48 protein-coding genes, 1 tRNA gene and 1 pseudogene (1 of these 50 running past the window's edge) are annotated in these 57,671 nt (G+C 70.0%); 22 read left to right on the top strand and 28 right to left on the bottom strand.

Annotated elements, in window-relative coordinates; genetic code table 11:
• Positions 1–1,500 (bottom strand): IS1380 family transposase (locus tag ACZ3TS_RS30025; protein WP_467624064.1); only part of this gene is annotated, 1,500 nt, incomplete at its 3' end.
• A gap of 453 nt (positions 1,501–1,953) precedes the next feature.
• On the opposite strand from ACZ3TS_RS30025, the gene ACZ3TS_RS30030 reads away from it, so the two are divergent.
• A complete protein-coding gene (locus ACZ3TS_RS30030) occupies positions 1,954–3,411 on the top strand; it encodes a globin domain-containing protein (RefSeq protein WP_467624066.1) in 1,458 nt (485 codons plus the stop codon).
• Positions 3,412–3,442: 31 nt separating this feature from the next.
• Here ACZ3TS_RS30030 and ACZ3TS_RS30035 read toward each other — a convergent pair whose 3' ends face one another.
• The 5 genes from ACZ3TS_RS30035 to ACZ3TS_RS30055 form a co-directional block, all read right to left on the bottom strand.
• Positions 3,443–3,925 (bottom strand): NUDIX domain-containing protein, encoded by a 483-nt coding sequence (locus ACZ3TS_RS30035; RefSeq protein WP_467624068.1) that lies wholly within the window; start codon positions 3,923–3,925, stop codon positions 3,443–3,445.
• A 158-nt stretch (positions 3,926–4,083) separates the two neighbouring features.
• A complete protein-coding gene (locus ACZ3TS_RS30040) occupies positions 4,084–4,992 on the bottom strand; it encodes a LysR family transcriptional regulator (RefSeq protein WP_467624069.1) in 909 nt (302 codons plus the stop codon).
• A gap of 258 nt (positions 4,993–5,250) precedes the next feature.
• Entirely contained in the window at positions 5,251–6,405 is a 1,155-nt protein-coding gene (locus ACZ3TS_RS30045; protein ID WP_467624070.1) for a cystathionine gamma-lyase, read from the bottom strand.
• A complete protein-coding gene (locus ACZ3TS_RS30050) occupies positions 6,402–6,893 on the bottom strand; it encodes a low molecular weight protein-tyrosine-phosphatase (RefSeq protein WP_467624072.1) in 492 nt (163 codons plus the stop codon). Before ACZ3TS_RS30050 ends, ACZ3TS_RS30045 begins: the two co-directional genes overlap by 4 nt.
• 9 nt (positions 6,894–6,902) lie before the next feature.
• Positions 6,903–7,280, bottom strand: a complete 378-nt coding sequence (locus ACZ3TS_RS30055) for a phage holin family protein (RefSeq protein WP_467624073.1) — start codon at positions 7,278–7,280, stop codon at positions 6,903–6,905.
• Between the two features lie 59 nt (positions 7,281–7,339).
• Between ACZ3TS_RS30055 and ACZ3TS_RS30060 the strand changes: the two genes are divergently transcribed.
• The 4 genes from ACZ3TS_RS30060 (at position 7,340) to ACZ3TS_RS30075 (ending at position 9,699) form a co-directional block, all read left to right on the top strand.
• On the top strand, positions 7,340–7,657 hold the full coding sequence (locus ACZ3TS_RS30060; protein WP_467624075.1) for a cupin domain-containing protein: 318 nt from the start codon (positions 7,340–7,342) through the stop codon (positions 7,655–7,657).
• A gap of 166 nt (positions 7,658–7,823) precedes the next feature.
• A complete protein-coding gene (locus tag ACZ3TS_RS30065) occupies positions 7,824–8,036 on the top strand; it encodes a DUF5326 family protein (protein WP_467624076.1) in 213 nt (70 codons plus the stop codon).
• A 279-nt stretch (positions 8,037–8,315) separates the two neighbouring features.
• Positions 8,316–9,161: an IclR family transcriptional regulator gene (locus tag ACZ3TS_RS30070; protein ID WP_467624078.1), complete on the top strand. Its 846-nt coding sequence runs from the start codon at positions 8,316–8,318 to the stop codon at positions 9,159–9,161.
• A 100-nt stretch (positions 9,162–9,261) separates the two neighbouring features.
• Positions 9,262–9,699 carry an SsgA family sporulation/cell division regulator gene (locus ACZ3TS_RS30075; protein ID WP_467624080.1) on the top strand — a complete coding sequence of 146 codons (438 nt, stop codon included), beginning with the start codon at positions 9,262–9,264 and terminating at the stop codon, positions 9,697–9,699.
• Between the two features lie 184 nt (positions 9,700–9,883).
• Here the strand turns inward: ACZ3TS_RS30075 and ACZ3TS_RS30080 are convergent, their stop codons facing one another.
• Entirely contained in the window at positions 9,884–11,317 is a 1,434-nt protein-coding gene (locus ACZ3TS_RS30080) for a YibE/F family protein (RefSeq protein WP_467624178.1), read from the bottom strand.
• A gap of 226 nt (positions 11,318–11,543) precedes the next feature.
• On the opposite strand from ACZ3TS_RS30080, the gene thiC reads away from it, so the two are divergent.
• On the top strand, positions 11,544–13,346 hold the full coding sequence (thiC, locus tag ACZ3TS_RS30085; RefSeq protein WP_467624083.1) for a phosphomethylpyrimidine synthase ThiC: 1,803 nt from the start codon (positions 11,544–11,546) through the stop codon (positions 13,344–13,346).
• Positions 13,347–13,720: 374 nt separating this feature from the next.
• Here the strand turns inward: thiC and ACZ3TS_RS30090 are convergent, their stop codons facing one another.
• From ACZ3TS_RS30090 to ACZ3TS_RS30100, 3 genes are all read right to left on the bottom strand, one after another.
• Positions 13,721–14,587: a hypothetical protein gene (locus ACZ3TS_RS30090; protein WP_467624085.1), complete on the bottom strand. Its 867-nt coding sequence runs from the start codon at positions 14,585–14,587 to the stop codon at positions 13,721–13,723.
• A gap of 191 nt (positions 14,588–14,778) precedes the next feature.
• On the bottom strand, positions 14,779–15,888 hold the full coding sequence (locus tag ACZ3TS_RS30095; protein WP_467624180.1) for a metallophosphoesterase: 1,110 nt from the start codon (positions 15,886–15,888) through the stop codon (positions 14,779–14,781).
• A gap of 228 nt (positions 15,889–16,116) precedes the next feature.
• Positions 16,117–17,229, bottom strand: coding sequence for a LacI family DNA-binding transcriptional regulator (locus ACZ3TS_RS30100; RefSeq protein WP_467624088.1), 1,113 nt, complete (start codon positions 17,227–17,229; stop codon positions 16,117–16,119).
• A 453-nt stretch (positions 17,230–17,682) separates the two neighbouring features.
• Between ACZ3TS_RS30100 and hisC the strand changes: the two genes are divergently transcribed.
• The 5 genes from hisC (at position 17,683) to ACZ3TS_RS30125 (ending at position 26,374) form a co-directional block, all read left to right on the top strand.
• Positions 17,683–18,762 (top strand): histidinol-phosphate transaminase, encoded by a 1,080-nt coding sequence (hisC, locus tag ACZ3TS_RS30105; RefSeq protein WP_467624090.1) that lies wholly within the window; start codon positions 17,683–17,685, stop codon positions 18,760–18,762.
• Positions 18,763–19,038: 276 nt separating this feature from the next.
• Positions 19,039–20,547: a cytochrome ubiquinol oxidase subunit I gene (locus ACZ3TS_RS30110; protein WP_467624092.1), complete on the top strand. Its 1,509-nt coding sequence runs from the start codon at positions 19,039–19,041 to the stop codon at positions 20,545–20,547.
• A 20-nt stretch (positions 20,548–20,567) separates the two neighbouring features.
• Positions 20,568–21,587, top strand: a complete 1,020-nt coding sequence (gene cydB / locus ACZ3TS_RS30115) for a cytochrome d ubiquinol oxidase subunit II (RefSeq protein WP_467624095.1) — start codon at positions 20,568–20,570, stop codon at positions 21,585–21,587.
• 53 nt (positions 21,588–21,640) lie between these two features.
• The gene (gene cydD / locus ACZ3TS_RS30120; protein ID WP_467624097.1) at positions 21,641–25,189 is read left to right on the top strand and encodes a thiol reductant ABC exporter subunit CydD; all 3,549 of its coding nucleotides are present in this window, start codon (positions 21,641–21,643) and stop codon (positions 25,187–25,189) included.
• Positions 25,190–25,330: 141 nt separating this feature from the next.
• On the top strand, positions 25,331–26,374 hold the full coding sequence (locus ACZ3TS_RS30125; protein ID WP_467624099.1) for a M23 family metallopeptidase: 1,044 nt from the start codon (positions 25,331–25,333) through the stop codon (positions 26,372–26,374).
• Between the two features lie 16 nt (positions 26,375–26,390).
• Here ACZ3TS_RS30125 and ACZ3TS_RS30130 read toward each other — a convergent pair whose 3' ends face one another.
• From ACZ3TS_RS30130 to ACZ3TS_RS30150, 5 genes are all read right to left on the bottom strand, one after another.
• Positions 26,391–27,269: an HAD hydrolase family protein gene (locus ACZ3TS_RS30130; RefSeq protein ID WP_467624102.1), complete on the bottom strand. Its 879-nt coding sequence runs from the start codon at positions 27,267–27,269 to the stop codon at positions 26,391–26,393.
• 88 nt (positions 27,270–27,357) lie between these two features.
• On the bottom strand, positions 27,358–28,251 hold the full coding sequence (locus ACZ3TS_RS30135) for an LLM class flavin-dependent oxidoreductase (protein WP_467624104.1): 894 nt from the start codon (positions 28,249–28,251) through the stop codon (positions 27,358–27,360).
• A 338-nt stretch (positions 28,252–28,589) separates the two neighbouring features.
• Complete coding sequence (locus ACZ3TS_RS30140) at positions 28,590–29,831, bottom strand: SWIM zinc finger family protein (protein ID WP_467624106.1); 1,242 nt, start codon at positions 29,829–29,831, stop codon at positions 28,590–28,592.
• Complete coding sequence (locus ACZ3TS_RS30145) at positions 29,828–32,725, bottom strand: DEAD/DEAH box helicase (protein WP_467624108.1); 2,898 nt, start codon at positions 32,723–32,725, stop codon at positions 29,828–29,830. Before ACZ3TS_RS30145 ends, ACZ3TS_RS30140 begins: the two co-directional genes overlap by 4 nt.
• Positions 32,726–32,778: 53 nt before the next feature.
• Positions 32,779–35,013 carry an IS1096 element passenger TnpR family protein gene (locus ACZ3TS_RS30150; protein ID WP_467624111.1) on the bottom strand — a complete coding sequence of 745 codons (2,235 nt, stop codon included), beginning with the start codon at positions 35,011–35,013 and terminating at the stop codon, positions 32,779–32,781.
• A 260-nt stretch (positions 35,014–35,273) separates the two neighbouring features.
• On the opposite strand from ACZ3TS_RS30150, the gene ACZ3TS_RS30155 reads away from it, so the two are divergent.
• Both ACZ3TS_RS30155 and ACZ3TS_RS30160 read left to right on the top strand, forming a co-directional pair.
• The gene (locus tag ACZ3TS_RS30155; protein ID WP_467624113.1) at positions 35,274–35,522 is read left to right on the top strand and encodes a hypothetical protein; all 249 of its coding nucleotides are present in this window, start codon (positions 35,274–35,276) and stop codon (positions 35,520–35,522) included.
• Positions 35,519–35,920 (top strand): DNA-binding protein, encoded by a 402-nt coding sequence (locus ACZ3TS_RS30160; protein WP_467624116.1) that lies wholly within the window; start codon positions 35,519–35,521, stop codon positions 35,918–35,920. Before ACZ3TS_RS30155 ends, ACZ3TS_RS30160 begins: the two co-directional genes overlap by 4 nt.
• Positions 35,921–35,961: 41 nt before the next feature.
• Here the strand turns inward: ACZ3TS_RS30160 and ACZ3TS_RS30165 are convergent, their stop codons facing one another.
• From ACZ3TS_RS30165 to ACZ3TS_RS30175, 3 genes are all read right to left on the bottom strand, one after another.
• A complete protein-coding gene (locus ACZ3TS_RS30165) occupies positions 35,962–36,219 on the bottom strand; it encodes an LLM class flavin-dependent oxidoreductase (protein WP_467624118.1) in 258 nt (85 codons plus the stop codon).
• Positions 36,220–36,296: 77 nt separating this feature from the next.
• Positions 36,297–36,857 carry an RNA 2'-phosphotransferase gene (locus ACZ3TS_RS30170; protein WP_467624120.1) on the bottom strand — a complete coding sequence of 187 codons (561 nt, stop codon included), beginning with the start codon at positions 36,855–36,857 and terminating at the stop codon, positions 36,297–36,299.
• 437 nt (positions 36,858–37,294) lie between these two features.
• On the bottom strand, positions 37,295–39,049 hold the full coding sequence (locus ACZ3TS_RS30175; RefSeq protein ID WP_467624122.1) for an SDR family oxidoreductase: 1,755 nt from the start codon (positions 39,047–39,049) through the stop codon (positions 37,295–37,297).
• Between the two features lie 257 nt (positions 39,050–39,306).
• Here ACZ3TS_RS30175 and ACZ3TS_RS30180 point away from each other — a divergent pair, with 257 nt between their 5' ends.
• The 6 genes from ACZ3TS_RS30180 (at position 39,307) to ACZ3TS_RS30205 (ending at position 43,583) form a co-directional block, all read left to right on the top strand.
• Positions 39,307–40,269 carry an ABC transporter ATP-binding protein gene (locus ACZ3TS_RS30180; protein ID WP_467624183.1) on the top strand — a complete coding sequence of 321 codons (963 nt, stop codon included), beginning with the start codon at positions 39,307–39,309 and terminating at the stop codon, positions 40,267–40,269.
• Positions 40,259–41,167, top strand: coding sequence for an ABC-2 transporter permease (locus ACZ3TS_RS30185; protein WP_467624125.1), 909 nt, complete (start codon positions 40,259–40,261; stop codon positions 41,165–41,167). The genes ACZ3TS_RS30180 and ACZ3TS_RS30185 overlap by 11 nt, the downstream gene beginning before the upstream one ends.
• Positions 41,164–42,075 (top strand): ABC transporter ATP-binding protein, encoded by a 912-nt coding sequence (locus ACZ3TS_RS30190; protein WP_467624127.1) that lies wholly within the window; start codon positions 41,164–41,166, stop codon positions 42,073–42,075. Before ACZ3TS_RS30185 ends, ACZ3TS_RS30190 begins: the two co-directional genes overlap by 4 nt.
• 10 nt (positions 42,076–42,085) lie before the next feature.
• Entirely contained in the window at positions 42,086–42,805 is a 720-nt protein-coding gene (locus ACZ3TS_RS30195) for an ABC transporter permease subunit (RefSeq protein ID WP_467624129.1), read from the top strand.
• A 174-nt stretch (positions 42,806–42,979) separates the two neighbouring features.
• Positions 42,980–43,219, top strand: coding sequence for an SGM_3592 family protein (locus tag ACZ3TS_RS30200; RefSeq protein ID WP_467624131.1), 240 nt, complete (start codon positions 42,980–42,982; stop codon positions 43,217–43,219).
• A 278-nt stretch (positions 43,220–43,497) separates the two neighbouring features.
• Positions 43,498–43,583, top strand: a tRNA-Ser gene (locus ACZ3TS_RS30205).
• 70 nt (positions 43,584–43,653) lie between these two features.
• On the opposite strand, the gene ACZ3TS_RS30210 is transcribed toward ACZ3TS_RS30205, so the two are convergent.
• The 9 genes from ACZ3TS_RS30210 to ACZ3TS_RS30250 form a co-directional block, all read right to left on the bottom strand.
• Positions 43,654–44,472, bottom strand: coding sequence for an HAD family hydrolase (locus ACZ3TS_RS30210; protein ID WP_467624133.1), 819 nt, complete (start codon positions 44,470–44,472; stop codon positions 43,654–43,656).
• Positions 44,469–45,746 (bottom strand): serine--tRNA ligase, encoded by a 1,278-nt coding sequence (serS, locus tag ACZ3TS_RS30215; RefSeq protein WP_467624135.1) that lies wholly within the window; start codon positions 45,744–45,746, stop codon positions 44,469–44,471. Before serS ends, ACZ3TS_RS30210 begins: the two co-directional genes overlap by 4 nt.
• Before the next feature lie 535 nt (positions 45,747–46,281).
• Positions 46,282–47,214 carry a prephenate dehydratase gene (gene pheA, locus ACZ3TS_RS30220; protein ID WP_467624137.1) on the bottom strand — a complete coding sequence of 311 codons (933 nt, stop codon included), beginning with the start codon at positions 47,212–47,214 and terminating at the stop codon, positions 46,282–46,284.
• Positions 47,215–47,361: 147 nt separating this feature from the next.
• Positions 47,362–48,756: an iron uptake transporter deferrochelatase/peroxidase subunit gene (gene efeB, locus ACZ3TS_RS30225; protein WP_467624140.1), complete on the bottom strand. Its 1,395-nt coding sequence runs from the start codon at positions 48,754–48,756 to the stop codon at positions 47,362–47,364.
• Positions 48,757–48,763: 7 nt separating this feature from the next.
• Entirely contained in the window at positions 48,764–50,797 is a 2,034-nt protein-coding gene (locus ACZ3TS_RS30230) for a copper resistance CopC/CopD family protein (protein ID WP_467624185.1), read from the bottom strand.
• Positions 50,798–50,891: 94 nt separating this feature from the next.
• Complete coding sequence (locus ACZ3TS_RS30235; RefSeq protein ID WP_467624142.1) at positions 50,892–51,353, bottom strand: copper chaperone PCu(A)C; 462 nt, start codon at positions 51,351–51,353, stop codon at positions 50,892–50,894.
• On the bottom strand, positions 51,350–52,024 hold the full coding sequence (locus ACZ3TS_RS30240) for an SCO family protein (protein ID WP_467624144.1): 675 nt from the start codon (positions 52,022–52,024) through the stop codon (positions 51,350–51,352). Before ACZ3TS_RS30240 ends, ACZ3TS_RS30235 begins: the two co-directional genes overlap by 4 nt.
• Before the next feature lie 106 nt (positions 52,025–52,130).
• Positions 52,131–52,880 (bottom strand): YcnI family copper-binding membrane protein, encoded by a 750-nt coding sequence (locus ACZ3TS_RS30245; RefSeq protein WP_467624146.1) that lies wholly within the window; start codon positions 52,878–52,880, stop codon positions 52,131–52,133.
• Between the two features lie 146 nt (positions 52,881–53,026).
• Entirely contained in the window at positions 53,027–53,848 is an 822-nt protein-coding gene (locus ACZ3TS_RS30250) for a hypothetical protein (RefSeq protein WP_467624149.1), read from the bottom strand.
• A 242-nt stretch (positions 53,849–54,090) separates the two neighbouring features.
• Between ACZ3TS_RS30250 and ACZ3TS_RS30255 the strand changes: the two genes are divergently transcribed.
• The 3 genes and pseudogenes from ACZ3TS_RS30255 (at position 54,091) to ACZ3TS_RS30265 (ending at position 56,541) form a co-directional block, all read left to right on the top strand.
• Positions 54,091–54,546, top strand: a complete 456-nt coding sequence (locus ACZ3TS_RS30255; RefSeq protein WP_467624151.1) for an ATP-binding protein — start codon at positions 54,091–54,093, stop codon at positions 54,544–54,546.
• Positions 54,547–54,700: 154 nt separating this feature from the next.
• A pseudogene (locus ACZ3TS_RS30260) lies at positions 54,701–55,694 on the top strand (intradiol ring-cleavage dioxygenase).
• Between the two features lie 10 nt (positions 55,695–55,704).
• Complete coding sequence (locus ACZ3TS_RS30265; protein WP_467624153.1) at positions 55,705–56,541, top strand: triphosphoribosyl-dephospho-CoA synthase; 837 nt, start codon at positions 55,705–55,707, stop codon at positions 56,539–56,541.
• On the opposite strand, the gene pdxR is transcribed toward ACZ3TS_RS30265, so the two are convergent.
• Positions 56,530–57,671, bottom strand: partial view of a MocR-like pyridoxine biosynthesis transcription factor PdxR gene (gene pdxR / locus ACZ3TS_RS30270; protein ID WP_467624156.1) — the 3' portion only. It continues 253 nt past the right edge of the window; only the last 1,142 of its 1,395 coding nucleotides appear in the window; the start codon falls outside the window, past its right edge; the stop codon is at positions 56,530–56,532. The genes ACZ3TS_RS30265 and pdxR overlap by 12 nt on opposite strands.

Raw genomic sequence — 57,671 nt, forward strand, 5'->3', positions numbered from 1 at the left:
GCCGTTAACCGATGCACCGGACAACCGCGACGGGACGGCCACACCGCTGCCACCGATTTGACCTGCGGCGTTTCCGCTTAACTGCCGGGCATTGGTCCAGGGCCAGGTGCGGTCGAGGTGGAGGGTGCGCCTGCGGGCGTGGGCGGTGAGCCGGCCAGGCAGGTGGTACAGCTTCATGCGGATCGTCTCCGGCTCCGCGGCGGCGAGTTCGGGCTCGTCGTGCAGGAGGAGGAGACGGGTCCATGCGTCGAGGTCGGCGGCGATCGTGGCGGCCAGCACCCAGGCGGCGTTCAGCTGCCAGGACTTGGAGGGCAGCAGCCCGAGGCCGACCCGCTTGATGGCTTTCACGCGGTCCTCGACCTCGGCGTGATCACGGTAGAGGGCGTCGACGAACCACACCTGCCCGGAGGCGGGAATCCCGGAAAGTCCGTGGTGGGCGGGGATGTTCGTGGCGATGATCTGGTAGCGCCAGCCGGTGCGCTTCTCGAAGGCGGTCAGTTTCTTCGCGTCCCGCCTCGAGGGCTTGACCCGGCGCACGATCAGCCGCATCCCCCGCGGCCAGCCGGTCAGGTCACGGACCCCGGTCAGCTCGGCGACCTGGTAGGAGATCCATTCGCCGTCGGGTCCCTTGATCTCGTGGACCTCGCCGTCCTGCCGCAGCGCGGCCGTCCACACCGTCTCGGGCAGCAGCGCGATGGCCTGCTCGTCGGTGTCGTTGATCGCCCAGCCGGTCACCCAGCGCACCCGGCGCCGGCTGGTGGTCAGTCTCTGGAGGTGGTCGAGGACGTCGTGGCTGAAGGCCGCGCCGTCGATCCGGACCAGCAGCTTCGACCACAGCGGCAGCGGGAGCTGCCGCAGCGCGGCGGCCAGAACGCTCTTGTGGTCGGCGACGTCGTTGGGCGGCGCGTTGCCGGGCCGCAGCAGCATGGCGACGCACTCGCGGGTGTTGGCCACCCACGCCCCCAGCGGCATGTGGCCGAAGCTGCCCTTGAAGGTGCCCGCCGCGCCTTCCTTCCGGCTGGTGCAGGTGACGATGGTCGCGTCCAGGTCGAGGACGTACCAGCCGGTCACCTCCCGGCCGCACACCGAGATCCAGGGGAAGCCGCCGGGACGCAGGGCGAGCAGCATCCACACCACGCGACGTATAACGGCGCGGACGCGCTCCACCCGGGCCGCGACCGGGCCGTCGATCGCCGCCAGGGCGCGGCGCAGGGTGCTGTCCGAGACCGGCCGCGGGAACACCGCCCGCCAGTGGTACTGGAGTTGCTCGGCCTCCAGGACGTTCGTCGCGCCGAGCACGATCGCACAGGCCAGCTGGAGCAGCGCCATGCCCCGATCCCGCCAGCCCGGCCCGGTGCCCTTCGGCAACGCCGCACTCAGCGCGGTGGCCAGACCGACGCGGTCGGCGACCTTCCGCAGCAGCACCACGCCCGCGTGGCCGATCAGGTTCTTGCCGTCAGCCCGCACGGCAAGCCGGTGATCCCATTCGGTAGCCTGCACCTGTTGGGTGCCTCTTCTCTGCGACGGTTTTGATCTCAGCAATCAGATCATCGCAGGTGGGAGGCACCCTTCTCCTGTTGGTGCGTCAGGTGACCATCACGGCTGAATTCATGAGGCTTGTGTGTGAGACGGTGACCGGTATGGTCGAGTCCGGTTAGCGTCCGGTGTGATGTGCGCACGTTCCGCAGGGCGCGAACGAAGGCCAATGCAGCCTAACGGGACGGAGAGATCAAAGACCCGCATTTTCTGTTACGCGGCCGGGTGGCGGGCCGGGGTGGGATGCTGCGATGAGAGCTGCGGCCTATGTCACACTCCCGCCTTACTTGTCCGTACGCAGCGGGGTTTCGGGTTCACTGTGCTGCATTGGACGTCAGGAAACGAACGGGGAAAAGCAAGGCTGTCGGCTGGGCAGAATCGCCCTCCGGCCGGGGAAGTGCGCAGACCGACCGCAAGATGTTCGAGGCGAGGCACACCATGGACGCTCCGACCACCACGTCGGCCGACAACGGCACGTCCGGCGGCAGCGGCGGGGGCGGCTGGTTCACGCCCCGCAAGCAGCCCGAGGCGCCCCCGAGCGGAGAGCCCCAGGCGCCGGAGGGCAGCCGTCTGGCGGCGATGCGCCCTGTCGGCCGCTCGGCGCCCGTTGACGGCAGGGAGCAACCGCGAATACACCCCCCGTCGGGTGCGACCGACGCGACGGAGCGGCCCCTCGTAGAACCCGAACCCGCCCACGAAGCGGCCCGGCCCGATCCGCGGGTCCCCCCTCAGCGATCCGCCCCCGCTCTCGCACCCGAGGCGTCCCCCGACGCCGTGATGATCCGGCGGACCATGGCCGAGGTCGGACCCATCGCCGACAAGGTCACCTCGTACTTCTACGCACTCCTCTTCGTGCGCCACCCCGACCTGCGGTCGCTCTTCCCCGCCGCGATGGACACCCAGCGGGACAGGCTGCTCAAGGCGCTGCTGACGGCCGCCGAGCACATCGACAACACCGAGGTTCTCGTCGCCTATCTGCAGAACCTCGGCCGTGGCCACCGCAAGTACGGCACCCGGCCCGAGCACTACCCGGCCGTCGGCGAATGCCTGATCGGCGCGCTGAGCAAGTACGCCTCAGCGATCTGGGACGAGGAAACCGAGGCGGCCTGGGTACGGGCGTACACGACGATCTCCCAGGTGATGATCGACGCGGCAGCCGCGGACGAGTTGCTGGCCCCGGCCTGGTGGTACGCCGAGGTCGTCTCGCACGACCTCCGCACGTCGGACATCGCGGTGATCACAGTGCGCCCGGACCAGCCGTACCCGTTCCTGGCCGGGCAGTACACCAGCGTGGAGACCCCGTGGTGGCCGCGGATATGGCGGCACTACTCCTTCGCCTCGGCGCCGCGCTCGGACGGACTGCTCTCGTTGCATGTGAAGGCGGTCCCGGCGGGCTGGGTCTCCAACGCGCTGGTGCACCGGGCCCGGCCCGGCGATGTCATCCGCCTCGGCCCGCCCGCCGGCACGATGACCGTCGACCACACCACGAACAGCGGACTGCTCTGCCTCGGCGGCGGCACGGGTATCGCGCCCATCAAGGCCCTGGTCGAGGATGTCGCCGAGCACGGCGAGCGGCGCCCGGTGGAGGTCTTCTACGGTGCCCGTACCGACCATGACCTGTACGACATCGACACCATGCTGCGGCTGCAGCAGAGCCATCCCTGGCTTTCGGTCCGCCCTGTGGTCGACGCACAGGCGCACATTCAGTTGCCGGACGTCATACGCGAGTACGGACCGTGGAACGAGTATGACGCGTATATCTCTGGCCCACCGGGGATGATCCGCAGCGGTGTGGACGCCCTGCGGGACATCGGCATCCCGTCCGAGCGCATCCGCCACGACTCAGTCGAGGAACTGGTCGCGGCCGGGGACTGAGCCTTGGGCGGCAAAGCCGTCCCAAGCGGGGTCAGCCCAGGTCGGGCGCGTGCATGGCCCGTACGCCCTCGATGTTCCCGTCGAGGTAGTGCCGCAAGGACAGCGGCACCAGATGGACGGACGCGATGCCGACCCTGGTGAAGGGCACCCGCACGATTTCGTACTCGCCGGTGGGCTCCTCGATCTCCGGGCCGTGCCGCAGGCGTTCGTCCATGGACTCCAGACGGCAGACGAAGAAGTGCTGGACTTTCACACCGGTCGCGCCGCCGCCCTCTCCGATGTGCTCGACCGTGTCCACGAAACAGGGCACCACGTCGGTGATCTTGGCACCGAGTTCTTCGTGTACTTCGCGGTGGAGCGCGTCGACGACGGTCGTGTCGGACGGCTCGACCCCGCCGCCCGGTGTGACCCAGTAGGGATCGACGCCGGGCTTGGTGCGCTTGATCAGAATCAGGTCGTCACCATCGAGCAGGATGGCGCGGGCGGTGCGTTTGACCACGGAGCGAACGGTCATGGGTGGAATGTGGCCCAGCCTGTTCCACGTGAAACATCGCACACCCCACACGGAGTCGAACCCCGCGTGAACCTGGGGTGGCGCCGCATGGTGGATGCTTGCGACTCTCCTCCACCCTGCTCACAGCCGTCCGCACCACCGTCATTGTAGGTCGTCGGTCAGTCCCAGTCGGCCGCCGCCCGCAGCAACCACTCGTGGGCCCGTGCGATGTGCGGCATGGCCAGTGTTCCCGTCCGGACGACGAGGAAGTACGTCCGCAGCGGAGGGACCGCCGGCTCATGGAGGGCCACCACGTCACCCCGCCGGAGCGCTGAGGTGCACAGATAACGGGGCAGCACGGCGAGCCCGGCACCCGTTGCGGCACAGGCGAGAACCGCGCGCAGATCGGGAACGATGACAGTGCCGGAGGTGGCCGGGAGGCAGTCGAAAACTGAGGCCCAGTAGCGGGCGACGAACGGCAGCGATTCATGCACCTCGACCACCGGAAGGTTTTCCAGCCCGTGTGCCCCTTTGCGGCGCAGTCTTCCGGGGCCGCCGACGCGGGAGGCCCAGCGTGGGGCCGCTACCAGCACATGTTCCTCGTCGCAGAGCGGCGTCGCCGTGAGCAGGGCGCCCCGCGGCTGGGCCGTTGTGATGGCCAGGTCATGGTGGCCGGCGGCGAGGCCCTCCAGCGCCTCGTCGGCGTTCCCGAAGGAGGCGCGCAGGGCGAGCCCCTGTCCGTCGTCGTCGGACAGCTCCGCGAGTGCGGGCAGGGCACGCTCGGCGGTGAACTCCGGCGGTCCGGCAAGATGGAGGGTGCGCAGCGACGAGTGCTCGTCGAGACCGGTCTCGGAGATCTCCACCAAGGCGTCGAGATGGGGCGCGGCCTTGTGCGCGAGTTCGTCGCCGATGGTCGTGGGCGTCACACCCCGGGCCTGTCGTAAGAAGAGGGGACGGCCCAGCTGTCGTTCCAGGGTGCGGATCTGGGAGGTGACCGCCGGCTGCGAGAGGCCGAGCAGGGCCGCGGCGCGGGTGAAGGAACCGGCTCGGTGCACGGTCACGAAGGTGCGCAGCAGGGCCAGATCCATGGTGTTCCCTCCCTTCCCCGCACTCAGGCCGCCGCCAACTATAAATAAGTCGATAGGTCGCTGTCGCTACTGTGATTGGACACTGACACAGAGTCAACTAGCCTTGGTCGCGCGGTTCTTCGCGCGCAGAACCGGGACGGTCCGAGCCACGAGGGGGGAGGCTCGGACCGTCCGTTGTACGTAGAAGCGATCCCAGGAGCAGCACATCGCCTGCCCGGAAGTGCGTAGCCGAAGAAATGGCCGCTGCTCAGGACACGGTCATTCCGCCGACTCGTCGAGCGCACGCAGCACATCGGCCACCAGGTCCTCAGGGTCCTCTGCGCCGGCGGAGAAGCGGATGAAGCCCTCCGGCACCGCGTCACCGCCCCAGCGTCCCCGCCGCTCGGCGGTGGACCGTACGCCTCCGAAACTCGTCGCGTCGTCGACGATGCGCAGTGCGTCCAGAAAACGATCGGCACGCGCACGCGTGGCCAATGAGAACGACACCACGCACCCGAAACGCCGCATCTGCTGTGCGGCGGTCTTGTGCGAGGGGTCGTTGGGCAGGCCCGGATACCGCAGTCCGGTCAGCTCGGGACGGCCACGCAGTGCCTCGGCGACCGCGAGCGCGTTGGCGTTCTGCCGGTCGGCGCGCAGCTGCAGCGTGGCCAGCGAGCGGTGTGCGAGCCAGGCCTCCATGGGGCCGGGGATCGCCCCCACGATCTTGCGCCAGCGGCGCACGGTGGCCATCAGCCCGGCATCCCGGGACACCACGTATCCGAGCAGCAGGTCCCCGTGTCCGGTGAGCATCTTGGTGCCGCTGGCCACGGAGAAGTCGGCGCCCAGCTCCAGGGGACGCTGGCCGAGGGGGGTCGCCAGGGTGTTGTCGACGGCGACGAGGGTGCCTTGCGCGTGGGCCGCCTCGACGAGCCGCCGCACGTCGCAGACGTCGAGCCCCGGGTTCGAGGGGGTCTCGATCCACAGCAGTTTCGCGCCGTCGAGGACGTCGAGCTGTGCGTCGGCGCCGGTCGGCGCGGTGCGCACCTCGATGCCGTACGCGGTCAGCTGCTCGCTCACCAGCGGCAGCACCTGGTAGCCGTCCGAGGGCAGCACCACGATGTCACCGGCACGCAGCTGGGAGAAGAGGACGGCCGAGATCGCGGCCATGCCGGAGGCGAAGGCGAGCGTTTCGACGCTGTCCTCGCCGGGCGCCTCCAGCTCGCCGATCGCACGTTCCAGATGGGTCCAGGTGGGGTTCTCGTCACGCCCGTAGGTGTACGGGCCGGTCGGCTCCCCCGGCAGGTGGAAATGCGCGGCGAAGACGGGCCCCGGCAGGGTCGGCTCGTACTTGACCGGTTCGGGCAGCCCTGCCCGTACCGCGCGCGTCCCCTCGCCGGTTGCCGCACCGGACGTGTCGAAATCCCCTGACGTCATGCTGCCTGTCCCTCCACTTGCTCTCGTACCGCGGCGAGCAGGCCGGGGCCCGCCGCTTCCACCATCTCAAGACATGCCTCGAATCCGTCCATCCCCCCGTAATAAGGGTCCGGCACATCGAGGTCGTCGTCGGCGGCCGGGTCGTACGAGCGCAGCAGCCGGATCCTGGCGGCGTCCTGGGGAGTGGGCGCCAGGCGGCGCAGGGCCTTGAGGTGGCCGGAGTCGAGGGCGATCACGAGGTCGAGGCGGGAGAACCAGGAGGGCTGGAACTGGCGGGCGATGTGATCGCTCTCATAACCGTGCTCCTCCAGGACGGCGACGGTGCGCGGATCGGCACCGTCCCCCTCGTGCCAGTCGCCTGTGCCCGCGCTGTCGACCTCGACATGGTCGTCGAGACCTGCCTCCGCCACACGCGCGCGGAACACGGACTCGGCCATCGGGGAGCGGCAGATGTTGCCGGTGCAGACGAAGCAGACGCGATAGGTCATACGGCTCACTCAGTCCTCGTCGGGCAGCACCACGTGCAGCGCCCAGGAGACGATCGAGATGATCAGGCCGCCGAGGACGGCAGTCCAGAAGCCCTCCACGTGGAAGCTCAGATCCAGCTTGCCCGCAAGCCAGGAGGTGAGCAGCAGCATCAGGGCGTTGACGACCAGGGTGATGAGGCCGAGCGTCAGGATGAACAGCGGGAAGGTCAGCACCTTGACGATCGGCTTGACCAGGAAGTTCACCAGTCCGAAGAGAAGCGCGACGACGATCAGCGTGCCTATCTTCTTGCCGGTGTTGGAACCGGTGAGGGTGATCTTGTCGAGCACCCAGACGGCGACGGCCAGGGCCCCCGCATTGGCGATCGTCTTGACTACGAAATTCTTCATGTGTCTGATCGTGGCAGACGGGATCACCGACGAGTACCGAGCAAGGGCGGACAAGTGCGATGAAGGCATTCCGGCTGGACGAACTGGAGGCGGAGCGCGCCACCAACGAGGGTGCCTACCTGCAGTTCCTGCGGGAGCGGAACATGTCGGTCGGACTGTACGCGCTCGACGCGGGCGATCTGGACCCGCAGCGACCGCACCAGCAGGACGAGGTGTACTTCGTCGTCAGCGGACGCGCCTCGATCACCGTGGGCATGGAGACCACCGAGGTCGCGCGCGGCAGTGTCGTCTATGTGCCCGCCGGAGTCGCCCACAAGTTCCACCACATCACCGAGGACCTGAGGGTTCTGGTGGTGTTCTCTCCGCCCGAGAGCTGAGCCCCGTCTAAGGGTTCCCTAGGGGGACGGTCAGGGGAGGACGAGGGATGCGGGGCCCCCGCTCCACCCCTCGGCGGCCCTAGCATCGAAGACAGGACAAGGATCCCGGTAGCAGAGCCCCCGAACTGGGCGTGGGGCAACGGGCGTAGAGACAAGGACAAGGGCGATGCGAGAGATCTTCACGGGTTTGCCGTGGTGGGTGAAGTGGATCGCGGTGCCGGTCATCGCCCTGGTGGTCTTCGGCAGTGTGATCGCGACCGTCATCGGCTTTGTCATCGGGCTGCTGTTCAAGGCGCTGCTCTTCGTCGCGCTGGTCGGCGGACTGATCTACATCGTGCGGAAGTTCATGTCGAGTTCGACATCACGCGGCGACTGGTGAGCCGTCCGGAGTGTGCCGGACCGGAGGGTGCGTGCGCCGGACCGGCACGGGGCCGAACGGGTGCCCGGGGGCGGATGGGCCGGGACAACGGCGGGAACATGCGGCCGGTAACAGGATTGTGAGGTTCCCTCGGGCGAGGGAAGTTTTCCCGATGAGGCCGACGGAGGGCGGCGACGGATCGTTAAAGTCCGGAACTCGACGCGCGGCAGGCCCCGCGCGCGGCGCATCCCCTCCCGTGTCCCCGCACGGGAGGCCCTCCTCGCGCTCCGGGAGTGATCCTTGGCCACGGTCGGCACCGCACGCGAAGCCTCGCCCGCCCCACCAGCACAGCGGCGCACATCACCGGCGGAGGAGCACCTTCCGCCCGCGCCACCGCAGTCCATCACCCTCATCGGATCCGTGCAGCGGGCGATGCGGCTGCTGGAAGCCGTCGCCGACCGTGAGCACGGAGCCCCCGCCAAGCAGCTCGCCCGCGAGGTGGGCCTGGCGCTGCCCACGGCGTACCACCTGCTGCGCACCCTGACCCACGAAGGCTATTTGCGCCGGGAGAAGGGTCTGTTCTTCCTCGGCGAGGCGGCTGAGCGGCTGAGCGGCAGCGCGGCACAGCAGAAACGTCGCAGCATGGTGGATGATGCACTCGCACGATGGCGTGATTCGATCGGTGTCCCTGTTTACTACGCGGTCTATCGCGAGGGTGAGATCGAGGTCCTCAGTGTCGCCGACACCCCGGGCAACCCGGCGGTCGAGGAGTGGGCCGACTTCCGGGAGACCGGGCACGCCCACGCGATCGGCCAGTGCCTGCTCTCCCAACTCGACGAGGAGGCTCGCCTGGACCACCTCGCCCGGTATCCCGTGCAGTCCATCACCCCCTACACGGTGCGTGACAACCGCACGTTGCTGCGGCGGCTGGAAGGTCTACGGCGGATGGAACCGGTCATCGAACGCCAGGAGTACGCGCTCGGAACGGCCTGCGCCGCGATCCCCCTCACCGCCGGGGCGACAGCGGCGACGATGGCCATCTCCCTGCCTTCACATCAGGCGGACCGGCTGCTGCCGGCGGTAGGTCAGTTGCAGGCGGAGATCGGCAGGCTACTAGGGACACTCGCCATCTCTATCAGCATCTGAAAACTCACTCCTTGTGATCTGCCATGCACGTTCAGCAAACTTCCAGCAGGTGTCAGGGGGATCATTCCTGGCCAGTCGACGGCTACTGACGGGGTAGGCGATGCGCGAGTCGGTGCAGGCAGAGGTCATGATGAGTTTTCTCGTCTCGGAGGAGCTCTCGTTCCGCATTCCGGTGGAGCTGTGCTACGAGACCTGTGATCCGTATGCCGTGCGGCTGACTTTCCACTTGCCCGGCGACGCCCCCGTGACCTGGGCGTTCGGACGCGAGCTACTGGTCGACGGAGTGGGTCGGCCGTGTGGCGAAGGAGACGTGCACATCGCGCCCGCCGAGGCGGACACCTTCGGGGACGTGCTGATCCGGCTCCAGGTGGGCACCGACCGGGCGCTGTTCCGGTCGGGGACGGTGCCGCTCGTAGCGTTCCTGGACCGCACCGACAAGTTGGTGCCACTCGGGCAGGAGGGCTCGCTCGCCGACTTCGACGCACATCTGGACGAGGCACTCGACCGGATTCTGGCGGAAGAGCAGAGCGCGGGCTGAGGCCATCCACGGCGCTGTAACGGTTCCTCGCGGATATGCAGGGGCTCAGGAGCTGCCGTAACGGTTCCTCGGGTCCCTTCGGGGCCGGGTGGAAGCCCATAGGGCGGCTGAGGCCAACTGCTCGGCCTACGGGTTACGGGTGCCGTAACGCTTCTGCGCGGCCCTCTCCACCGCTCCCGGCGTCTCAGCGCTTGCGGCGGCGTCCCCGCCCTCCGCGGGCCGGTGCCGTGGCCGGGGCCGCGGTCGTCCCCGGGCGGTCGGCCGAGACCACGAGGGCGGCCAGAGCCGTGGTGACCGGTACCGAGGCGACCAGGCCGATGGAACCCACGAGCGTGCGCACGATCTCCTCGGCGACCAGCTCGCTGTTGGCGACCGTCACCACACTGCTCTGCGCGATCGAGAAGAGCAGCAGCAGGGGCAGGGCGGCGCCCGCGTACGCCAGGACGAGCGTGTTGACGACCGATGCGATGTGGTCGCGGCCGATGCGGATGCCCGCACGATAGAGGCCACGCCAGCCCATCGACGGATTCGCCTCGTGCAGCTCCCAGACCGCCGAGGTCTGCGTGACCGTCACGTCGTCGAGGACGCCGAGCGAGCCGATGATGACGCCGGCGAGGAGCAGACCGCTCATGTCGATGTGCGGGTACAAGCCGTGGATCAGACCGGTGTTGTCGTCCGTGTTCCCGGTCAGCGCGGCCCAGTCGATGAACTCCGACCCCAGCAGGCCGATGAGCGAAAGCGAGATGAGCGTGCCCAGCACCGCCACGGAGGTACGAGCCGAGAGCCCATGACACATATAGAGGGCGATCAGCATGATGGCGCTTGATCCGACCACGGCCACGAGCAGCGGATTCGAACCCTGCAGGATCGCCGGCAGGATGAAGAGGTTCAGAATCAGGAAACTCACGGCCAGTGCGATGAGCGCCATGAGGCCGCGCAGCCGGCCGACGATCACCACGGCGACGGCGAAGATGCCGGCGAGCAGCGCCATGGGGAACTTGCGGTTCACATCGGTGACCGAGTACTGCAGGTCCTTGGGAGCGGATGGTTCGTACGCGACCACGACCTTCTCGCCCTGATGCAACTGACGTGACTGGTCCGGTTGGACGATCTCCGTGAACGTACGGCCCTTGTCCTTGCCGGTGTCGACGCGGACCGTCGCCTTCTTGCAGGTGCCGTTCGACTCCTGCTGTGCCGAGGAGCCTTCGGCGGTGGAGGTGTCGCCGGTCGGGGTGTCACCCGAGGCGTTCACGGACTTGCAGTCCACCGCCACGACCTTGGTGACCGTGGCCTGTTGGGTCTGCCGGTCGAAGCCGACGCCGGTGCGCTTGTGCGACGGCACGCCCCCGGGCCACAGCACCACGAGGCCGACCAGGACCGCCGCGGTGAAGGGGATGAGGATCGCGGCGATAACTTTGCGCAGGTGCTGAGAGACGGGAGCCGCGGGGCCGTGGCCGTGACTGTGGGGGTGGCCGTGTCCGTCGCCGGATCCATGGCCATGGCCGCCCCCGGGGCCACCCTCTGGCCCGTGGCCGCCTCCGGGGCCATGGCCGTGTCCTTGGACCGGGCCATGGTTGTGGGGCGGCTCGGAGGGCGGGTAAGGGGGCGGATGCTGCATCGTGGTCACCGACCGATCATTGCAAAAAGGTGTGAGGCGCACTGTTCAGCCCGCGCGATTAGACGCTAGCGTGAGAGGACCTTTGCACACGCGGGAGCTCGGAGCACCGGGCTGAGAGGGCGCTGACCTCCGCACGCGATGTTTCACGTGGAACATCGGCGGCGGAAACCGCTGCGTCGACCGCTGAACCTGTTACCGGGTAATGCCGGCGTAGGGAGTAGGTCTCATGACCAACAAGGACGCACGCACGCCTGCCTCCCATCAGGGCGATCAGTCCCAGGAGGCCGGGAGGTCCATCGGCTGGCACAAGGCGTACGTCGGGGGTCCACGCCCCGACCTGCGGGTGCCCGTCCGTCAGGTGCACCTGACCAACGGGCAGTCGGTCGCCCTGTACGACACCTCCGGCCCATACACCGATCCATTCGTCGAGACGGACGTCCGCAGGGGACTGGCGCCGCTGCGGGAGAACTGGGTCATCGCCCGTGGCGACACCGAGGAGTACGCGGGGCGTCCCGTCCGTCCCGAGGACGACGGGATCAAGCACACCTCGCCACGTGGCGGGCTCCGCAACCTCGACGCGGTCTTCCCGGGGCGACCGCGTCAGCCGCGCCGCAGTCGTGACGGCGAGGCGGTCACACAGCTCGCCTACGCCCGGCGCGGCGAGATCACGCCCGAGATGGAGTTCGTGGCGATCCGGGAGAACGTGTCGCCCGAGGTCGTGCGTGAGGAGATTGCGGCGGGCCGCGCGGTGCTGCCCGCCAACGTCAATCACCCGGAGACCGAGCCGATGATCATCGGCAAGCGATTCCTGGTGAAGGTCAACGCCAACATCGGCAACTCCGCGGTGACCTCCTCCATCGAGGAGGAGGTCGAGAAGATGACTTGGGCGACCCGGTGGGGCGCCGACACGGTCATGGATCTGTCCACCGGACGCAACATCCACACCACGCGGGAGTGGGTGCTGCGCAACTCCCCCGTGCCGATCGGCACGGTGCCGCTGTACCAGGCCCTGGAGAAGGTCGACGGGAAGGCCGAGGAGCTGACCTGGGAGATCTACAAGGACACGGTCATCGAGCAGGCCGAGCAGGGCGTGGATTACATGACGGTGCACGCGGGTGTACGCCTGCCGTTTGTGCCGCTGACCGCGAACCGCAAGACCGGCATCGTGTCGCGGGGCGGCTCGATCATGGCGGCGTGGTGCCTCGCGCACCACAAGGAGTCGTTCCTGTACGAGAACTTCGAGGAGCTGTGCGAGATTCTCGCGGCGTACGACGTCACTTACTCGCTGGGCGACGGTCTGCGGCCGGGCTCGATCGCGGACGCCAACGACGAGGCGCAGTTCGCGGAGCTGCGCACGCTCGGGGAGCTCAACCGGATCGCCAGGCGCTTCGACGTGCAGACGATGATCGAAGGACCGGGCCACGTCCCGATGCACAAGATCAAGGAGAACATCGACCTTCAGCAGGAGATCTGCGATCAGGCTCCGTTCTACACGCTCGGGCCGCTGACGACGGACATCGCGCCGGCATACGACCACATCACCTCGGGCATCGGTGCCGCGATGATCGCCTGGTGGGGCACGGCCATGCTCTGCTACGTCACGCCCAAGGAGCACTTGGGCCTCCCCAACCGTGACGACGTCAAGACCGGTGTCATCACCTACAAGATCGCGGCCCACGCGGCTGACCTCGCCAAGGGGCACCCAGGCGCTCAGGAGTGGGACGACGCGCTGTCCGACGCGCGCTTCGAGTTCCGCTGGGAGGACCAGTTCAACCTGGCCCTCGATCCCGACACGGCCCGGGACTTCCACGACGAGACCCTCCCGGCGGAGCCGGCCAAGACGGCCCACTTCTGCTCGATGTGCGGACCCAAGTTCTGCTCGATGAAGATCAGCCGCACCATCACGGAGCGGTTCGGCGGTGACGTGGCGGGAGGGGCCACGGCCGAGGAGATCGCCGAGGGGATGCTGCAGAAGTCGAAGGAGTTCGCGGCGAGCGGGAACCGGGTGTACCTGCCGCTCGCGGACTGAGGCGTCCAGGCGGTGCTCGCGGTCGATCGGTCCGAGCACCGCCTCCCGAACTGCGTCGGGATGGGCGCCCGATCACTCGCACTGGCCACAGGGGGGTGGGCACGCGGCAGGAGCCGGCACCCGATGGCACCGGTTGAACGCCGCCCGGAGCGGTTTCGTTTCCCGGCGGCGCTCGTCGGTTGCGGTGTTTCCGATGACGTGCACGGTCCCCACCGGGCTGTGCGTGGGGCTGCTCCGCCCGCACCCATCGAAGCGGCACGAGCCCCTGGGCGCCGAGCGCACAAGCCCGCAGGCCGAAGTCACCGGCCCCGTCACCATCGACGTCGGCGCTGCCGGCGGTCGGAGGCACCCGGCAGCGGCCAGCCGGTGCCTCCTCACTCCGGCTGGTGTTCCGGCCCCCCGAAGTCCGGGCTGGTGAAGTCCGGGCTGGTGAAGCTGGGTCGTGGCCCCGCGGCGGGACCGCTTTCGGGGCTGCTGAACCCGGGGCGGTCATAGCCGAGGTGCGGGATGCGGCTGGGAGTCGTTTCCGGTGCCTTCCGGCTCATCGCGGCCGTGCCCGGTTCGGCGAGCGCCTCGCGGAGGAACGGCAGGATGCCGCGCTCGAGCAGGGCCTCGTGCCAGGCTTCCCTGGCCCCCGCCACTTCCTCCGTCAACTCGGCCTGCGCAGCTTTCGTCTGTCCGGAGGAGCTGTTGCGCAGAGCGGTGAGCAGAAGGCCGATCGCGGCGACCAGGATCGCCGCCGCGGTCACCGCGCCGAAGACCCACCCGGTGGTCAGGAGGGTCCGGGCGAACGCCTGGTCGGGGTTGACCATCTTGAGGATGTAGCCCACGAGCAGGAAGATCGCCGCGGCGGCACCGGCGAGGAAGGGGGCGAGCACCGCTATGACGGCACCGGCACCGGCGCTCGCGGCGGCCTCTCCCATGGTGGCGGCGAGCCCCAGGCCGTCCATCTCCGGCTCCAGAGAGCCGGCGGTGCCCTCGTGGACGGGCGGGGTGGACGGCGCCGGTCGGCGCAGTTCCTCGCGGGCCTTCACGTAGTGGTGGTACTCGGTGGCTGCCGCCGCGGTGATGAGGGCGGTGGCGTTCAGCGCCATGGTGCGCAGTTGTTCGGGGTTGAGCCGCTGTCCCACAGCGGCCAGGTCCGGGCGGTGTGGTGCGGAGCGCAGCGCCTCATCGAGGATCCGCTCATAGTCCTGGCGGTCCTCGCTCAGCAGGTGCTGCGGAACGCTGTTCATGTGCATCCCCCGATGCTCCGTAGGGCTTGGGGCTCGGCATGCTGACGAGCCGTCGGGCAGAAACGGAGGGGAGCCTGCTACGGATAAGCCGATGGTAGAGCGGCGACGGCACACGGTGACAGGGGGTTTGCGGAAATTGGCCATGGCCTGCAGGGGTCCGCCGGTCCTTCGGCGGGGGACGCATGCCCGGTGAACGCCTAGCGGTTCAGGGGAAGTTGCTGGACGAGCAGCTTTCCGGCCATGGTCACTCCGCCGTCCATCGCGATCGCCAGCCCGTCGGCGTAGACGTGCGGACCCTCCACCACCGGACCGGTGCCGTCCTCTCCCTCCTCCGAACCGACCTCGCCCAGCAGGTACGGAATGGGGCTGTGACCGTGGACGATGCGCCTGCCGCCGTACGTCTCCAGCAGGGACCGTACGGCGTCGGCGCCGCCTTCGTCGCGGAAGGAGAAGCGCTTGGTGAACTTCCGGAACAGGTCCCACACCTCGTCTGCGTCGTTGCGTGTGAGGGTCTCGTGGATGGTGTCGTTGACCGCTTCGATGGAGTCGCCATAGTCGAGGTAGGCGGTGGTGTCCGAGTGGACCAGCAGATGTCCGTCGACCTCTTCGACCGCGTCCAGACGGGCCATCCACTGGAGGTGGTGGTCCTGCAGGCGGTCCATGTCCGTCTTCTGTCCCCCGTTGAGCAGCCAGGCCGCCTGGAAGGTGGCGGTTCCCGCGCCGGAGCTGACGGGCGTGTCGCCGAACCGCTTGGCGCCGAGCAGGAGCAGCTCGTGGTTGCCCATGAGTGCCTTGCAGTAGCCACCGGCCGCGGCGGCCTCCGCGGACAGCCGCATGACCAGGTCGATGACGCCGATGCCGTCGGGCCCGCGGTCGGTGAAGTCGCCCAGGAACCACAGCCGTGCCGTGCCCGCGGACCATTGGCCCGCGGCGTCGATGAGCCCCTTCTCCTGAAGTGCCGCCACGAGCTGGTCGAGATATCCGTGGACGTCCCCGACGACGAACAGCGGACCGGGACCGTCGGTGGGCTGCGGCGCGGGTACGGAGGTGGGGTCGACGTTCATCTGGACGGTGTCGCCGCGGTCGATGACCGGGAGGTCCCGCTCGGTGGGCGTGTAGGCGTCGGAGTGGTCGTGGGGGTATCCCTCCGGCGCGGTGGCGGGCCGGGTGACCTCGCCGGGGGGTGTGCTCTGGGCGTACGGACCGGTCTCGTGGACGTACGCCGGCACCCGGAAGTCGCGCAACGTCGCCGTCCGTTCCACCTCGGGTTCCTGACCGGCCCCCTGAGTCATCGACCCCTCCACCATCGCGCCGCTCTGCACCGCATCGGACTGCCTGGTCGCAGCGGCCCGCGGTGTCGTGGGCCCATCATAGGAATGCGGATCGCGCCATGTGATGACCCAGGGGTGGTGAATCGGGGAAGGACCCCAGTTCACCGCGGCTTTCGCCCTAAATGGGAGGGGCTTTCCCCGCCGGTGTCCCGGCCACCGGCCACCGCGGGCAACCTGTGCGTCGCCCGCGGCATCACCGACGGGCTAACCCTGCTCGGGTGACCGGGGCGGGCTGACCGTCGTCCGGGGCGGGCGCCGCTCGGACGACGTACGGACGATCAGCTCCGTCGGTATCACCTGCTCGACCGGCTGCTCCGAGTGGACCCCTTCGATGGCGTCGATGAGGAGTTGGACCACCGCCGTGCCGATCCGGCGCGGCTTCAGTGAGAGCGTCGTCACGGGCGGCTCGGTGTTGGCGTACACGGTCGACTCACTGCAGCACACGAGCAGCAGGTCGTCGGGGACGCGCAGTCCATAGCGGCGGGCGGCGGCCAGCAGGTCGGTGCCGTTCGGATCGAAGAGTCCGTAGACCGCGTCCGGGCGGTCGGGGCGGGCCAGCAGCCGGTCGGCGGCGACGGCGCCCGCGCACGGGTCGTGGGCGGGATAGGCCTCGTAGACGGGGTCCTGTCCGACGCGCTCGCACCAGTTCAGGTACGCGGTCGTGGACAGGTGCGTGTAGGTGTCCGTGGTGGTGCCGGTCAGGAGTCCGATCCGGCGGGCGCCCGCCTCCGCCAGATGGTCGAGGATGCCCAGGACCGCGGCCTCGTGGTCGTTGTCGACCCAGGCGGTGACCGGGAGCGAGCCTGCCGGGCGGCCGTCGGAGACGACGGGTAACCCCTGCCGGACCAGCTCGCTGACCACCGGGTCCTGGTCGGACGGGTCGATGACGACCGTGCCGTCCAGGGCGACGTTCGACCACACGTCGTGGCGCGAGGTCGCGGGCAGGATGACGAGGGCGTAGCCCCGGGCGAGCGCGGCCGAGGTGGCGGCTCGGGCCATCTCGGCGAAGTACGCGAATTCGGTGAAGGTGAAAGGTTCATCCCCGTACGTCGTCACGGTCAGGCCGATGAGGCCCGATTTGCCGGTACGGAGGGTGCGGGCCGCGGCCGACGGGCGATACCCCAGCCGGTCGGCGACCTCGCGGACATGGCGTCGGGTGGCGTCCGGCAGCCGGCCCTTGCCGTTGAGAGCGTCGGAGACGGTCGTGATGGAGACCCCGGCGGCGGCGGCCACGTCTCTGATGCCCGCCCGGCCCGGCCGGCTTCCTCGGCGGGAGGTTCCCGCCCGGCTCACCTGGTGCTTCCCTGCTGCTGTCATGGCGAGCCGATAGTAGGGCTCATGCGGTGGGGTAGTGCGGACGCATATGCACCCGTTGACAGGCACGATTCTGCATGGTCAATAGTGACCAAGTGCCTTGGAAACCAAGAGACTTGAACGTTCCAACGTCAGTACGTGACTTGTCGGCACGCATGAGCCTGCCAAGGTGGCCATATTTCGAAGAGGTCTCAACTCACCTTCACGAGGGATGCGCGCCACGGCGTGAGCCACCGGCGCATGCCACAGAGGGCGACGCGCCCCCCGATTCGAGCGCCATCGTGCAGTGATGCGCCCTGGTTCGTACGCTGATGCGCCCCGGTTCCCACGGTGACGCGGACGCGGTGGACGCGGTTGTCCACAGCCCATTCGCAGCAGCACCGAATCCTCATAGGGTGAGAAGCATTGGACGCCGGCGGTGGTCATGGGCCGGTGGTGTGCGCGAGGAGGACTGCGGTGAGCAAGACGAGCCCGAGGCTGCGTGCCGAGCTGGAGGGTATCCCCACGTACAAGCCCGGCAAGCCTGCCGCGGCCGGCGGGCCGGTGGCCTACAAGCTGTCCTCGAACGAGAATCCGTACCCCCCGCTGCCGGGCGTGATGGAGACCGTGACCGCGGCGGCCCACTCCCTCAACCGCTATCCGGACATGGCGTGCACGGGGCTGATGTGCGAGCTGGCGGAGCGCTTCGGGGTGCCCGAGTCCCATCTCGCGACGGGCACCGGCTCGGTCGGGATCGCACAGCAGCTGATTCAGGCCACGAGCGGCCCGGGCGACGAGGTGATCTACGCCTGGCGGTCCTTCGAGGCGTACCCCATCATCACCCAGATCAGCGGTGCGACGTCGGTGCAGGTCCCGCTCACCCCGGGCGACGTGCACGACCTGGACGCGATGGCGGACGCGATCACCGACCGGACCCGGCTGATCTTCGTCTGCAACCCCAACAACCCGACCGGCACGGTGGTGCGCCGGGCCGAGCTGGAGCGTTTTCTGGACCGGGTGCCGGACGACGTGCTGGTGGTGCTCGACGAGGCGTACCGGGAGTTCATCCGCGACGTCCAGGTGCCGGACGGCGTCGAGCTGTATCGCAAGCGTCCGAACGTCTGCGTGCTGCGCACCTTCTCCAAGGCGTACGGCCTCGCCGGGCTGCGCGTCGGCTTCGCCATCGCCCATGAGCCGGTGGCCGCGGCGCTGCGCAAGACGGCGGTGCCCTTCGGCGTGAGCCAGCTGGCACAGGAGGCGGCCGTCGCCTCGTTGCGCGCCGAGGACGCACTGCTCGGCCGGGTCGGCTCGCTGGTGTGCGAGCGCATCCGTGTGGTCGACGCGCTGCGCGCCCAGGGCTGGACGGTGCCCGAGACCCAGGCGAACTTCCTATGGCTGCGGCTGGGGGAGCGCACGCTGGATTTCGCCGCCGCCTGCGAGGAGCACGGCGTGGTAGTGCGGCCCTTCCCGGGCGAAGGGGTGCGCGTGACGATCGGCGAGGCCGAGGCGAACGACATCTTGATGAAGGTGGCGGAGGGCTTCCGCAAGGAGCGCTAGCCGGCATGAGCGCGCCCTCCTCGCCTACCTGGCGGCGAGGGCGCGCTTGGTGTGTCCAGGGCAGCCCATCGCGCCAGGGACCTGACGGCCCTGGCCCTGGGACGTGCCGCCCCTCGGCTAAGGACCCCCCCGCCCATCCGGCCTCGTACCCCCATGCGCCATAATTGCTTGTGAATGTGAACGCGTTCACAAACGCGTCCTGATTCCTCCTGTGATGTGCAGGACAAGCGGGGCAAACTGCCGCTTGTGACCACGGCGATGTAAGGAGAGGACGACGTGGACATGGCTTTGGCGCCGGAGACTCTGGCGCGATGGCAGTTCGGCATCACCACCGTCTACCATTTTCTGTTCGTCCCGCTGACGATCTCGCTGGCCGCGCTGACGGCCGGTCTACAGACCGCCTGGGTGCGGACGGAGAAGGAGAAGTACCTCCGGGCCACGAAGTTCTGGGGCAAGCTCTTCCTGATCAACATCGCGATGGGTGTCGTCACCGGCATCGTCCAGGAGTTCCAGTTCGGCATGAACTGGTCCGACTACTCGCGCTTCGTCGGCGACATCTTCGGTGCCCCGCTCGCGTTCGAAGCCCTTATCGCCTTCTTCTTCGAGTCCACCTTCATCGGGCTGTGGATCTTCGGCTGGGACAAGCTGCCCAAGAAGCTCCACCTCGCCTGCATCTGGATGGTCTCCATAGGCACGATCCTCTCGGCGTACTTCATCCTCGCGGCCAACTCCTGGATGCAGCACCCTGTGGGCTACCGGATCAACAAGGAGAAGGGGCGCGCCGAACTCACCGACTTCTGGCACGTCCTGACCCAGAACACCGCGCTCACCCAGGTCTTCCACACCTTGTCCGCGGCCTTCCTGACGGGCGGCGCCTTCATGGTCGGCATCGCCGCCTTCCACCTGCTGCGCAAGAGGGACGTGGCCGTGATGAAGACCTCGCTGCGGCTCGGGCTGGTCACCGTCGTCATCGCCGGCCTGCTCACCGCGGCCAGCGGTGATCTTCTGGGCAAGGTCATGTTCAAGCAGCAGCCGATGAAGATGGCCGCCGCCGAAGCCCTGTGGGACGGCCAGAACTCCGCACCCTTCTCGATCTTCGCCTACGGCGACGTCAGCAAGGGCCACAACACCGTCGAGCTGTCCATCCCCGGCGTCCTGTCGTTCCTCGCCGACGACAACTTCAGCTCCTACGTCCCCGGCATCAACGACACCAACAAGGCCGAGCAGCAGAAGTACGGGCCCGGCGACTACCGTCCCATCATCCCCGTCACCTTCTGGGGATTCCGCTGGATGATCGGCTTCGGCATGACGTCCTTCGCCATCGGGCTGGCCGGGCTCTGGCTCACCCGCAAGAAGTTCTTGCTGCCCGGCCATCTGCGGGTGGGTGAGGACGAGGTACCGCATCTGGTCCTCTTCAGGAAGAAGGCACTCGGTCCGACGCCCACCACGTGGTCCTGGCGCATAGCGGTCTGGACTCTGGCCTTCCCCCTCATCGCCAACTCCTGGGGCTGGATATTCACCGAGATGGGCCGTCAGCCGTGGGTCGTCTACGGAGTGCTGCGCACCCGTGACGCGGTCTCCCCCGGTGTCTCCCAGGGCGAGGTCATCACGTCGATGACCGTGTTCACACTGCTCTACGCGATTCTCGCGGTCATCGAGGTCAAGTTGCTCGCGAAGTACGTCAAGGCCGGACCGCCGGAGCTCAGCGAGTCCGATCTCAACCCGCCCACAAAGATCGGCGGCGACTCCCGGGACGCCGACAAGCCGATGGCCTTCTCGTACTAGGCCGAGGGAGCGCACACATCATGCAACTTCACGACGTCTGGTTCGTCCTCATCGCGGTTCTCTGGATCGGCTACTTCTTCCTGGAGGGTTTCGACTTCGGGGTCGGCATCCTCACCAAGCTGCTGGCCCGTGACCGGCCCGAGCGGCGTGTGCTGATCAACACGATCGGCCCCGTCTGGGACGGCAACGAGGTGTGGCTGCTGACCGCGGGCGGCGCCACCTTCGCCGCCTTCCCCGAGTGGTACGCCACTCTCTTCTCCGGGTTCTATCTGCCTCTGCTGATCATCCTGGTCTGCCTGATCGTGCGCGGCGTCGCCTTCGAGTACCGGGCGAAGCGGTCCGAAGAGAACTGGCAGCGCAACTGGGAGACCGCGATCTTCTGGACCTCGCTGATTCCCGCGTTCCTGTGGGGTGTGGCCTTCGGCAACATCGTGCGGGGCGTGAAGATCGACCAGAATCTGGAGTACGTCGGCAATGTCGGGGATCTGCTCAACCCCTTCGCTCTCCTCGGTGGTCTGGTCACTCTGACCCTGTTCACCTTCCACGGCGCGGTGTTCACGGCTCTCAAGACCGTCGGGGACATCCGGGAACGGGCGCGGAAGCTCGCCCTGCGAGTCGGGGTGGTGACGGCCGTGCTGGCGCTGTTCTTCCTCGCCTGGGCGCAGATCGACCGGGGCGACGGCAAGAGTCTGGTCGCGATGATCGTGGCGGCGGTCGCGCTGCTCGCGGCGCTCGCGGCGAACCAGGCCGGGCGCGAGGGATGGTCGTTCGCATTCTCCGGTCTCACCATCATGGCGGCGGTCGCGATGCTCTTCCTGACGCTCTTTCCGAACGTCATGCCGTCCACGCTCAACCCGGACTGGAGCCTGACGGTGACCAACGCCTCGTCGAGCTCCTACACCCTGAAGATCATGACGTGGTGCGCCGGGATTGCCACACCGCTGGTCCTGCTCTACCAGGGGTGGACGTACTGGGTGTTCCGCAAGCGCATCGGCACGCAGCACATCGCCGCCGACGCTGCCGCCGGAGCAGTGCACTGAGTTCTGGTGGGGAGGGCGTTTCACGTGAAACACCCTCCCCCGGCCGGAAAGGCATGTTTCACGTGAAACCGATCGATCCACGACTGCTGCGTTACGCCCGTACCACTCGCCTCTTCCTCTTGGCGGTCGTCGGGCTGGGTGCCGTCGGAGCAGCACTGGTCATCGCCCAGGCGATGCTGATCGCCGAAGCGATCGTCGGTGCCTTCCAGCATCATCACTCGGTCGCCGAACTGCGCACGCCCCTGCTCCTCCTGGCTGCCGTGGCGGTCGGCCGGGCGCTGGTCTCATGGCTCACCGAACTCGCCGCCCACCGGGCGAGTGCGGCGGTGAAGTCCGAGCTGCGGGGGCGGCTGCTGACGCGGGCTGCGGCGCTTGGTCCCGGATGGCTGGGTGAGCAGCGGACGGGATCGCTGGTCGCCCTGACCACACGAGGAGTCGACGCCCTCGATGACTACTTCTCCCGCTATCTGCCGCAGTTGGGGCTCGCGGTCGTTGTGCCGGTGGCGGTACTGGCTCGGATCGTCACCGAGGACTGGGTCTCGGCGGCGATCATCGTCGGCACGTTGCCGCTCATCCCGCTCTTCATGATGCTGATCGGCTGGGCCACCCAGTCTCAGATGGACCGCCAGTGGCGGCTGCTGTCGCGGCTCTCCGGGCACTTCCTCGATGTGGTCACCGGGCTGCCGACGCTCAAGGTGTTCGGCCGGGCCAAGGCACAGGCCGAGTCCATCAAGCGGATCACCGGCGAGTACCGGCGGGCGACCATGCGGACGCTGCGGATCGCGTTCCTGTCGTCCTTCGCGCTGGAACTGCTCGCCACGATCTCGGTCGCGCTCGTCGCGGTGACGATCGGCATGCGGCTCGTCCACGGCGACATGGACCTGTACATCGGACTGGTCATCCTCGTGCTCGCGCCGGAGGCATATCTGCCGCTGCGGCAGGTGGGCGCCCAGTATCACGCGGCGGCGGAGGGGCTCTCCGCCGCCGAGGAGATCTTCGCGGTGCTGGAGACGCCCGTACCCGCGTCCGGCACGCAGCGCGTTCCGGACGGGGAGATCGTCTTCGAGGGCGTGTCCGTCAGGTACCCCGGGCGGTCCTCCGACGCGGTGTCCGAGGTATCGCTGTCGGTTTCACCCGGTGAGACGGTCGCCCTCGTCGGGCCGAGCGGCGCCGGCAAGTCGACGCTTCTCGACCTTCTGCTGGGGTTCGTGCCGCCCACCAAGGGGCGCGTACGGATCGGGGGCGTCGATCTCGCCTCGGCCGACCTTGAGGAGTGGCGCTCTCGGATCGCCTGGGTGCCGCAGCGACCGCATCTGTACGCGGGCACCATCGCCGAGAACGTACGCCTGGCCCGGCCGGACGCGGACGACACGGCGGTACGGAGGGCGCTGTCCGACGCCGGGGCGCTGGAGTTCGTGGATGCACTGCCGGCCGGGGCCGACACAGTGCTCGGTGAAGACGGTGCGGGGCTGTCCGCCGGGCAGCGGCAACGACTCGCCCTGGCACGGGCGTTCCTCGCCGACCGGCCGGTGCTGCTGCTGGACGAGCCGACGGCGTCCCTGGACGGGGCGACCGAGGCGGACGTCGTGGAGGCGGTGCGCCGGCTGGCGGTCGGAAGGACGGTGCTGTTGGTGGTGCATCGGCCGGCCTTGCTCGGATTGGCCGACCGTGTCGTGCGGATCGACGTGGAGGAGTGCGCCACGACGACGGGTCGCACGCAGTCCGCAACCGCGCCGTTGCCCCGCCGTGAGGCACCGGACGCGTCACCGGCGTACGACGAGCAGACGCCCGCCTCCGCTCCGGCGAGGGGCGGGGACGTGCTCGCCCGCGTCCGTGCCATGGCCGGTCCTCGCCGCGGGCGGCTCGCTCTCGCGCTGCTGCTCGGCAGCCTGGCGCTCGGAAGCGCCGTAGGGCTGATGGCCACCTCCGGATGGCTGATCTCGCGGGCCTCCCAGCAGCCGCCCGTGCTGTATCTGATGGTCGCGGTGACGGCCACGCGGGCGTTCGGGATCGGGCGTGCGGTGTTCCGGTACGCGGAGCGGCTCGTGTCGCACGATGCGGTGCTCCGGATGCTGGCCGACACCCGGGTCGCCGTCTACCGGAGACTGGAGCGCCTGGCCCCGGCCGGTCTGCGGACGACCCGGCGCGGCGACCTGTTGTCGCGGCTTGTCGCCGACGTGGACGCGCTGCAGGACTACTGGCTGCGCTGGCTGCTGCCCGTGGCCGCCGCGCTCGTCGTGTCGGCCGGCTCCGTCGGCTTCACCGCCTGGTTGTTGCCCGAGGCCGGTGCCACCCTGGCCGTCGGCCTGCTGGCGGCCGGCGTCGGTGTACCTCTGGTGACCGGTGCCGTCGCACGACGCGCTGAGCGGAGACTGGCGCCTGCCCGGGGGACGTTGGCGACCCGGGTGACCGACCTGCTCACCGGGACGGCCGAGTTGACGGTCGCGGGCGCGCTGCCATCACGGACGGCCGAGGCGCGGCGGGCCGACGGTGTGCTCACCCGCATCGCCTCTCGCGCCGCCACCGCCACCGCGCTCGGTGACGGCCTCACCGCGCTCGTCACGGGGCTGACGGTCGCGGTCGCAGCTCTCGTGGGCGCACAGGCCGTGGCCGACGGGCGGCTCGGCGGCGTCGCCATGACCGTCGTGGTGCTCACCCCGTTGGCCGCGTTCGAGGCGGTTTTGGGGCTGCCGCTGGCCGTGCAGCACCGGCAGCGGGTACGCAGGAGCGCGGAGCGCGTGTACGAGGTGCTGGACGCCCCCGAACCCGTACGGGAGCCGGAGCGGCCGCGGCAGGCGCCCTCGTCCCCCTTCCCGCTCGTTCTGGAAGGGCTGACCACCCGCCACGACGGGCAGCAGCGGGATGCGCTCACCGGGCTCGACCTCACCCTCGAACAGGGCCGCAGGATCGCCGTGGTCGGCCCCTCGGGCGCGGGCAAGACGACGCTCGCGCAGGTGCTGTCGCGGTTCCTGGACGCGGCTGCCGGTACCTACACGCTGGGCGGCACCGACGCATACGCACTCGACGGCGACGATGTACGACGCATGGTCGGGTTGTGCGCCCAGGACGCCCACCTCTTCGACAGTTCGGTACGGGAGAACCTGCTGCTCGCACGGAAGAACGCGAGCGAGGGAGAACTGCGTGAGGCGCTCGCTCGGGCGCGGCTGCTCGAGTGGGCCGACGGGCTGCCCGAGGGTCTCGACACGCTGATCGGTGAGCACGGCGCACGGCTGTCCGGCGGCCAGCGTCAGCGGCTCGCGCTGGCCCGGGCGCTGCTCGCCGACTTCCCCGTCCTCGTCCTCGATGAGCCGGCGGAACACCTCGACCTGCCGACGGCGGATGCCCTCACGGCCGATCTGCTGTCCGCCACAGAAGGCCGTACGACGCTGCTCATCACCCACCGGTTGGCCGGTCTCGAGGCGGTCGACGAGATGATCGTCCTTGCGGAGGGTCGGGTGGTCCAGCGGGGCGTGTACGCGGAACTGGCGGCGATGAAAGGGCCGTTGCAGGACATGGTGGAGCGGGAGGCCCAGGGGGACCTGCTGGGGGACCAGGCGGGACGCAGAGGAGGCCCGGCGGTTCCGGTCTTGGCGGAGGCCTAGGAGGCAGCACCCCAGCTCATGTCGGACGGCGCAGCGGCGGACCCTACCGGGGGATGCCGCTGGGCCATCCGTGGCCGCCCGTTCCTCCAGTCGCAGGACGTCGACAGGACTGGCGGCGCGACACCGGCCACGATCATTGACATGCGCTCATTTCACCGTTGTCGCCTGTCTGTTTTCCTTCTCCTGTGCACGGTCGCGGTGTTGCCGGCGCCATCCGCCGCGGCCGGGGGCGGGGCGGCGGGCGACAGTGCCAGTGCCCGCGTGGCGAGGCTGTACAAGGACGCCGCCGAGGTGACGCGGCAGTACGAGACCGGGCGCCGCGAGGCCGAGAAGCAACGCGCCACAGCGCGGCGGGACGAGGAACTCCTCGTCCGGGAGCGCAGGCTGTTCGCGGCACTGCACAAGGACCTCGGCCGAATAGCGCGGGCCCAGTACCGCCGGAGCGGAGGGCTCTCGTATGCCATGCAGTCGCTGCTCCCGGACAGCACCCAGGAATTGATGCAGGCTCACGACACGCTCGGACGGGTCGATCTCGCGGTCGCGAACGCGGTCGTCAGGAGCCGCCTGGTGGAGACCCGCCTCACCGGGGAACGGGCACGGGCGTCGGCGCAGTGGCGGGCGCTGCAGAAGCGCATGGGGGAACTGGCCGTGAGGAAGAGGACCCTTGAGGCGAAGCTGGAGGAGGCCCGATGGGTCCTGCAGAGCCAGGCCAACGCATCCGCGGCCAAGGGGACATGCCGGGGCGCCGTCCGCCTGGACTGGCCGCGGCGGAAGGCCGGGCACCCATGGGTGGCGCCGGTGGAGGCGTACCGACTCTCCGCGGGCTTCGGCAACGGCGGTGCCCACTGGGCGCATCGGCACACCGGCCAGGACTTCGCGGTACCCATCGGGACGCCCGTGCGGGCCGCCGGGTCCGGGACAGTGGTGCGGGTGAAGTGCGGGGGCGCGTTCGGCATGGAGATCGTGATCAGGCATTCAGGCGGCTACTGCACGCAGTACGCCCATCTCGCCGCCGTCGCCGTCGACCAGGGCGACCGGGTGGCCGCCGGGCAGTGGATCGCTCAGTCGGGCACGACGGGCAACTCGACCGGACCGCATCTTCACTTCGAGGTCCGGGCCACTCCGGAGCTGCAGTCGAGTGTCGATCCGGTGCCGTGGCTGGCGGCCCATGGCGTGAAACTGTGAACGGCGCCACCGGCGCTTATAGACGCTCCGCGAGGATCCGCTCGATCACCACGGCCACTCCGTCGTCGTTGTTGGCGACCGTGCGCCCGGACGCGGCGGCTATCACGTCCGGGTGCGCGTTGCCCATGGCGTACGACTGCCCCGCCCAGGTGAGCATGTCGACGTCGTTCGGCATGTCGCCGAAGGCGACGACCTCCTCGTGGGAGATGCCGCGCTCGGCGCAGCACAGTGCGAGTGTGCTCGCCTTGGAGACGCCGGGACCGCTGATCTCCAGCAGTGCGCTGGGGCTGGACCTGGTGATGGTGGCGCGGTCGCCGACGGCGAGGCGGGCCAGGGTGAGGAAGGCGTCGGGGTCCAGTTCCGGGTGGTAGGCGAGGATCTTGAGCACCGGCTCGTGGGCGCCCGGGGCGTCCGGGGCGAGCAGTTCCTCGGCGGGTGCGAGGAGGTCCGGGGCCTCGATATGGAGCCTCGGGTATGCCGGCTCCTGGTAGAAGCCGTACGTCTGCTCGACGGCGTAGACCGTCCCGGGCGCGGCGTCCCGCAGCAGTCGAACGGCGTCGACCGCGTTCTCCCGGACCAGCTCCCGGATCTTGACGAAGCGGTGGGCGCCGGGGCCGCCGTGCAGGTCGACCACGGCGGCGCCGTTGCCGCAGATGGCCAGCCCATGGCCGTGGACGTGGTCGCTGACGACGTCCATCCAGCGGGCCGGGCGGCCCGTGACGAAGAACACCTCGATGCCGGCTGCCTCAGCGGCGGCCAGTGCGGCGACCGTGCGCTCGGAGACCGACTTGTCGTCGCGCAGGAGAGTGCCGTCGAGATCTGTCGCGATCAGCCGGGGCTGGAGGGTGGGGGCCGGGGTCTCGGGCTGTCTGGTCGCTGAGGTCACGGGCCCCATTCTCGCGCATATGCCCGTACGGCCGTGCGGGAGTCCGCACACTTGAGTGGTGACGCCGCTCACCAGAGGGCGTCACCCCACGTCATGGTCAGCCCAGCTGTGCCGGGGCGTCCATGGCGATCTGCTCGAAGACCTTCTGGTTCGAGGCAAAGTCGGAACCGGGGATCGGCCAGTGGATCACGATGTCCGTGAAACCCAGTTCCATGTGCCGGCCGGCGAAGTCGACGAAGGCGTCGACGGACTCCAGCGGACGGCCACGGTCCGGGGTGAAGCCGGTGAGCAGGATCTTGTCGAGTTCCGTCACGTCACGTCCGCTCGCCGCGCACGCGTCGGCCAGCTTCTCGGTCTGTGCACGAAGGGCCCGCACCGACTGTTGGGGGGTCCCGGTCTCGTACAGCTTGGGGTCACCTGTGGTCACCCAGGCCTGACCATGGCGCGCGGCGAGCTTCAGACCGCGCGGTCCCGTGGCGGCCACCGCGAACGGCAGCCGGGGGCGCTGGACGCAGCCGGGGATGTTGCGCGCCTCGTGCGCGGAGTAGTGGTCGCCCTCGTAGGAGACGGAGTCCTCGGTGAGCAGCCGGTCGAGCAGCGGGACGAACTCGCCGAAGCGGTCGGCGCGCTCGCGCGGTGTCCAGGGCTCCTGGCCGAGCACGGTAGCGTCGAAACCGGTGCCGCCCGCGCCGATGCCCAGCGTGATCCGGCCGCCGGAGATGTCGTCGAGGGAGATCAGCTCCTTGGCCAGGGTGACCGGGTGCCGGAAGTTCGGCGAGGTGACGAGAGTACCCAATCGCATACTCTGCGTCACTGTCGTTGCTGCCGTAAGCGTGGGGACTGCACCGAACCACGGCCCGTTTCGGAAGCTCCGCCAGGACAGGTGGTCATACGTATACGCGGTATGAAACCCGAGGTCTTCGGCCAGTCGCCAGTTCTTCTGTCCTGCGTCCCACTGGTATATGGGGAGGATGACGGTGCTCAAGCGCATGCCCTCGACCCTACGCTCCTGGCTCCCGTCAGCAGCGAGAGCCAGATCTTGGTCTGCAGAGTGAGGCCGTGTCGGCGGTACTCCGGCAGCGGCATCGATACCGACCAGCGCTCGCGTAGCGCGTGAAGACGCGAGCGCGCTCCTGCTCCCAGGCTCACTCCGCGGCCGTCCGGTGGAACGGCGCCCCTTTGGCCGACTCGACGGAACTGGCCGGCGGGCCTGCACGTTGCCTTGAGGATCACGATGGACGAGAGCATCGGCTCAAGCCCCTGGCTGACCTGGCGGACAACTCCCATCAACGTGGGCTGAGGCGGCGGATTCAAAGGTCGTCGTATGTCTCACTCCTCGGTCTGCTGCCAGACGGAGGTGAGTGCCGTGACGGGGTCGCAGTCGGCCGGTGCGGCGGGCCACCATTCGCCGTCGTCGTCCTGGAGGTAGGGGTACCAGCGGGCGTCGGGGCCCAGGCGCAGCTGGATGCCGTGGTCGGTGAGGGTGAGGCGGTTGCGCCAGGCCCTGAGGGCGACCGGGGCGGTGGTCATTTCGGTGAGGGCCTCGGTCAGGGCAGTGCGGGCGGCCGCCATCGCCGTTGGGTCGGGGGTGTGGGGCTGTTCGGCGACGGTGATGCCGGTGGGCCCGCCGTGGCGCCAGGCGCGGGTGAGGCGGGCGAATGCGGTCGGTTTGGCGCCGGTGTTCTGGATGAGGTGGTGGAACCACTCGGGGCCGGGGTTGCTCGCGGCGATGCGTACCGCGTCCTGTTGCTGGGTCAGGCGCAGGCTTGTGGTGTCGCCCGTGAGCAGCCGGGCGGCGCGTGCGGCGGTGTCCGCCATGAGGCGTTCGAGATCCGCGGTGGACAGACCAGTGCCGGGTGGCGGGTCGGCGGGCAGTGCGGCGGTGTGGGGGGCCGGTTCGGGGAGTTCGGGAAGGGGCGGAGTGTCGGGCAGGGCGGACCAGGCAGCGTAGGCGCCGGCGGCCGGGATGCCGGCCGGGGCCGGTGGGGTGGAGGTGGCCTGGGCGGCCGTACGGCGGGTGCGCAGTTGGGCGAGGATTTCCTCCCGTCCGCGGCCGCGCAGGGCGAACAGTACGAAGGGGTCGGTGTCGATGGTGGCGGCGATGGCGTAGCAGAGCGCGGCGGCGTGTTTGCAGGGGTAGCCCCAGTCGGGGCAGGAGCATTCGGGGTCGAGTTCGGTGGGCTGCGGGAGCAGGGGGACGCCTGCCTGGCGGGCGTCGTCGACGAGTTCGGCGGGCATCTCGCCGTCGAGGAGCGCGGCGAGATGCCCGGCTCGGGCCGCGACCGTGCCGAGGAGGGTGTCCCACTGGGCGTCGGTGAGGACGGGCAGGTGGACGGCCGCGCGGTAGGGGCGGGGACTGCTGCCCTGGACGGCGGCTTTGACCTGGCCGGGGGCGACGGTGACGGGGCCGACCATGCCCTGGCGGGCGTAGGTGCGTCCGCGGGACAGGCGCCCCGAGTCCAGGGTGGAATCCTCCAGGGCCGTCACCCATGCCTGGCCCCACCAGGTCGCGGCGAAGGCACGCCTGCCGCGGGTGGGCGCGCGGCGCGGGCCGGGGATCGAGGGACTCACGACTGCCTCCCCAGGGCGACGAGTTCGGCGAGATCGTCGTCGGACAGTTCGGTCAGAGCGGCCTCACCGGAGCCGACCACGGCGTCGGCGAGCGCGCGCTTGGATTCGAGAAGCTTCGCCACCTTGTCCTCCACGGTCCCCTCCGCGAGGAGTTTGTGGACCTGGACGGGCTTGTTCTGGCCGATGCGGTAGGCGCGGTCGGTGGCCTGGTCCTCGACCGCCGGGTTCCACCAGCGGTCGTAGTGCACGACGTGGGTGGCGCGGGTGAGGTTGAGGCCGGTGCCCGCGGCCTTCAGGGAGAGCAGGAACACCGGCACCTCGCCGCGCTGGAAGCGGTCCACAATCTCCTCGCGCGTGGTGACGGGGGTGCCGCCGTGCAGGAAGAGGGTGGGGACGCCTCGTTCTGCGAGGTGCTTCTCCAACAGGGTCGCCATCTGCTTGTACTGGGTGAAGACCAGCACCGACTCGCCTTCGGCGGTGATGGTGTCGACCAGTTCGTCGAGCAGCGCCAGTTTGCCGGAGCGGCCGTGCAGCGGTGTGGACTGGCGCAGGTACTGGGCGGGGTGGTTGCAGATCTGCTTCAGCGCGGTGAGGAGCTTCAGGATCAGGCCGCGGCGGGCGATGCCCTCGGCTTCGGCGATCTTCGCCATGGTTTCGCGGACCACCGCCTCGTACAGGCTTGCCTGCTCGGCGGTCAGCGGGACGACACGGTCGGTCTCGGTCTTGGCGGGCAGTTCCGGCGCGATGCCCGGGTCGGACTTCCTGCGGCGCAGCAGGAAGGGGCGGACGAGGCGGGACAGCCGTTCGGCGGCCTGCGGGTCCTCGCCCGACTCGATCGCGCGGGCGTGGCGGTCGCGGAAGGCGGTGAGCGGGCCGAGGAGTCCGGGGGTGGTCCAGTCGAGGAGCGCCCACAGTTCGGAGAGGTTGTTCTCCACGGGGGTGCCGGTCAGTGCGACACGGGCGCGGGCGGGCAGGGCGCGAAGCTCGCGGGCGGTGACGGCGTAGGGGTTCTTCACGTGCTGGGCCTCGTCGGCGGCGATCAGCGACCAGCCGACTTCGGCGAGGGCCTCGCGGTCGCGGCGCAGAACGCCGTAGGTGACCAGGACGATCTCGTCGTCGGCGAGGGACGCGAGGTGGCGGTCGCCGCCGTGGTAGCGGCGCACCGGCGTGGCCGGCGCGAATCGGGCCGCCTCGCGCTGCCAGTTGCCGAGCAGCGAGGCGGGGCAGACGACGAGCGTGGGGCCCGCGGTGGCGGGGGCGATCTGGCGGTGCAGGTGCAGAGCGAGCAGGGTGATGGTCTTGCCCAGGCCCATGTCGTCGGCGAGACAGCCGCCGAGACCGAGCTCGCACATCTCGGCCAGCCAGGCCAGGCCCCGCTTCTGGTAGTCGCGCAGCGTGGCTTTCAGGGCTGCGGGCTGGGCAGCGGGGGTACGGGATTCGGGGTCGCGGATACGGGCGACGAGGTCGCCGAGTGCCCCCACCGCCGCGCAGGCGATCGTCTCCCCGTCCCGCTCCACCTCGCCGGTCAGCGCGGCGCCCAGCGCCTCCATGGGGGTGAGCGGTTCCATCCGGCGGCGCCTGGCGCGGGCCACCAGCTTCGGGTCGGCGACCACCCACTGATCGCGCAGCCGGACGAGGGGGCGGCGTGCCTCGGCGAGGGCGTCCATCTCGGCCTCGGTGAGCGGCTGGCCGCCGAGGGAGAGCTGCCAGCGGAAGTCGAGGAGGGTGTCGGCGTCGAGCATGCCGCCCGCGCTGGAGCCAGGAGCGGTGTGTTGCCCGATCTCCGCGGTCGAGGTGAGTGCCTTGACCAGCTCGCGCGGCCAGTGCACGTCGATACCGGCGGCGCGCAGCGTGTCGGTGGCGTCGCCCAGCAGGTCGAACGCCTCGTCGTCGGTCAGCCGCAGCTGATCCGGAGCGGCGTCCTTCAGTAGCCGGTCGAGCGGTGGCCAGACGCGGGCGCCGCGGCGCAGCGCGAGCAGCGTCTCGGTCTCGGCGCGCGGGCCGAGCAGGCGCTCGGTCTCGGCCGGCTCGCTCCACAGTCGTGCGGCCTCCACGACGAGCGCCGGATCCGCCGCAGTGTGCAACTGCAGGACGGCCCGGAACTGCCGCCTGCGCCCCTCGGGTACGTCGACCCGCAGCGAGACCCTGACGTCGGCGGTGAACGCGGCGGCCGTCTCCTCGGCCCACTCGCGCAGGGCGGGCAGGGCACGTGTCTCGCGCCAGGCGTACGGCAGTGCTCCCATGGCGAGCGGAGCGCCAGGAGTACGGACCATTTCGTCGGCGACCGCGTCGCAGAACTGGCGTACCAGCGCGGCCGGTTCGACGATCCGCAGCGGGGCCGGACCCGGCTCCGGCAGGCAGTGGGCGTGGGGCGGGAACGCGGCGGCGAGGGCGTCCAGCGTCTGCCGCTGGGCGGCGGTGAAGGGACCCGCCTGCCAGGTGTCGTAGCCGACGGGGGTGAGGGCCGGGTGGAGACGGCCGTCGGCGAGCAGCCGGAGCGCGAAGCGGGTGGCGGCCTGCCAGGCGGCGGCGGACGGATGCGGCGGCTGTGCCCCGGACAGCGCGGCAACGGCGAGGGCGACGGGCAGCGCGTAGCCCTCCGTTTTGCGCCGCCGTACCGAGCGGCCGTGCGGCAGTACCAGCTCCACCGACTCGGTCCTGAGGCCCGCGGGCGGCATGCCGTCGGTGGCGGCTGCCGCGACGGGCTGCCACAGCAGCAGCCGTCCCAGGCGGGCGGGCTCGCCGGGTAGGAACACTGCAGCCCAGCCGTCGTGCAGCAGGCTCTTCGCGAAGGCGACTGCCTCCGGCGCGGCCAGCGGCAGCGTACTGCTCGTGAAGGTGCTCGGCTCTCGTACGACGACTCGTGCCACTCTTTTCCGCCCATCGTTTTCCATGCGGTGCCCACCGGGCCCCGCACCTCACCCACCAGCGGGTTCGGACCCCGTCGTCACCGGCGGGAGCGCGCCCTGTTCGCCGCGGTACGCATACGTTCGGCGAGCTGCTTGTCCACGCCGCGCAGGCCCTCACTCAGTTCGGCGAGCACCTGGGCGGTGGACGGGTGCTCCACTCGCCACAGGTCGTCCACCCGCTGGTCGAGCGCCTCCGGCGCCGTGTTCCAGTTCTCCAGGAAGCCCCGGACCAGCTCCCCGCTCTCTTGAGCACCGGCGAGGACCGACAGCCCGTCAAGGAGCAGCCACAACCCGGCCTCCTCCGCCCGCGCCGGGTCCACGTGCGCTTCTGCTTCAGGGCGTGCGCCCAGGGTCGCGGTGGCCACTTGCCGGCACCCCTCGACCTCGGAGTCCGCTGCCTTCCGCAGCACTCGCAGTGCCCTGGGGTCGTCGAGGCCCGCCAGCACCAGTTGGGCCACGGCGCGCTTCGCTGCGGCCTCGGGGCCGTCTCCCGCGCAGCCGTCGAGCAGCCCCACCGCGGCGTCCGCCGCAGAGCGGTGTTCCAGCCACCCTTCGACCTCCTGGCGCAGTTCCTCGGGGGAGTAGCCCAGGAGCGCCTGGAGCAGAGCGGAGGCGTCCGCCTTGGCGTACTCGCCGAGCAGCGGCGCGGGTACACCGCGCTCCATCAGGTAGGCGCGGAGCCCGTAGCGGCCGAGCGGGGTGAGCCGCATGCGGTCCCCGGGCCTGTCGTCCCGCGACCGGTCCGACGCCGCCGACGAGGTTCCCGAACCGCCCAGCTCCTGTCCGCCCATGGCGTTCAGGAGTGTGCGCACAGCCTCCTCGGCCGAATCGTCGCCGTCACCGGGCTCGTACTCCACCACACCCAGCAGGGCGAGTCCTTCCCCCAGTTCCCGGAAGGACGCCGCGAACAGCGCCTGGAAGAGATCGAACTCCGGCCCGTTCTCGCCCGCCTCACGGGCCTTCGCACGCAGGTCGGCGACATCCACCCAGACGTCGTCCGGGGCGTCGTACAGCAGCCCGACCAGGCCGTCGGTGATCTCGGCCGTCAGCTCGCCCAGCTCACCGTGCCACCCGTCCAGCACCCCCGTCCCACCGATCTCCTCCAGCAGATCACCCATCGTGGCGGCCCAGAACTCAAGAAGGTCCGCGTCGGCGAAGTCGGTTACCGCGCCGCCCCACGCGCGGCCCCCACTGATCGCGATCAATCCGCCGTCCACAGCCAGCCACCACGGATCGTCGAGAACGGACACGTCCTTGGCGCTGCGCAGAGCCTTCAACGCACGAGCCCGCGCGACGGCATCGGCGTACGGCGAGTCGTCATCGGCCAGCTTCCACAGCTGGAGTTCCTCGATGGCCTCACGGGCGAGCGCGGGCCGCAGCACCCGCCCCGCGGTGACCTGCCGTCCCTCGCGGCACCAGGCGGCGAGCCGCAGCGCCGCGTCGAAGAGCGGGACACCCCGCACGGCAGCGACAAGATCCTCCTGCGGAGCCAGAGTTACCGGGCGCAGCACAGGCACATCCTCGGCCGGTCCGTCGACTCCAGCATCGACCGGATCGCCCACCCGGCACTGCCCGCAGGTACACAACGCCACGTCCTCGGCGGTCAGCCGGCGGACGCCGCCGTGTCCGGAGCGGCCACGGGCCGGTGGCTTCGCCGTACCGGACACCGTGTCCGGCGTCAACTGGGCCAGCCGCGCAGTGATCCCGTCCCGGTCGAAGGCCGCCGGATCGTAACCGGCCGCCCGCAGCTCGGCGACGAGTTCACCGTACGGGCCATCCCCGGCCCCGTCCGGGGCTTCGATGAGCTCCAGCACCTCGGCCAGCCCCCACACACCGCCGATGTTCTCCGTCGGTACGTCGGCGCGACGCCCGCCGACGCACCGCACCGTCCGCTCCGCGCCCGCCGCACGTGGCAGCGCCTTCTCCAGCGTGATCCCGTGCTCCCAGTTGTCCCCGAAGTCGTAGGTGTAACGCAGCCGCGCACCCTCCTCGGTCAACACGTCGCCGAGCGCGGTGGCGTCCTCGTCGTGCGCTTCGCTGCCGAAGCCGAGATCCATGAGGTCGGCCGGAGCGCCGTACCCTCGGCCGAGGTCATCGGTGAAGAGGTGCAGATGGCCACCGTGCCAGCCGAAGGCGATCTGAATGGCCTCATGCAGTGTGCCGACCGAGGTGTCGGACGGCAGCACGACGCGCCGCCACACGGGCGGTCTGGTGCCGTGCAACACGATCTTCAACTGGAGATCGGACGGGACTGCCTTCCCGTCGTGCCGCATCTGTCGCTCCCGCCGGACCGAGGCTGTTCGAACGGAACCCATCATCGTGCCGCCGACGCGCCACCCTCAAATCCGGCTGTCGCTGCGGCTGTCCAACGGCACACTCGGCCTCGGCGCCGCCCGCACGAGGTATCCTGCGCCCTCGTGCCCTTTCCCGGGCGGTGCAGGCAATGCGATGGCCGACCCCCACCGCCCCACCGTGTGTGGACCCTGCCGAGCGAGACGACCACCAGACGTGCATATCGCAGTATGCTCGCGTCATGGCGGACACAACACGGATCACGGTGACGCTGCCGACCGAGCAGGTCGCCGAACTGAGGAAGCTCACCGACAACGTCTCCGGTTACGTCGCCGAGGCGGTGGCGCGGCAGCTGCGGCACCAGCTGCTCGGTGCCGATCTGCTGCGCCATCAGGAGGAACACGGGGCATTCACAGAGGAGGAGTTGGCGGAGGCTCGTTCCAGGATCTTCGGGACGACGGACGCGGACGGGTCGGCGGGCGCTGCGTGAACGAGCATGTCGAGACCGTCGTCCTGGACTCCCAGGGGGTCTCTGCCTGGATCGCCCAGGACCGCAAGATCCTTGCGATGTTCCAGGTGTTCCATGCCATGGGTGCCGATTTCGTCATCGCAGCCAACACCATCGTGGAGGTCAGCCATGCGCGGGTGAACATGCCCCGGCTGCGGTGGGTGCTGTCTCGCGTCAAGGTCGAGCCGGTGACCGAGGACGCGGCGAAAACGTCCGCGGAACTGCTCAAGGCCGCAGGTCTGCACGGCCACAAATACGCGATCGACGCGACTGTCGCCGAGGTGGCACTGCGCCAGCCGGGTCCGGTGGCGATGCTGACGTCCGACGTCGATGACATGGCCCGGCTGTGCGGTGACCGCGTCCGGGTCATCGGCATCTGAGTGCGAAAGTGCCGTCGCTCATTCCCGGCCCCGAAGCGAAATCACCCAGGTGCGGTAGGCGAAAAAGGCTTGACTGAGGTCACCAGCGTGCCGAGGCGCAGCCGGTCGGTGGCGGCGGCCGCGGCCGTCAGCGTCGGCACGGCGCCGAACCACGGGCCGTCGCGGAAGGACCGCCACGACAGGTGGTCATAGGTGAACGCGGTGTGGAAGCCGAGCTGCTCCGCACGCTGCCACGCGGAACGCCCGCCCTCGTGCCAGCGGACGTACCGCAGGATCACGGTGCTCAGACGCAGACTCATGGTTCGAGCGTACGGGGAGGTACGGGGTGGTCATGTCCCAGGCTTGACCAAAGGGACACCGAATCGGAGGCGAGACGTCAGTGAGGCACCGGAAAACGCAGGTACTGCGGTGGTACGGCCTTGGCGAGCCATACGCCGTTGGCGCTGACGTGGAAGACGTGGCCGTCACGGTGCATGGCGCCGGCGTCCACGGTGAGGATGACCGGTCGGCCGCGCCGGGCGCCCACGCGCGTGGCGGTCTCGCGGTCGGGTGAGAGGTGCACGTCGTGGCGGTTCATCGGCCGCAGGCCCTCCGCGCGGATCGCCTCCAGATTGCGGGCCACAGTCCCGTGGTAGAGGTACGCGGGCGGGGTCGCCGGAGACAGCCCCAGGTCGATGTCGATGCTGTGGCCCTGGCTGGCGCGGATGCGACTGCCCTCGATCGCGAAGCGCTTCTTGTCATTGGTGGCGACCACATCGTCCAGCTCGTCGCGCGTGATCCGGAAACCGTGCGTGGCCGCTGCGGCGAGCAGCGTGTCGATCTCCACCCAGCCCCCCTCGTCGAGCGTGAGCCCGATCCGCTCCGGCTGGTGTCGCAGGTGTTTCGAGAGGTACTTCGACACCTTCACGGTGCGTCTCTCGTCGTTCCTTCCTGTCATGTCTCCAGCGTGCGGGAGAGACACGGATCACGCACATGATTTTGATGCGGATGTTTGATCCACAACCAAATGGAGTTATCCACAAGGCACTTGGAAATTCTGTGGACAACTCGCAGTCAATTTAAAGGTGTTCGTCAACTACGCCTGATTTCAAGTGATGTGTACGGTCTGTTTCAAGTGCTGTGTCAGTGACTGGTGTTCGACTTCGGGACTGTTGGAGAAGGAGACCGTGGAGAGTCCAACAGGCCGCGGACGTACGTGAATTGCTCAACCAGCTGCCAGGCGCCACCAGTTCGACCCAATCTCATGGTGCGCTCTCCTTGAGTGAGACCGTGAACCCAGTGACGAGCTAGGCAGCGTGACCACCACGCAGTCCCAACTCCCCCGGCTCCCAAGGGAAGCAGTAAACCCGATCGCCCGGCTCGCCAAATGAACTGTCACAGCGGCGGGTTCAGCCGCGCGATCGCGCGTAGCGCCCTCGGCGTGAAGCGGGACATCAGGCGCGCGACACGTGCCTCAGAGGTCACGGGCACCACGGCCTGGTCGCGCACAACGGCACCCAGAATCGCGTCGGCGACCTTCTCCGGCGGGTACCCCCGCAGGCCGTACAGGCGAGCCGTCCTCTTCTGCCGTCGCTTCTCCTCCTCCGCGTCCACGCCCGCGAACCGCGCGGTCGACGTGATGTTGGTGTTGACGAAGCCGGGACAGATGGCCGACACCCCGATGCCCTGCCCGGCCAACTCCGCGCGCAGGCACTCGCTGAGCATCAGGACCGCCGCCTTGGAGGTGCTGTAGGCGGGCAGCGTTTTCGAGGGCAGATACGCGGCCGCAGACGCGACGTTGACGATGTGGCCGCCCTGCCCGCGCCCGGCCATCTGCTTCCCGAAAAGCTGGCAGCCATGGATGACGCCCCACAGGTTGACGTCGAGGACCTTCCGCCAGTCGTCGGTGGTCGTGTCGAAGAAGGAGCCGGACAGCCCGATCCCTGCGTTGTTCACCAGCACGTCCACCACCCCGTACTCGGCGGCGACCTTCTCGGCGAGCTTCTCCATGGCCTGCTCGTCGGAGACGTCGGCCGTCTCGGCCCACGCCTCGGGTGCGCCGCTCAGCCGGGCCGTTGCGGCCGTGCGGGCTGCGGCCTGCGCATCCCGGTCGACGGCCACCACACGCGCTCCGGCCTCGGCGAAGGCGAATGCGGTGGCCCGCCCGATGCCGCTGCCCGCGCCGGTCACCAGCACGAGCTGCCCGCCGAACCGGTCCGCGTGCCGCCCGCTCGCCGCCGGTGCGGGCCGTCCGCCCTCGACGGCGTTCACGAACTCCGTCACCCAGCAGGCCAGTTGATCGGGCCGCGTGCGCGGGATCCAGTGCTGTGCGGGCAGCGTGCGACGGGTCAGCTGTGGGACCCACCGCTCCAACTCGTCGTAGAGCCGCTCCGACAGGAAGGCGTCCTTGAGGGGCGTGATGAGCTGCACGGGCGCGTGCGCGTACGCGTCGGTGCGGGGATGGCTCAGCCGGGACCGTACGTTGTCGCGGTACAGCCAGGCGCCGTGGGCCGCGTCCTTGGGCAGCGACGGGGTCGGATAGTCACCGCCGGGCACCTTCTCGACGCGCTGCAGGATCTTCGGCCAGCGTCTGCCCAGTGGGCCGCGCCAGGCGAGTTCCGGCAGGACGGGCGTGTGCAGCAGATACACGTACCAGGACTTGGCGCCCTGGCCCAGCAGTTGGCCGAACCGGCGTGGGGTGGGACGGCTCACCCGCTCCTTGATCCAGTGACCGAAGTGGTCCAGGGACGGTCCGGACATCGACGTGAAGGAGGCGATCCGTCCCTCGGTGCGCTTGACGGTGACGAACTCCCAGGACTGCATCGAACCCCAGTCGTGCCCCACCAGGTGCACCGGCCGGCCGGGGCTGACGGCGTCCGCCACCGCCAGGAAGTCGTCCGTCAGTTTCTCCAGCGTGAACCCGCCGCGCAGCGGCTCCGGTGCCGTCGACCGGCCGTGGCCGCGGACGTCGTACAGCACGACGTGGAAACGGTCGGCGAGGCGGGTGGCCACCTCCGACCAGACCTCCTTGCTGTCCGGATAGCCGTGCACGAGCACCACCGTGGGCCGCTCGGGATCCCCCGACTCGGCGACGCACAGCTCGACTCCGCCCGTCCGCACCCGGCGCTCGCGCGCCCCTGTGAGAGTCACTTGTCCTCCGCCCAGAGCGGCACGTCACCGCCCCACCAGTCGGCCTCGACTGCGGTACGTGCCCGTAACGTGACAACGGCGAATCTCGCAGTTGTTAGAGAATGCGTCAACAGTGCTGTCCCGGCCTGTGGAAAAGCCCGCGCATGTTCGACTTCAGGGGGACCCCTAAGGACCCGTACGACTGGAGTCTGACTCCAAGACTGCTCTGCGGTCTGACGACGGGCGTGGCCTGTGTCACTACGGTCGATGATGTGACTGTGATCGCGACCGAAAGCCTGAGCAAGCGGTTCCCGAGGGTGACCGCGCTTGACCGGCTCTCCGTGGACGTCGGACCCGGTGTGACGGGGCTCGTCGGTGCCAACGGAGCCGGCAAGTCCACACTGATCAAGATCCTGCTGGGTCTGTCCCCCGCCACCGAGGGCCGTGCCGAGGTGCTCGGACTCGATGTCGCCACCGAGGGCGGCACCATCCGTGAGCGCGTCGGGTACATGCCGGAGCACGACTGCCTGCCGCCCGACGTGTCGGCCACCGAGTTCGTCGTCCACATGGCGCGCATGTCCGGTCTGCCCCCGGCCGCCGCCCGTGAGCGCACCGCGGACACCCTGCGCCATGTCGGCCTCTACGAGGAGCGCTACCGCCCGATCGGCGGCTACTCGACGGGTATGAAGCAGCGCGTGAAGCTCGCCCAGGCGCTCGTCCACGACCCGCAGCTGGTGTTCCTGGACGAGCCGACCAACGGGCTGGACCCGGTCGGCCGCGACGAGATGCTCGGCCTGATCCGCCGTGTCTACACCGACTTCGGCATCTCGGTGCTGGTCACCTCCCATCTGCTCGGCGAGCTGGAACGCACCTGCGACCACGTCGTCGTCGTCGACGGCGGCAAGCTCCTGCGCTCCAGCTCCACGCGGGACTTCACCCAGACCACCACGACCCTGGCGATCGAGGTCACCGACACCGACGAGCACCCGGACGGCACCCGCGCGGTGCGCGAGGCGCTCCACGCGCGCGGGGTGACCGCGCACGACGGCAGCGGGCTGCCGGGCGCCGGACACATCCTGCTGCTGACCGCGGAAGGCGAGCAGACGTACGACCTCGTCCGGGACGTCGTCGCCGAACTCGGCCTCGGCCTGGTCCGCATGGAGCAGCGCAGGCACCACATCGCGGAAGTCTTCAAGGACAGCGACGAGCAGCGGAAGGAGGCGGTCGGCCATGGCGGTTGAGCAGCCCACGGCCCGGAAGGCCGAGCAGACCCGGATCCACAACATCGGCTACCGCGCGTACGACGGCCCGCGCCTCGGCCGCGCCTACGCCCGCCGTTCCCTGTACTCGATGTCCCTGCGCGGCGCCTACGGCCTCGGCCGCTCGGTGAAGTCCAAGGTGCTGCCGATGCTGCTGTTCGTGGTCATGTGCGCGCCCGCCCTGATCATGGTCGCGGTCGCGGTGGCCACCAAGGCGAAGGACCTGCCCGTCGAGTACACGCGCTACGCGATCATCATGCAGGCCCTGATCGGTCTGTACGTCGCCTCGCAGGCGCCCCAATCGGTCTCCCGCGACCTGCGTTTCAAGACCGTGCCGCTGTACTTCTCGCGGCCCATCGAGACCGCCGACTACGTCCGTGCCAAGTACGCGGCCCTCGCCTCGGCGATGTTCATCCTGACGGCCGCGCCGTTGCTCGTCCTCTACGTGGGCGCGCTGCTCGCCAAGCTGGACTTCGGCCACCAGACGAAGGGATTCGCCGAGGCACTGGCCTCGGTGGCCCTGCTCTCCCTGCTGTTCTCCGGAATCAGCCTGGTCATCGCGGCGGCCACCCCCCGGCGCGGGTTCGGCATCGCGGCCGTCATCGCCGTCCTGACCATCTCGTACGGAGCCGTCTCCACGATCCAGGCCATCGCGGACGCGCAGTCGGGCAACTCCACCGCCATCGTCTGGATGGGCCTGTTCTCGCCCGTCACGCTCATCGACGGCGTACAGACCGCCTTCCTCGGCGCGTCCTCCTCCTACCCCGGAGGGGAAGGACCCTCGGCCGCGCAGGGAGTCGTCTTCCTCCTCGTCGTCCTGGGACTCGTCGCGGGCAGCTACGGCCTGCTGATGCGCCGCTACCGAAAGGCCGGACTGTGACCACGCTCTCCATCGACCACGTCTCGCGCTGGTTCGGCAACGTGGTCGCCATCAACGACGTCACCATGACCGTCGGCCCCGGAGTCACCGGTCTGCTGGGCCCGAACGGCGCCGGGAAGTCCACCCTCATCAACATGATGGGCGGCTTCCTGGCTCCCTCCACCGGCTCCGTCACCCTCGACGGACAGCCCGTGTGGCGCAATGAGCAGATCTACAAGCACATCGGCATCGTCCCCGAGCGGGAGGCGATGTACGACTTCCTCACCGGCCGCGAATTCGTCGTCGCCAACGCAGAGTTGCACGGACTGGGGGCCAAGGCAGCCCAGCGCGCCCTCGCCACGGTCGAGATGGAGTACGCGCAGGACCGGAAGATCTCCACGTACTCCAAGGGCATGCGTCAGCGCGTGAAGATGGCGTCCGCCCTCGTGCACGACCCGTCGCTGCTGCTGCTCGACGAGCCCTTCAACGGCATGGACCCGCGCCAGCGCATGCAGCTCATGGAGTTGCTGAAGCGGATGGGCGCCGAAGGCCGCACGGTGCTCTTCTCGTCCCACATCCTCGAAGAGGTCGAGCAACTCGCCTCGCACATCGAGGTGATCGTCGCCGGACGGCATGCGGCGAGCGGCGACTTCCGCAAGATCCGCCGGTTGATGACCGACCGCCCGCACCGCTATCTGGTGCGCTCCAGCGACGACCGCGCGCTCGCGGCCGCCCTGATCGCCGACCCGTCGACCTCCGGTATCGAAGTCGACCTCACCGAGGGCGCGCTGCGCATCCAGGCGGTCGACTTCGGCCGGTTCACGGCCCTGTTGCCGAAGGTCGCCCGTGATCACGGCATCCGGCTGCTCACGGTCTCGCCGTCGGACGAGTCCCTCGAGTCCGTCTTCTCGTATCTGGTCGCGGCGTAGGAGGCCGAAGATGTACGACCCCACAGTCGCCCGGCTCACCTACCGGGGCCTGCTCGGCCGCCGCCGGGCCCTCATTCTCGGCGCGCTGCCCCTGCTGCTGATCGTGATCTCCGCGGTCGTCCGGACGCTGACCGGCGCCGACGACCAGGTGGCCCACGACGTCCTCGGTGGGTTCGCCCTCGCCACCATGGTGCCGATCATCGGCGTCATCGCAGGCACCGGCGCGATCGGACCCGAGATCGACGACGGCTCGGTGGTGTACCTGCTGGCCAAGCCGGTGAAGCGGTCCACGATCATCTTCACCAAGCTGATCGTCGCGATCGCCGTCACCATGGCGTTCTCGGCGCTGCCGACGTTCCTCGCGGGAATGATCCTCAACGGCAACGGCCAGCAGATCGCGGTCGCGTACACGGTCGCCGCGCTGGTCGCGTCCATCGCGTACGCCGCGCTGTTCCTGCTGCTCGGCACGGTGAGCCGGCACGCGGTGGTCTTCGGACTGGTCTACGCGCTGGTCTGGGAGGCGCTCTTCGGCTCGCTGGTCTCCGGGGCGCGCACCCTCAGCGTCCAGCAGTGGGCGCTCGCCGTGGCCCACAAGGTCTCCGACAGCTCCCTCGTCACCTCCGACGTGGGGCTGACGACCGCGACGGTGCTGCTGATCGTGGTGACCGTGGCCGCCACCTGGTACGCGGGACAGAAGCTGCGGACGCTGACGCTGGCGGGCGAGGAGTAACCACCCCTTCGCGGCTTCGGCCCGGACTCCGGTGGGGGTACGTCCGCGGAAGCGGCCCGCCCCCACCTCAGCCGTCGTGTCGTTCTTGCCTTGTTCGAAGGCATTGCTGACAGCGGCTTCACACCTGTCTGGGCACACTTGGGCAAAGGGGACGCACAGCGGAAAGGAACGGGGATGGCAGCGCAGGCACCACACGGAGACGGGGCGGGCGAGGCCGGGGACACCTTCGACGGCGTCGTGTTCGACGAGGACTTCATACGGTCCGCGCCGACCGCGGAGCCTTCGGCGCGCGCCCGGATGCTGGCCGCGCGCTGGCGCAACCAGGCACCCGAGCCCCAGCCTTGGCGCTCCGACGAGCCACCCGCCGGCTGGTTCTTCAGCAAGGCGCGCCGCCGCAGGTGGCGCCGCCGGTAGCGGTGGTGCGCCCCCTCGCGGCAGGCGGAATTTATTCAGTGGCGCCCGATGGGGTGGGCGGGCACAGTGGTGATGTCCACGACGCCGGATCGAGCCGGCGCCACGTTCTGGGAGAGGAGCCGGGCGATGTCCATGCACGACAGTTCGCCGGGCTCCCGTCAGGGCAGCCCGCGGCGGGCTCCGGAGTAGTTACCCCTCCGTCGAGCCCCGCCCGTACGGGGAGCTGCCCGGGGCGGCCGCTTCGAGCGCGCGAATGGATTCGCGCGGGCCGCCCACCCGGAGGATTGGCCGAGTGGTAAGGCACCGGCTTGCTAAGCCGTGGTCGGGGTCAGTCCCCGCGCGCGTTCGATCCGCGCATCCTCCGCGAGACGCTATGGCTGTGACCAGGGGAATTCCTGACTGAAGGTACGTCGGCGCACAGCTTGGCGCACCCGCTACCCGAGCAACCGTTCCAGCACCACCGCGATGCCGTCCTCCTCGTTGGACAGCGTCACCTCGTCCGCGACCGCCTTGAGTTCCTCGTGGGCATTGGCCATGGCCACGCCGCGGGCCGCCCAGGCGAACATCGGGAGGTCGTTCGGCATGTCACCGAAGGCGATCGTGTCGGCGGCCTTCACCCCGAGGCGGCGGGCCGCCAGCGACAGTCCGGTCGCCTTGGTCAGGCCCAGGGGGAGGATCTCCACGATCCCCTCGCCCGCCATCGTCACCCCGACCAGGCCGCCGGCGGCCTGCCGCGCCGCCTCGGCCAGTTCGTCGTCGCCCATCGTCGGGTGCTGGAGGTACACCTTGTTCAGCGGCGCCGACCACAGGTCTGCCGCGTCCCTGATCGGCTGGTAAGGGAGCGGCCCCTCATGGACCCGGTAACCGGGGCCGACCAGAACCTCTCCGTCCAGTCCGTCCCGGCTCGCCGCCAGCAGCAGCGGGCCGACTTCGGCCTCGATCTTCGCCAGCGCGAGACCCGCTGTCTGCCGGTCCAGCGTCAGCGACGTCAGCAGCCGGTGCTCCCCCGCGTCGTACACCTGCGCTCCCTGGCCGCACACCGCGAGGCCCCGGTAGCCGAGGTCGTCGAGGACGTGGCGCGTCCAGGGGACCGCGCGCCCGGTGACGACGATGTGCGCGGCACCCGCCGCGGTGGCCGCGGTGAGCGCTTCGCGTGTGCGCTCCGAGACCGTCCCGTCGGCGCGCAGGAGCGTGCCGTCGAGGTCGGTCGCGATCAGCTTGTACGGAAAACCGGCGGGCTCGGCCGTGCTCACTTGGCCACGGGCTCCAGCAGCTCCCGGCCGCCCAGGTACGGGCGCAGGACCTCCGGCACCCGCACGGAGCCGTCGGCCAGCTGGTGGTTCTCCAGGATCGCCACGATCGTGCGCGGCACGGCGCACAGCGTGCCGTTCAGCGTCGCGAGCGGCTGTACCTTCTTGCCGTCCCGCATGCGCACCGAGAGACGGCGGGCCTGGAAGGTGTCGCAGTTGGAGGTCGAAGTCAGCTCGCGGTACTTGCCCTGGGTCGGGATCCAGGCCTCGCAGTCGTACTTCCGCGAGGCCGAGGCGCCGAGGTCGCCCGTCGCCACGTCGATCACCTGGAACGGCAGTTCAAGCGAGGTCAGCCACTGCTTCTCCCACTCCAGGAGCCGCTGGTGCTCGTTCTCGGCGTCCTCGGGGTCGACGAACGAGAACATCTCGACCTTGTCGAACTGGTGCACGCGGAAGATGCCCCGCGTGTCCTTGCCGTATGTCCCGGCCTCGCGGCGGAAGCACGGCGAGAAGCCCGCGTAGCGCAGCGGCAGCTTGTCCCCGTCGACGATCTCGTCCATGTGGTACGCGGCGAGCGGGACCTCGGAGGTGCCGACCAGGTAGAAGTCGTCCTTCTCCAAGTGGTACACGTTCTCGGCGGCCTGGCCGAGGAAGCCGGTGCCTTCCATGGCGCGCGGGCGGACCAGGGCCGGCGTCAGCATCGGGGTGAACCCGGCCTCCACGGCCTGTGCCATCGCCGCGTTGACGAGCGCCAGCTCCAGCAGGGCGCCGACGCCCGTCAGGTAGTAGAAGCGCGAGCCGGAGACCTTCACCGCACGCTCGACGTCGATCGCGCCGAGCGCCTCGCCGAGCTCCAGGTGGTCCTTGGGCTCGAAGCCCTCGGCGCCGAAGTCGCGGATGGTGCCGTGCGTCTCCAGGACGACGAAGTCCTCCTCGCCGCCGACCGGGACGTCGGGGTGCACCAGGTTGCCGAGCTGGCCCAGGAGCCGCTTGGTCTCCTCCTCGGCCTCGTGCTGCTCGGCGTCGGCCGCCTTGACCTCGGCGGCCAGCCGGCTCGCCTTCTCCAGCAGTTCGGCCTTCTCGTCGCCGGAGGCCTTGGGGATCAGCTTGCCGAGCGCCTTCTGCTCGGAGCGGAGCTCGTCGAAGCGGACGCCGGACGACCTGCGCCGCTCGTCGGCGGAGAGGAGGGCGTCGACGAGCGCGACGTCCTCTCCACGGGCGCGCTGGGAGGCGCGAACACGGTCGGGGTCCTCACGGAGCAGGCGAAGGTCAATCACCCCTCAAGGCTACCGGTGCGGAGTTCCGGCTCACGACTCTGTATTCGGATGCGTGGCGCATGGTCCGTTATGCGCCACTTACGCTGCGTGTCAAGAAGAGGGGCGCCGACCCCCTGAAAGGGGCACTCCGGCTGTGGATCATTGACCCGACTTCCTTGGGAAGACCGGGATTTGGGGTGCGCTTGTCCACAGGCGTCCACAAGGGCCATTGAGTTATCCACAGGCTGTGTGGAAGATCTGTGGATTCCGGAGGTGATCATTCCGAAGGTCGCCCCTTGAGGGCAGAATTCCCGGTTCAAAACCGAACTAGCTGCACTTTCAGGTGTAAAAGGGTCGCCCGAAAGTGTTGATCGAAAGAAACAGGTGGACAACTGTTGCGGACGTGGCGGTGGACGGAAGGGGGTCCTTAGAGAGATTTGTCGACTGCTCGATGCCATGGTGTCGACTTGTCCCCAGGTCGAGATGCCCACCTGTGGATAACTTCTGTGGACAGTGAAAATCTGCAGGTAGGACCGGAAGTCCTGGCACCGGCAACCTAGAACCGGCCGTCCTGGCAGCGGGCCACCCAGTCCGCCGCCGTCATGAACTCGTCGTCCGACGTCCCCGGCAGCGGGGCCCGGACGTCGTCCGGCTTGATGTCCGCGCGCGGATACGACCCGAGGAACCGCACCTGCAGGCAGATGCGCTTGAGCCCCATCAGGGCCTCGGCCACCCGGCGATCCGAGATATGGCCCTCGGCGTCGATGCAGAAGCAGTAGTTCCCGATGCCCGCACCGGTCGGGCGGGACTGCAGCAGCATCAGGTTGATGCCCCTGACGGCGAACTCACCCAGCAGGTCGCGCAGCCCACCGGGGTGGTCGTCGCTCTGCCACAGCACGACGGACGTCTTGTCCGCGCCCGTCGGTGCCGCCGGCCGGGCGGGCCTGCCGACCAGCACGAACCGCGTCTGCGCGTTCTCCGCGTCGTGGATGCCGGTCACCAGCGCCTTGAGGCCGTAGCGCGCGGCGGCGAACTCGCCCGCGAACGCGGCGTCGTAGCGGCCCTCCTGGACCAGGCGTGCGCCGTCCGCATTCGACGCGGCCGACTCCCAGACGGCGTCCGGGAGATTGGCCTTGAGCCAGTTGCGCACCTGCGGCTGGGCGGCCGGGTGCGCGGTGACCGTCTTGATCTCGGAGAGCTTCGTACCGGGCCGGACCAGCAGCGCGAAGGTGATCGAGAGGAGCACCTCGCGGTAGATCATCAGCGGCTCGCCCGCGACCAGCTCGTCGAGCGTGGTGGTGATTCCGCCCTCCACCGAGTTCTCGATCGGTACGAAGGCGGCCTCGGCCTCGCCGCTGCGGACGGCGTCGAGCGCCGCCGGGACCGACACCATCGGGACGAGCTCCCGGGTGGCGGCCTCGGGCAGCGTACGCAGGGCGACCTCGGTGAAGGTGCCCTCGGGACCGAGATACGCATAGCTGGCTGGCATGACCTCACCCTAATTGGCCCTGACACCTCTCGGCTCACACCTGTGGACACGGCCGCCCCTCCGGGGGACGCCCACACCTGGGGATGGGGCCCGTAGAACACTCGGAGGCCCCTGGAAGCCACCGCGGACGGGCGCCTCCCGCGTCCGTCATCCCTCCAGCAGCCGCTGCCCCACGTACTCCCCGTCGGCCGCACCGCCGGGCACCGCGAAGAGGCCGCTCGCCTCGTGGCGGATGTACTGCGAGAGCGCGTCCCCCCGGTCGAGCTTGCGCTGCACGGGGACGAAGCCGCGCAGCGGGTCGGCCTGCCAGCAGACGAACAGCAGGCCCGCGTCGGGCGTCCCGTCCGCCTCGAAGCCGTCGTGGTAGGAGAACGGGCGCCGCAGCATCGCGGCGCCCCCGTTCTGGTCGGGGCGGGTGATGCGTGCGTGCGCGTTCATGGGCACGACCGGATTGCCGTCGGTGCCGGTCTTCTCCAGGTCCATCGCGGTTGTCTCGCTGCCGCCGCTCAGCGGCGCCCCGTTCGCCTTGCGGCGCCCTATGACCTCCTCCTGGGCCTTGGCCGAGAGCTTCTCCCAGTCGTCCAAGAGCATGCGGATACGGCGTACGACGGCGTACGAGCCGTTCGCCATCCACGCGGGGTCACCGGACGAAGGCACGAAGATGCGCTGGTCGAAGTCCGTGTCGGTCGGCTTCGGATTGCGGGTGCCGTCGATCTGGCCCATCAGGTTGCGTGCCGTCATGGGGTGCGCGGTCGCGCCCGGTGAGCGGTTGAAGCCGTTCATCTGCCAGCGCAACCGCGCCGCGCTGCCGGCGTCCTTCTGGATCGCTCGCAGGGCGTGGAAGGCGACGAGGGCGTCGTTGGCGCCGATCTGCACCCACAGGTCGCCGTTGCTGCGGGACCTGTCGAGGTGGTCGGAGGAGAAGTCGGGCAGCGGGTCCAGGGCGGAGGGGCGCTGCTTCTCCAGTCCTGTACGGGAGAAGAAGCTGTTCCCGAAGCCGAAAGTGATCGTCAGGGAGGACGGGCCGGCGTCACGGGCGACGTCGGTGTCGTCGTGCGTGGCCGCTCGGCCCGCCATCAGCTGCTCGGCCGTGGCCGACCAGCGGCGCAGCAGGGCGGCGGCCTCCTTGCGGCCCGCGCCTGCCGCCAGGTCGAAGGCGACGAGGTGGCCGCGGGCCTGGAGGGCGTCGGTGATGCCTGGCTGATGTTTCCCGTGAAACGTCACCCGGTCCGCGCCGAGCGAGGTCAGGGGCGTGGTCTTCTCGGAGGGCGCCGCGGCGTATCCGGCGGCCCCGCCCGCCGCTCCCAGCGCGAGCCCGGTGGCGCCCGCCGTTCCGAGCAGCCGCCTCCGCGAGATCACGCCTCTGGAGGTGTCGTCGTCGGAAACGGCGTCCCCCGGCGTGCGCTTGCCGGAAGAGGCATCCCCTGGGGTGCTCCTGCCAGGAACGGGGTCCCTGAGGGCGCCCTTCGCGGCGGGGCGGCCCTTGCCCTTCTGGGGAGGGATGCCCTCGGAGGGCGCTTCCGGCGTGGACTGGTCAGCCATGTGTGGTTCAGCCGATCTTCGCGTTCTTGGTGACGGTCACTTGGTCGATGTCGGAGGTCCGCACGGTCACCGCGATCTTCCAGTCGCCCGCCATGGGGATCTGCACGCCGCTCGTCGACCAGTGTCCGGCGGCGATGCGGTCGGGCACGACGGGCAGCGGGCCGATGCTCTTGGCCTCGAGCGTGAAGGCGACCTTCACCTCGGGAACGTCGAAGGCCTTGCCGTCCGGGCGCGCCACGTAGACGTGCATCTCGTTGCCGCCGACGCGGGCCGGGTCGAGGGTGACCTGCACGCTGCCCTTGCCGTCCTGGCCGCCCGTATCGAAGGGGATCTTCAGCGACAGGGGGCCTGACCGCTGCGACACGGAGGCGGTGGCGGCCTTGGCAGCCTCCTCCGTGCGGCCCGGCTCGGTGGTCGTCAGCGCGGTGGCGACGGCCAGCACCACGATCGCGACGGCCGCCTCGGCGAGCACGGAGCGGCGCAGCCCCGAACGGGCGGGGTCGGCGTCCCGCAACCGCCTGGCCCGCGCGGCGGCCATCGCGGCCCGCTGTCGCGCCAGCTGGGCAGCGCGCTCGGACGCGCCGGGGGCCCCACTCCCGGAGCCGTCGCCATCACGGGAAGCTCCCGAGCCCCTGCTCGCGCCGGAAGCCGCCTCGGCACTCCCGCTCTTCGCGGACACGCCTCCCTGGGCCGACGCCCTCGCCGTCACCGTCGCCCGCGTCTTCTCCGTCGCGCTCTGCGCCGGCACCGCCGCGGCCGGCACATCCGCCAGGCGCGCCGTCCAGCGCCGTGAGATCCAGGCGATGCCGACGAGGACGGCGACCAGACCGACCTTCACGAGCAGCAGCTGTCCGTACGCCGTGCCGGTCAGCGCCGACCACGAGCCGAGCTGGCGCCACGACTGGTAGACACCGGTCACCGTCAGCGTCACGACGCTCCCGAACGCGAGACGCGAGAAGCGCCGCACGGTCGCCGTCTGGATCGACGGTGCCCGGTACAGCGCGACCAGCAGCGTCGCGAGCCCGCCCAGCCAGACGGCGACCGCCAGCAGATGGAGGATGTCGACCGGCATGGCGAGGCCGGTCTGGACGCCGGTCGAGGCGTGCTCGGCCATCGCCCAGGTCGCCGCGAGGCCCGCCGCGACGACCGTCCCGCCGATGGCGAGTCCGAAGGTGAGGTCCTTCTTCTCGGCCGCCCGGTCCGTGGCCTCGGAGGCGTCGTCACCCGACGTGCCCTTCACGCCGTCAGGGCCAACGGGCGCGTTCGCCTCACCGTCCGTGTCCCGCTTCACGTACGCCCCGAAGAGCACCGCGATGAACAACGCCGCCGCCGCGAGCAGCAGCAGCCGGGAGACCAGCGCCGCACCCGCCTTGGTCTGCAGTACCTGCCCGATCAGGGAGAGGTCGAAGATGTCGGCGACCTTCCCCGAGCCGGTGTACGAGCCGCGCAGGAGCAGCAGCGCGAGTGTGGCGGAGGTGAGCGCCACCCACCCGGAGGCCACCAGCCGCTGCACCGCCCGCACCCCCGCGCCCTGCTGCCAGCAGGCCAGCACGAAGGCCGCGCCGCCGATCAGCACCATGAACCCGGCGTATGAGAGATACCGTGCGAACCCGTAGAGCCCCCCGACGACCCCGCCGCCCGCGGTCTGGCCGGAGGTGGCGACCGTGGTCGCGGACGGGGCGCCGACGGAGAAGGTGAAGGCGCCGGAGACGGGGTGGCTGTCCGCGGACACCACCTGGTAGGTGACCGTGTAGGTGCCGCGGGGCAGTCCGGCGCGCACTTTCACGCCGTACATCGTGCCGGTCAGATGGAACGCCTCGCCGGTGTCGACGCGCTGTCCCCTCGGGTCGAGGACCCGCAGTGAGCCGTCGGAGAGCGCCACCGTCTCGGAGAAGGTGAGGGTGACCTGTGCGGGAGTTTTGTCGACCACCGATCCCTGGGCGGGGTCGCTGCCGAGCAGCGCGGCGTGCGCGGAGGCGGGGGCGGCCCCGCCGAACAGCGCGCCCGCGACGGCGAGCAGCAGGGCCAGCAGCGCGCGGATCGCACGGGTCCGGAGCGTGCGTGGGAACGCCGTGTGGATGTTGCCCTGGACGTGTCCGCCGGGAGCGATGGCCTGCGTCACGGTGATCCCTCTCTCAGTGCCCGGTCTTCGGGTTGTACGTCGCCGACTTCACCGGCATCTCGACCGTGACCGTTCCGGACTTGGCAAAGTGCAGTTGCACGGACACCCTCTCGCCCTGCTTCGGCTTGTGGGTGAGCTTCTCGAACATGAGGTGGTTGCCGCCGCTCGCGAAGTCGAGCCTGCCGTCCACGGGCACGGCGAACGATTTCTCCTCCTCCATCTCGCCGCCCTTGGTGGCATGCAGCGTGACGTCATCGGCGAGGCCGCTGGTGACGGAGGTGAGGGTGTCGGCGCCCCCGGAGTTGGTGACGGTGAAGAAGCCGACCGCCATGTCGCTGGTGACCGGGGCGGGCATGTAGGCGCCGGTGACCTTCAGTTCGGGCCTGGCCGAGGACGCCCCGGCCGAGCCGCCACAGCCCGCGAGCACCAGTCCGGCCGCTATCACCGCGGCCGGACGGCCGAGACGGTGGTTCACGGGTTCTCCCCCTTGATGATCTTGGGGATGTCCTTGGTGTATTCGTCGACGGTGGCGTCCTCGCCGTAGACCACATAACCCCCGTCGGTCTTCGGCGAGAACGCGATGACCTGGGTGCCGTGGGTGGAGACGATCTTGCCGTCCTTCTCCTTCTTCGGTGCCTCGATGCTGATGCCGAGGGTGCGGGCGCCGGCCTGGATGGTGGCGAAGTCGCCGGTCAGGCCCACGACATCGGGGTCGATGCCCTTGAGCCACGTGCCGAGCGCGGTGGGCGTGTCGCGCTCCGGGTCGGTGGTGACGAACACGATCCGCAGCGAGTCCTTCTGCGCCTGGGTCAGCTGCTTGCTCTTCTCCACCTCCTTCTTGGCGACGGCGAGGTTGTTCATCGTCAGCGGGCAGATGTCGGGGCAGTGGGTGTAGCCGAAGTAGACCAGGGTCGGCTTGCCCTTGGTCTCCGTGCGGAGGTCGTACTTCTTGCCGTGGGTGTCGGTGAGGACGAGGTCCGGCTTCTCGAACGGCTGGTCGAGCACGGTCGCGGCCTGGTCCGAGCCGGACTCGGCGGAGACCTCGGCGACCGGCTTGTTGCCGCTGTCGCCGGATCCACAGGCGGAGAGGGTGAACGCGGCGGCGGCGAGGAGGGCCGCCGCGGCGAGCGTCTTCTTCTTGCGCATAGAGAAATGTCCCAGATGTGAGTGCTCCGGTGTGCGCCGGGGTCGTGCGCCATACACCATGGCGATGTCGTACGAGCCCGGCGCGTGCCCGGAGGTGAGTCGGACCTCAGGCCCCGGTGGTGCGCCGGCGGCCGGCCAGTACGCCGTACGCGACGCCTGCCGCACCGACGGCGATGCCCACGACACCGAGGACGCGGGCGGTGGTGTCACTGCCGTCGGTGGACGTCTCGGCCGCCGTGTCCTTGGGGGCCGAGGTGGCGGAGGCGTCCTCGGCCGTGGAGCCGTGGTGACCGGAGGAGGCGGCGGCGGTCAGTTCGAGCACCGGTGCCGGGTTCTCGGGCTCCTCCTGGCCTTCCTTCTGCGCTTCGATCCAGCGGACGACCTCGTTGTCGGAGTACGTCTGCAGGGCCTTGAAGACGAGCTGGTCGGTGTCCTCGGGCAGCTGGCCGACGGAGAGCGGGAACTTCTGGAAGTAGCCCGGTTCGATGCCCTTGCCGGTTGCGGTCCAGGTGACCTTGGTGACGGCCTCGTCGATCTGCTCGCCGTGCAGGGTGAGCGGCTTGTCGAGCTTGGACTCGGTGACCTGCACCTTCCAGCCGTCGATCGGCTGCGGCATCACCGAGGCGAGCGGGTGGTCCGTCGGGAAGCTGACCTCGAGCTTGGTGGTCGAGGCGTCGTCACGCTCGTTCGGGACCTTGAAGTCGACGACCGCGTAGCCGCCTTTGGCGGCCTCGCCCTGCGGCTGCACGCTCACGTGCGCGAACGCGGGTGCGGACAGGACGAGGACGGCCGATGCGGCGGCGGCACCGACGACTGCGGCGCGAGAAGCCTTCAGGGGAACCTTGATGGCCTTCATGGCAGAGAGCACTCCACTCCGAGTGAGTCCGTTGGGAAGAGGGTGCGCGTGCGCAGGAGTGACCACGGGCGTGGCACAGGACGGGCACGCGGGCGTGCCGCACGACGGCAGCCCCTCCGCAAGGACGAGTGGAGTGGCGCGTCGCGTCAGGCAGCGAGGACGTGAGAAGCGGAGGATGGCGGTCCGCGCCGGACCACGGTGTGCTGCAGCGCGGTCGTGCGCGGCTTCGGCGGGAGGAGGAAGGCGGTGCGCGGGGCGCACGGCCCCGCTTCCGGCGCCCGGGGGAGCCCGGCCAGCAGGGCGCGCACGAGCGTGAACGCCGATCGCAGGGACCGTACGAGCGCCCCCTCCGCGACCCCGTGCGCCGACAGCCGCATGAGCCGCAGCAGCGCCATGTCCCCGTGGCGCAGCACCCATCCGGCGGCGACGGCCGCGAGGGCGTGACCGAGCAGCATGGGCACGGAGGGCAGCACCGACAGCCACGAACCGGCCGCGGTCGACAGGGCGTCCGCGGGGTGGTGCATGGCGGCCATGTCCGTGCCCGTGCCGAGCCGCGCGTCGGCGAGGATCCGCTGGGCCTGCGCGGGGGAGATCGTCGCCGCGGTGGCGCCGCACATGATGTGCGCGGCCCGTGCCACGAGGGTGGCGTCGGCGGTGGACATCGCGTTCGACGTCATCGACATGCCACCCGGGTGCTGTCCGAGCCCGAACAGCGTGTGCAGCACGGCCTGGCCCACCGCGAGGACGGCGGCGATGCCCGGCAGTGAGCGCTCCCGCCCCGCGAGCGGGGCGGCGACGGCGAACACGGCGAGGAAGCCGGCGCCCAGCGTCCACAGTGGAACCGTGGCGCAGGAGGCCATCCCGTGCCCCGCCGCGGCCAGCACGACGCAGACCGCGGCGAACACCGCGGCCCGCAGAATCCGGAGATCGCATCCGGTGCGCGCCGTGCGCTGGTGGGGGGCACTCATGGCGGCCTCATCATCCCACTGGACCGGCCGGCTCCGTACGGCAGGTCCGCAAGGTGCCATCCGTACGGTAATCGGATGGGTGATCCGGAACATCACGTTCTCGTGGCGCCGCCTGCGCATACACCGATCCCGGGCCCCGGCGCATCCGCCGAATGTGCGGGATCTCGTTCGTCGGGCGATTGCACTCGGGTACGCGCGGCAATACGTAACGGTATGTCGAGCCGCGGCCAGGAGGCTGGAGCATGAGCATCTGGTGGTCACTCCATCTGCGGCGCGAAGCTGCGAGCGTGCCACTCGCCCGACGGCTCCTTCTGGGCACGATGGAGACCGCGGGCGTCGACCCGGACATCTCCTACGACCTTTCCGTCGCCCTCAGTGAGGCCTGCGCCAACGCGGTCGAGCACGGCGGCGACGCCGCACACGGCGGTACGTCCGGGGCGTACCGGGTCACGGCCTACCTCGACGGCGAGAAGTGCCGCATCGAAGTCGCCGACTCGGGACCGGGATTCCCCTCCGGCAGAGCTCGTCCCGCGATCCGGCCGGCCCGCGCCGACGCCGAGCACGGCCGTGGCCTCTGCCTCATCCAGGAACTCGCCGACCACGTCCACATCGGCAACAAGCCGGACCGGGGCGGGGCGGTGGTGAGCTTCGACAAGATCCTGAAATGGAAGAAGGACTCTCCGCTGGTGGCTGTGTAGTCGGCCTGACGGGCCATCAGCCCCGTCGCCTCCACCGGCCGTGCCTGCCGGTCGCCTCAGCGGTTCCGGCCCGACTTCAGGTTTCTCAGAACTCTTATGCTTCCCACAGCCCTGCCCCATGGCACCGACGGGTGCCGTTCATAGTTTCCCGACCATGACTGGAAGCCACAGGGACACCTCCATCACCCGGCGCCGCGCCCTCGCGGTGACCGGCGGGACCGTCGCGGCCGGCGGGCTCGTGGTCGCCGGATACCAGGGCGCGTTCGCCGACGAGACGACCACCGAGGCCGAGGCGGCGTCCGCCACGGCCACCTCGACCACCGGCGGGCAGTGCGTGCTCATGTCGAGCGTGACCGAGGGGCCGTACTACCTCGACGGGGCTCTCGTACGGAAGGACATCACCGAGGGCAAGAGCGGCGTCCCGCTCACCCTGCGGATCGCCGTCCAGGACACCACCGACTCCTGCGACCCGGTCGCCGGCGCGGCCGTCGAGATCTGGCACTGCGACGCCTGGGGTTACTACTCCGGCTACACCACCGCCAACCCCGGCGGCTCCGCGCCCGCCGAGAGCGAGGACGGGTCGACCGCCAACGACCAGACCTACCTGCGCGGTTACCAGATCGCCAACGGCAACGGTGTCGTGAAGTTCGAGACGATCTTCCCCGGCTGGTACACGCCCCGCACCTGCCACATCCACGTCAAGGTGCACACCGGCGGTCAGAAGGAGGACGGCACCTACGAGGGCGGCAAGGTCAACTACACCGGCCAGCTTCTTCTTCGACGACGACACCGCCGAGGCGGTCTTCGCGCTGGAGCCGTACTCCAAGCACACCGGGAGTTACACCAAGCTCGCGAACGACATGGTGTACGACGGCGGCGGCGCCTCCAGCGGCCTGCTGACCCTCAAGCCCGTCCACAAGGCCGACCCGTCCAAGGGCTACAAGGGCTTCATCACACTCGGCATCGACCCCGACGCCGAGAACGCCGGCGCGGGCAGCGGCAACGGCGGCACGCCCCCGAGCGGCGCGCCCAGCGACGCCCCGACCGGCACGCCCCCGAGCGGCGCGCCCAGCGATGTTCCGACCGGTATGCCGCCGAGCGGCACCCCGAGCGACAGCGCGTCCCCGTCGGCGTCGGCCTCCTCCTGAGGCCCGCCCGATGAGCAGCCGCGAGGACGAGGCGCTGGCTCAGGCCGCCGTGGCCGCGTTGATCCGGCAGGTGGAACTGGCCCCCAAGCCCGGCCTGTCCGATCCGCGCGATCTCGCCGTCCGCGCGGGCGGGCAGGACCACCGCGCCCTGCGCTGGTCGGCCAAGGCACTGGCGCCCGGCCTCGCGGCGATGGCCGCGGCCGCCCGCCGCACCGGTGCGGCGACGCCGGAACTCCGTGCCGAACTCGGCGCGATCGGACGGTCCACCGAGCACTCCGTGCGGCTCGCAGGCGGAGGCCACCACGGCGCCCTGTGGGTGCTCGGCCTGCTGGTCGCGGGTGCCGCGCTGGAGCCGGCGGCCAAAGGGCCGGAGGTCGCGGCCGCGGCCAAGCGGATCGCCACGCACCGGGACCGCGGGGCGCCGCGGCGGCCCTCCCGGGGCTCGTCGGTCTCGACCCGGTACGGGGCGGCCGGCGCGCGAGGAGAAGCGCGCGCCGGCTTCCCCCACGTGCGCCGGGCGCTGGACGCACTCGGCGCGGCGCGGTCCGCCGGGACATCGGAGACGGAGGCCCGGCTCGACGCCCTGCTGACCATCATGTCCACGCTCCAGGACACGGAGTTGCTGTACGCGGCCGGTCCGCCCGGCCTGCGCCAGGTGCAGGCCGGGGCACGGGGCGTACTGGAGGCGGGCGGTACGGCGACGGAGGCCGGGCGCCGGTCCCTGGCCGCGCTGGACGCCGATCTCCAGGGGCTCGGCTGGAACCCCCGGGGGAGCGCGGCGCTGCTCGCGGGCACGCTGTTCGTCGACTCCCTCCCGGTGCCGGCGCCGGTGCCGTCAGGCATCTAGGCCCTCCAGCGCCTGACCGAGCACCTCCAGCGCCTCCGGATACACGCGCTCCCTGGGTGTCCCGTACCCCACCACCAGCCCTTGTGGCCGACCCTCGCCCGCCGAGTGCCAGTGGTCGCCGAGCCGTCCCACCGCGAGCCCTTGGGCCTCGGCCCGCGCCACCACCGTCTCCTCGTCGGGGACGTCGACCAGAGCGTGCAGCCCGGCCGCGATCCCCCGGACGTGCCGCTGCGCCCCCAGCCGGTCGAGGAGCTGGTCGCGGCGGCGCCGGTAGCGCAACCGGGAGGCACGGACGTGCCGGTCGTAGGCATGGCTGTCGACCAGTTCGGCGAGGGCCAACTGCCCGATGGACTCGGTGTGGTGGTCGCTGTGCAGCTTGGCGTCGGCCACCGCGTCCACCAGGTGCGGCGGCAGCACCATCCAGCCCAGGCGCAGTGCGGGACCGAGCGTCTTGGAGGCGGTGCCCAGATACACGACGTGACCGGGCGCCATCCCCTGGAGCGCTCCGACGGGCTGCCGGTCGTAGCGAAACTCCCCGTCGTAGTCGTCCTCGACGACCAGTCCGCCCCGCGCGCGTGCCCAGTCCGTCAGCGCCCGCCGCCGCTCCGGACGCAGCGTGACCCCGGTCGGGTACTGATGGGCCGGTGTCACCACCACGGCCGCCTCGTCCGCCAAGTCCTCGGGGCAGGCACCCCGTTCGTCGACGCGCAGCGGCACCACGCTTCCGCCGCCCCGCCGCACCACGTCCCGGTGGAACGGCAGCCCCGGGTCCTCCATGGCGACGGTCGCGCCGTCCAGCACGCGCGTGAGGAGGGCGAGCCCCTGCACATACCCGGAAGTGATCACGATCCGCTCGGGCGGCGCGATCACGCCTCGCGCCCGTCCCAGGTAGCCGGAGAGCGCCGTGCGCAGTTCGATGCGGCCGCGCGGGTCCCCGTAGTCGTACGCGAGTGACGGCGCCGTCGCGATCGCCCGGCGCAGCGCCCGCAGCCAGGCCGCCGCAGGGAAGGCGCCGACGTCCGGGCTGCCGGGTCGCAGGTCGAATCGCGGAGCACGCGCGCGTGGAGCACCGTCGGCACGCGCCGGCGCCTGCGCGGGGAGCGCCGCGACCCGGGTGCCCGAGCCCTGCC

Source organism: Streptomyces sp. NPDC022910 (assembly GCF_055561075.1).

Coding starts and splice junctions, on each gene's coding strand:
- efeB (WP_467624140.1), bottom strand. CDS start 48,756: ATGGCTGACCAGTCCACGCCGGAAGCGCCCTCCGAGGGCATCCCTCCC.
- ACZ3TS_RS30045 (WP_467624070.1), bottom strand. CDS start 6,405: ATGACGTCAGGGGATTTCGACACGTCCGGTGCGGCAACCGGCGAGGGG.
- ACZ3TS_RS30200 (WP_467624131.1), top strand. CDS start 42,980: ATGGCAGCGCAGGCACCACACGGAGACGGGGCGGGCGAGGCCGGGGAC.
- ACZ3TS_RS30265 (WP_467624153.1), top strand. CDS start 55,705: ATGAGCAGCCGCGAGGACGAGGCGCTGGCTCAGGCCGCCGTGGCCGCG.
- ACZ3TS_RS30040 (WP_467624069.1), bottom strand. CDS start 4,992: ATGGATCTGGCCCTGCTGCGCACCTTCGTGACCGTGCACCGAGCCGGT.
- ACZ3TS_RS30255 (WP_467624151.1), top strand. CDS start 54,091: ATGAGCATCTGGTGGTCACTCCATCTGCGGCGCGAAGCTGCGAGCGTG.
- ACZ3TS_RS30050 (WP_467624072.1), bottom strand. CDS start 6,893: ATGACCTATCGCGTCTGCTTCGTCTGCACCGGCAACATCTGCCGCTCC.
- ACZ3TS_RS30240 (WP_467624144.1), bottom strand. CDS start 52,024: ATGCGCAAGAAGAAGACGCTCGCCGCGGCGGCCCTCCTCGCCGCCGCC.
- ACZ3TS_RS30170 (WP_467624120.1), bottom strand. CDS start 36,857: ATGACAGGAAGGAACGACGAGAGACGCACCGTGAAGGTGTCGAAGTAC.
- ACZ3TS_RS30075 (WP_467624080.1), top strand. CDS start 9,262: ATGCGCGAGTCGGTGCAGGCAGAGGTCATGATGAGTTTTCTCGTCTCG.
- cydB (WP_467624095.1), top strand. CDS start 20,568: ATGCAACTTCACGACGTCTGGTTCGTCCTCATCGCGGTTCTCTGGATC.
- cydD (WP_467624097.1), top strand. CDS start 21,641: ATGTTTCACGTGAAACCGATCGATCCACGACTGCTGCGTTACGCCCGT.
- thiC (WP_467624083.1), top strand. CDS start 11,544: ATGACCAACAAGGACGCACGCACGCCTGCCTCCCATCAGGGCGATCAG.
- ACZ3TS_RS30030 (WP_467624066.1), top strand. CDS start 1,954: ATGTTCGAGGCGAGGCACACCATGGACGCTCCGACCACCACGTCGGCC.
- ACZ3TS_RS30090 (WP_467624085.1), bottom strand. CDS start 14,587: ATGCACATGAACAGCGTTCCGCAGCACCTGCTGAGCGAGGACCGCCAG.
- ACZ3TS_RS30065 (WP_467624076.1), top strand. CDS start 7,824: ATGCGAGAGATCTTCACGGGTTTGCCGTGGTGGGTGAAGTGGATCGCG.
- ACZ3TS_RS30080 (WP_467624178.1), bottom strand. CDS start 11,317: ATGCAGCATCCGCCCCCTTACCCGCCCTCCGAGCCGCCCCACAACCAT.
- ACZ3TS_RS30245 (WP_467624146.1), bottom strand. CDS start 52,880: ATGAAGGCCATCAAGGTTCCCCTGAAGGCTTCTCGCGCCGCAGTCGTC.
- pheA (WP_467624137.1), bottom strand. CDS start 47,214: ATGCCAGCCAGCTATGCGTATCTCGGTCCCGAGGGCACCTTCACCGAG.
- ACZ3TS_RS30185 (WP_467624125.1), top strand. CDS start 40,259: ATGGCGGTTGAGCAGCCCACGGCCCGGAAGGCCGAGCAGACCCGGATC.
- ACZ3TS_RS30195 (WP_467624129.1), top strand. CDS start 42,086: ATGTACGACCCCACAGTCGCCCGGCTCACCTACCGGGGCCTGCTCGGC.
- ACZ3TS_RS30135 (WP_467624104.1), bottom strand. CDS start 28,251: ATGCGCTTGAGCACCGTCATCCTCCCCATATACCAGTGGGACGCAGGA.
- ACZ3TS_RS30165 (WP_467624118.1), bottom strand. CDS start 36,219: ATGAGTCTGCGTCTGAGCACCGTGATCCTGCGGTACGTCCGCTGGCAC.
- ACZ3TS_RS30095 (WP_467624180.1), bottom strand. CDS start 15,888: ATGGTGGAGGGGTCGATGACTCAGGGGGCCGGTCAGGAACCCGAGGTG.
- ACZ3TS_RS30060 (WP_467624075.1), top strand. CDS start 7,340: ATGAAGGCATTCCGGCTGGACGAACTGGAGGCGGAGCGCGCCACCAAC.
- ACZ3TS_RS30145 (WP_467624108.1), bottom strand. CDS start 32,725: ATGGAAAACGATGGGCGGAAAAGAGTGGCACGAGTCGTCGTACGAGAG.
- ACZ3TS_RS30055 (WP_467624073.1), bottom strand. CDS start 7,280: ATGAAGAATTTCGTAGTCAAGACGATCGCCAATGCGGGGGCCCTGGCC.
- ACZ3TS_RS30130 (WP_467624102.1), bottom strand. CDS start 27,269: ATGGGGCCCGTGACCTCAGCGACCAGACAGCCCGAGACCCCGGCCCCC.
- ACZ3TS_RS30250 (WP_467624149.1), bottom strand. CDS start 53,848: ATGAGTGCCCCCCACCAGCGCACGGCGCGCACCGGATGCGATCTCCGG.
- ACZ3TS_RS30100 (WP_467624088.1), bottom strand. CDS start 17,229: ATGACAGCAGCAGGGAAGCACCAGGTGAGCCGGGCGGGAACCTCCCGC.
- ACZ3TS_RS30150 (WP_467624111.1), bottom strand. CDS start 35,013: ATGCGGCACGACGGGAAGGCAGTCCCGTCCGATCTCCAGTTGAAGATC.
- ACZ3TS_RS30035 (WP_467624068.1), bottom strand. CDS start 3,925: ATGACCGTTCGCTCCGTGGTCAAACGCACCGCCCGCGCCATCCTGCTC.
- ACZ3TS_RS30155 (WP_467624113.1), top strand. CDS start 35,274: ATGGCGGACACAACACGGATCACGGTGACGCTGCCGACCGAGCAGGTC.
- ACZ3TS_RS30125 (WP_467624099.1), top strand. CDS start 25,331: ATGCGCTCATTTCACCGTTGTCGCCTGTCTGTTTTCCTTCTCCTGTGC.